This is a genomic window from Actinoplanes sp. NBC_00393, from assembly GCF_036053395.1.
Lineage (GTDB): Bacteria > Actinomycetota > Actinomycetes > Mycobacteriales > Micromonosporaceae > Actinoplanes.
The window spans coordinates 2,729,550-2,784,502 of sequence record NZ_CP107942.1 but is presented as its reverse complement, the minus strand read 5'-3'; the positions used below and the strand labels follow the sequence as shown (position 1 = coordinate 2,784,502).

Here is a 54,953-nt window from a genome sequence, read left to right as displayed (position 1 = left end):
CAGCCGGTTCTGCTCCCGGGCTGCCTTGACCATGCCGAGTGACAGCGGCGACGGCCGCTTGGAGTACTGCAGTGTCACGGTGGCCACGTCGCCCAGCGCCAGGTATTGCGCTGCCGCGACGGCCACATAATTGACGTAGCCGGTGCCGGTCGGTGACACCAGCATGAGCACCGAGCGGTCGAACGCGCCGGTGCGCTCCAGCTCGGCCAGGGCGAGGTCGACGCGTTGGCGGGCGGACTGGGCGCTGTCGAGCCCCACATAGACCTGCACCGGCTGCGCGCGCGCCGGCGTACCCATCACCGTTTCGATGGACAGGTCGGGCGTACCGGGCGGGGCGTCCGGAATGGGCGCGGGCCGCGCGTAGGCGAGCGCGTGCCGGCGGCCCTCGCGGCCCAGGCTGGCCCAGGGCACCAGGCTGCCCGGTCCGCCGCTGATGGTGGTGCCGACCCACCGGGTCTCCTCGTCGGCCGAGATCAGCGGTTGCTCGGCCGACGTGCCGGCCTCGATGCGCCGCATCGCCCGGTGCCACAGGCCTGAGCCGCCGGCCGCCAGGGCGACGAGCAGCGCTCCGTGGCCCACCAGGCGCCACGCCTCGACCGGGGCGGGCAGCGCTGCGGCCATCCGCCGACTGAACTGATCGGTCAGCAGGTGTTCGGCGTAGGCGGCTGCGCTCATGCCCGCGACGATGCCGCCGGCCACTGACAGGGACCGCAGGGCTGACGGTTCGTCGCCCTGCGCGGGGGCTCGTACCCGGCGGCGCTCCAGCAGGTATGCGACAGCGAGGCCGGCCGGCACCGCCACGGGCAGAGCAGCGATCCGCCCACCGGCGCCGATCCTGGCGTCCAGCCACCGGGTGCCGGCCTGGGCTCCGCTGAGCACGACGCCACCCAGCCCGGTCACGGCGGACCGCCATCCGATCTGCCGGAGCAGGCCCCGGGCCATCGACTCATCGGCACGCGCCGGAAGCGTATGCTGCAGCGCCAGACCAGCCGGGATCGCGACGACATCGGCCAGCAAGGTCGATGGCGCCGACCCGGCGGACAACCAGACGGCGGTCGCCCGCAACGCGTCCTGCGCGCTGACCGTCAGCAGGTAGTGCAGCCCGATCGACAGGCCGGTGACCAGTCCCTGGTCACCGGCGCTGCGCGACGACAGCGAGGGAGCGAACGTCTCCGGGGCGAGCGCCGACGCGACCAGCAGCCCGATGTTCGTGGCCGGGTCCGGCTCGTTCAGTCCCTGTCCTGACATCGGCTCCCCCGTTGCGGGTCAGGCGCCGGACTCGTCGGCCGCGTCAGCCGTGATGGCGATGGCGAGGCCGAGCGCCTCGGTGATGGCGCCCGCGGCCCGGAGCACGCGCGGCGCTCCGACGATCGGCGCGACGGCGACGAGGATGTCCTGGATGTCGTCGATCTTGACACCGGACTCCACCGCCGGCGCCACGTGCAGCAGGTAGGAGGCCGGCGGCGCGTCGACCGCGACGAGCGCAGCGATCCGGACCATGAGCAGTGCGGTGGGGTCGAGCTCGACCCGGGCCAGCGACGCCGCGTTGATATCGGTCAGGGCCTCGAGGACGGGTGCCTGTCCGGTTGCCATCGACGTTCTCCTTCCAGGGCGGACGGGAGTCGTCCGTTTCCGCAGCTACAGGTTCGCGCTACGGTGCGGGCTCTTCCTCATCCGACGTGGATGAAGCCGTCACCGCCGCCCGCCGGCGCCACGGCAGGATCCCTTCCAGTTCAACATCCAGAGAGAAACTCAGAAACGTACGCACGAGCACGATCAACCCGAGCGTGACGGCACTCTCCAGCGTGCGGTCGACGGTGATCGTCAGCACGATGTCCGCGATGATCAGGACTTCCAGGCCGAGCAGGATCGCCCGGCCGATGCCCTGCCGGGCCCGCTGATAGGCGACCCGGCCGCCGTCGCGGCGGACGTCGACCGCCGCCGACGCGAGGGCCAGCAGCGAACCGGCGACCAGGATCGCGACGCCGGCGATCTCGAAGCCGTTGACCACCGATTCCATCGCGTCGTGGAAACTCACCCCGGTCGCCTCGGGGCACCTGCGATCTGCACGACCTTGCTCCTTCGGACCCGGATACGCGGCAGTGGCGTCACCAGCATCGACTCGCCGAGATCACCGGGCGTCACCCCGGTCGAGTGATTCGCAGCGACGGACTCGGTTGGGGCAGCAGCCCGTGCCCATTCGCTCGCGGCTTCGCGGAGCGTGGTCCCGGACGGACTGGGGAGCCGGGCGAGAGTCAGCTCACCGCATACGTGCAAGGCCTGGCGACATCTTCCACCAGCCATGATCCGCCGGGCGCGACTAATTCATCCGTTCCGGACGAGGCGGTCACATCGGATCGGCCGACATCGTCAAGCTGGACGCCACCGCGCTGATCCGGGCCGCATCATCGGGGCCGGCATCCTGCCGTACCTGCTGTCCCGACGGCTGCCCGAACGACCTCAGACCCCCGCACTGACGCCGACGGTCCGCCAAGCCAGGAGGAGGCAGCATGTCGGTCCAGCTCGAATCCGATCCGGGGCAGGTGCGGGGCGTGGATTGGCACGCCATGACGGTCGACGAGGTGGCCGAGGCGCTCACCGCCGACACCGGCGACGGCCTGTCCGCCGCGGAGGTCACCGCCCGCCAGGACCGGTACGGGCCCAACGCGCTGCGCTCGGCCCCGCCGGCACCGTGGTGGAAGCTGTTGGTGAGCCAGTTCAGCGACGGGCTGATCCTCGTCCTGTTCGGCGCGGCGGTGCTGTCGCTGGCCATCGGGGAGATCGAGGAGGCGGTGTTCATCGCCGTCCTGCTGGTGTTCAACGGCGTCCTCGGCTTCGGGCAGGAACGGCAGGCGCAGAAGTCACTGGCGGCGATCCAGGCGCTCGTCGTGCCGCACGCGCGGGTGCGGCGCGACGGGACTGTGCAGCAGGTTCCGGCGGACGAGCTCGTACCCGGCGATCTGGTGCTGTTGGAGGCCGGTGACACGGTGCCGGCCGACGGCCGACTGGTCGCGGCGTTCCGGCTGGCGATGGCCGAGGCCGCGCTCACCGGCGAGGCGGTGCCGGTGGACAAGAACACCGGGGCGGTCGGGCGCGACACCGCACTGGCCGACCGCACCGACATGGCGTTCACCCACACCGCGGTCACCGCGGGCCGCGCAGAGGTGCTCATCACCGCGACCGGCATGGACACCGAGATCGGCAAGCTGGCCACCCTGATGTCCGAGGTGGAGTCCGAGCCGACCCCGCTGCAACGCCAGACCGCCCAGCTCGGGCACCGGCTGGCGATGATCGCCGGCGCCGCCGTGCTCGGCCTGCTGATCGTCGGCCTGGTCCAGGGTGAGGACTTTCAGGAACTGATCGTCGGCGCGATCGCGCTGGCCGTCGCGGCGATCCCGGAGGCGCTGCCGGCAACGGTCACGGTGACCCTCGCGGTGGGGATGAGCCGGCTCGCCAAGCGCCGCGCCGTGGTCAAACGCCTGCACGCCGTGGAGACGCTGGGCTCGACCTCGGTCATCTGCAGCGACAAGACCGGCACCCTGACGCTCAACCAGATGACCGCTCGCACGCTCGTGCGCGGCACCGAGGAACTCTCCGTCGAAGGCCAGGGCTATTCGCCGGACGGGCGGATCATCAGCTGCGACTTCGACGGGCAGCCACCCGAACTGCGCCAGCTCACCGCGGCGATGGCGCTCTGCAACGACGCGGTCATCCGCGACGGGGCCTGCATCGGCGATCCCACCGAGGGGGCGCTGGTGGTTCTGGCCGGCAAGGCGGGCATCGACGTCACCGGCGCCCGGCGGCGGTTCCCCCGGGTCGGTGAGGTGCCGTTCGACTCGGCCACCAAGTACATGGCCACGTTCCACGAGGACACGTCCGGGCAGCGTCCCGGTGAGGTGGTGATCTGCGTCAAGGGGGCGGTGGAGAGCGTCCTGGAACGCGTCGATCACATCGCCGATCGCAACGGCGAGCCGCTCGCTCTCGACGACGCCGGCCGTGTCGCGGTCCGGGCGGCCGCCGACCGCCTCGCCGGGCGCGGCCAGCGGGTCCTGGCGGCTGCCGGCCGCTGGGTGCCGCGCGACCGGCTCGACCTCGACGGCGATCTGGCGCAGGCCGCGACCGGCCTGACCTTCCTGGGGCTGGTCGGCATCGTCGATCCGCCGCGGAGTGAGGCGAAGGACGCGATCACCGCGGCCCACCGGTCCGGCATCGAGATCAAGATGATCACCGGGGATCATCCGGCCACCGCGCACGCCATCGCCGAGGCGCTGGGCATCACCGGTGACGTGGTCCGTGGCGCCGATCTGGAGGCCATGGACGACCGCGAACTGGCCGGCCGGGTGCGCGACATCGGCGTGTTCGCGCGGGTGGCGCCCGAACACAAACTGCGCATCGTACGGGCGTTGCAGTCCCACCACCTGGTGGTGTCGATGACCGGCGACGGCGTGAACGACGCGCCCGCGCTGGAGCAGGCCGACATCGGCGTGGCGATGGGGATCACCGGCACCGAGGTGACCAAAGAGGCCGCCGACATGATCCTGCTGGACGACAACTTCGCGACGATCGTGACCGCGGTCCGTGAGGGCCGGACGATCTACGAGAACATCGTCAAGTTCGTCCGGTTCCAGCTCTCGACCAACCTGAGCGCCATCATGACGGTGCTGGCCAGCGCGCTGCTGAGCACGACCGCGCCGTTCACGACGATCCAGATCCTCTGGGTCAACCTGATCTGCGACGGCCCGCCGGCGCTCGCCCTCGGCGTCGACAAACCCCGGCCCGGTTCGATGGACGAGCCGCCGCGCTCCAAGAAGGCACAGATCCTGCCCTGGTCCCGCCTGCGGGTGCTGCTCTGGCTCGCCGCGATCATGGGCGCCTGCACGCTCGGCGTGGTGGCCTGGGCCGGCCAGCTCTACGGCGCCGCCGTCGCCGCGACGATGGGCTGGACCACGTTCGTGCTCGCCCAGCTGTTCAACGTCTTCAACGCCCGCGCCGAACGGGCGTCGACCTTCACCTCCGGCTTCTTCTCCAACCGGTACGTGTGGATCTCCGTCGGCGCCGTCGCATTCGCCCAGCTCGCCATCGTCAAGGTCGACTGGCTGGGCGACTTCTTCGACGCCGCCCACCTGACCGGCGCCCAGTTCGCGATCTGCCTCGCCCTGGGTTCGCTCGTGCTGTGGCTCGAAGAGATCCGCAAGTGGGTTGTCCGCCGCCGGGCACGGTCCGTCCGGACCGCCGTCGTCTGACCGCCCTCGACATCGGCCGGGTCGGCACCCCGGGCCCACCATGATCGTTTATGATCACCGTCGATCTCCGGCGCAGCAGCGGCCGGCGCCCGAACCGGCGCGTAGGTTCAACGGCAGCGGCGAAGCGTTCGCCGTGGCGCCGGGCATGGCCGAGGCGGTGATCGATGGACGAGTCAGCCCGGCATGCTGCCGTTTCTCGGTTCGGGCTGGAGGCCGGCCGGCCGGTGGTGCCGCAGCCGCACCTTCGGCGTGCCCGGCTGCATGGCCTGCTCGAGGCCGGCGCGACCCACCCGGTGACCGTGCTGCGCGCCGGAGCAGGCTGGGGCAAGACGACGCTCGTCGCCGCCTGGGCGGCGGAGCAGCCGCGACCGGACCGGGTGGCCTGGCTGACCGTGCGGCGCCGGCACACCGGCGTCGCGGCGCTCTGCTCCGGAATCGCCGCGGCCATGGGTTTGTCCCCTGTCGATATGCCGGCCGGCGACGAGGCGGCTGTCAGAACCTTGCTGGACCGGCTGGCGTCCGTTTTTGATCGCCGGAACGCTTCGTCGGCACTGATACTCGACGACCTGCACCTGCTGACGGGAACCTCGACCGAACGCGCGCTGGCCACCCTGGTCGCCCATCTTCCGGCCGGGCTGCGCCTGGTGTTGCTCTGCCGCAACCAGCCGGCTCTGCCCGACGCCGGCCGTTTGATCACGATCGGCGTCGAGGAGCTCGCCCTGCACGCCGCCGAGGCCGCGGACCTGGTCGGTCTACTCGGCGGTGGCGATCCCAGCATCGGCGAAGGATGGCCGCTCGGAGTCCGGCTGGCCGCCGAGTCCGACGATCCCCGCGCCATCGACGACTACCTGTGGCGCGAGGTCGTCGACCCGCTGCCGGCGCCGATCCGGCGATTCCTGCTGCGCACCAGCGTCGTCGAACAGCTCACCCCGGCGCTTGCCGAAACCCTCACCGGCATCGGGGACAGCGAGCACACCCTCGGCGCGCTCGCCCGCGACACCGGCCTGGTCACCAGCGACGACGACGCCGATCGATACTTCCGCTACCACGGTCAGCTGCGGGCGATGCTGCGGCGGCGGCTGGAGAGCGAGGCGCCGGGACTGGTCGCCCGGCTGCATGTCACTGCGGCGCACTGGTACGCCGCCGAACGCTCCGTCCCCGAAGCCCTGCGGCATGCGGCGGACGCCGCCGACTGGGCCTATCTGGGCCGGCTGGTGGCCGAGCTCGCAGTGACCCGGATCGTCTCCGCCGAACGAAGGCTCGTGGTCGACGCGGTGCAGCGGGTCCCGCCGCAGTTCCTGCCCACCACACCGGAACTGGCCCTCTGCGCCGCCCTGCTGGCCTTCGTCGCCGGCGACTTCGCCGCGGTCCCGAGCTGGATCGGGCGGTCCCGGGCCATGCTCGCCGGTCGCGACACGGCCGACCGGCTGGCGGTCGATGCGGCCCTGGGCCTGCTCGAGATCGGCACGGTCCACCGGGTCCACGGTGACATGCCGAACCTCGTCGAGGCGGCCACCGAGGTACTCGGGCGGCTCAGCACCGCGGACACCGGCCGCCTTCCGCTGTTGCTGCAGCTGCGCGCTGTCGCCACGAACAACAAAGGGGTCGGCCTGCTCTGGAGCGGCCGGCTCGAGCAGGCCGAACGGCATCTCTGGTCGGCACTGCGCGCCGCCCGCACGACCGGTCTGGAGCTGATCGACCTCAATGCGTCAGGCCACCTCGCTCTGCTGGCGTACTTCCAGGGCGACCTCGGCCTCGCAGAGACGCACGCCGGCTCCGCGCAGCAGCTCGCCGAACAGCACGGACTGTCCGCCACCGCGCAGGCCATGGCAGGACAGCTGGCCCTGGCCCTGATCGAGGTGGAACGCGACCGGATCACCGAGGCCCGCGATCATTGGCGGCGCACCCTGCGTACCGAAGCCAATCCGCCCGAGGCCGCCCTGATCGTGATGTCCTCGGTGGTGCTGGTCCACCTGCTGCTGGCCACCGAGGACGTGGGATCCGCCCGGTTGTACCTGCGGCAGGCACGTCAGGAGGACGTCTACGCCCTGAACGCCCCGTTCCTGCAACGCTGGATCAACCTGGTGGAGAGTGGGCTCGACGTGGCGCACGGCCTCCCGGCGCAGGTGGTGGCCCGCTACCGGGACCGGACCGCCCTGATGATGGCCGAGCAGGCCGTGCTCGGCCAGGCGCTGATCGCGGCCGGTGACAGCTCCGGCGAACAGTTGCTGGCCGCGGCCGCGAACGGTCCGGACCGGATAGCGGCCGTGCAGGCGTGGATCTCCCTGGCCCTGCTCGCCGACGCCCAGGGCAAGACGTCGCGGGCCGCGGCTGCCGCGGCCCGGGCCGCCGCCCTGGCCGAGCCGGACGGCATCCGCCGCCCGTTGCGGCGGCTCCGCCTGGCCGGCATCGATCCGGCGTCCGGGCAGCGGCCGCCCGCCCCCGGCGCCGCACTCCCCGAACCGCTCAGCAGCCGGGAGACCGAGGTGCTGCAGTTCCTGCCGAGCGTGCTCACCGCCCAGGAGATCGCCGATCACCTGGGCGTCTCGGTGACCACCATCAAGGCGCACCTGCGCTCGATCTACCGCAAGCTCGGCGCGGCCCGGCGCCGTGAGGCGGTGGACATCGCCCACCGCCTCGGCCTCCTCTGACCGGGCAGGTCTAACGGCTCGGTGTCCAGTAGCCGGTCAGCTTCAGGGTCTGCTGAACCGCGGCGGTGGAGGCGAGCGCCAGGCGGTGCTGCTCCTCGCTGAGGCAGCCGGCCTCGCTGAGCAGGCGCAGCCACGACATCTCCAGCGCGACGGCCGCCGCGTTGAACCGCTCGGACGCCTGCTTCAGCGGCGTCTGATCGCTGATGCCCTGCTGAGCGGCCGTCAGCTCGGCGTCGGCCTGCTTCACCCGGTTGACGGTGGTGCTGGGCACCGACGGCGCGGCCGGGGCAGACGCTGCCGACGGGGCCGGCGCGGGCGGCAGCGAGGCTTCGGCGCGGGCGGCGGCCAGCTCCTTCTCAGCCGTCGCCAGGTCCTGCCGTGCGGTGGCCAGCTGCTCGGCCGCGGCGATGACCTCGGCGCGCGGTTCGCTCAGCTCAGCGCCGGCGTCCTTGACGTCGCCCACGGTCGGCGCGGTCTCGTTGAGCAGGTCGCCGTAGCGGTCGAGCGCCGTCACATAGCTCGTGCTGCTGCGGCAGAAGGCGTCGACCTGGCCGGCGAGGGCGGCCTGCGCCTCGGCGTACGCCTCCTGCTTCTCGGCAAGCTGCCTCTCGGTGCGCCGCACCTGGGCGTCGCCGCTGCAGCCGGTAACCGCCAGCGTCGCCGCGACCGCCAGGATCCGCAGTCCTTTCACCGGAGCTCCCCGGCCAGAGGGCCCGCAGGCTCGGAGGCGAACAGGGTCAGTCCGAGCCGTTGCGAAAGGAACCGCGCTGCCAACTGGCCCTTGACGCTGTTGCCGTAGCCGTCGAGCGGTGGGGCGAACGCGGCCAGACCACCCTTGCCGGGCGAGACGACGATGATGCCGCCGCCGATGCCGCTCTTGCCCGGCACACCGACGTCGTACAGCCAGTCCCCGGACGTCTCGTACAGACCGGAGGTGGCCATCACCGCGAGCGCGTAGTGACAGACCGAGCTGTCCACCACGCGTTCCCGGGTGCGCGGGTTCACGCCGCCGTTGGCGAGGGTGGCGCCCATTACCGCGAGGTCGGTGGCGGTGACCCGCACACAGCTCTGCCGGGTGTACAGGTCGACGGCTTCGACCGGATCGCTGTCGAGCAGCCGGTAGGCGTGCAGCAGGTCGGCGAGAGCCCGGTTGCGGTGGTTGGTCGCCGACGCGGAGGCATAGACCTCGTCGTCGAGCGTCAGCTCCCGGCCGGCGAACCGGGACAGTCCGTCGCGCAGGAAGGCCCATCGGGCCTCGGTGGTGGCGCCGGGCGCCAGGCTGGCGGTGGCGATCGCCCCAGGGTTGACCATCGGATTCGTACGGCCGTCCGGGCCCCGCTCGACCGCCGCGAGCGAGTTGAACGGCAGCCCGGTGGCGTTGACACCGAGCCGCCGGCGGATCGGCTCCGGCCCGGCGGTCTGGCAGATCAGGGCGAACACGAACGGCTTGGCCACACTCATGATCGTGAAGCCATGGTCGGCGTCCCCGACCGCGTACGAACCGCCGCGGGCGCCGGCCGCGCAGATGCCGAACAGGTCGGCCGGCACGCGGGCCAGCGCCGGATACACCTGGGAGCAGGCACCGGCGGTCACGGTCCGGTACCGCTCGTACGCCTGGTCGAGGGACAGCCGCACGTGTTCCGGGGAGGGCAGCTCGCCGGTCGAGACGTACGGGACGACGTCGTTCTCGAGAATCTCCATCGATCACCAACGTAAGTCGCCGACCGTCGATGCGGCTTCATCCGCGACGGGTGACGCCGGGTGCGCGGGACCCGCCCGACAATGGCCGGGTGGCGGAGACGGGCTGGCGTGAGCGCCGGATCAAGGTCCAGGGACGTCCGGTGTTCGTCCGCATCGGACCCGAGGTGCCCGGATCCGTCCCGCTGGTACACGTACACGGCTTCGCGGTGTCCGGAAGCTATCTGTTGCCGACCGCCCGGGCGCTGGCCGGGCGCGCGACGACGCTCGTACCCGATCTGCCCGGCTACGGGCGCAGCGCGGCCTGGGGCCATGCGCTCGGGATCCCCTCGCTGGCCTGGGCGCTGCTCGAGCTACTCGACGCGCTGGAGCTGGAGCGGGTGTACCTGGTCGGCAACTCGATGGGCGGGCCGGTGTCGCTCGAGGTGGCGCACAGCGCGCCCGAGCGGGTGGCCGGAATCGTGCTGGCCTCCCCCGCCGGCGGCATGCACAACCAGCCGCTGGGGCGGGCGCTGCTGCAGCTCGCCCGCGACGTGCGCCGCGAGAGCCCGCGGATGATCCCGGTCGTGCTGCCCGACTACCTGCACTTCGGCCCGGTGAACGGGCTGCACCTGTTCAGCGAGCTGGTGCGGTTCCCCTCCCTGGAACGTCTGCTGCGCACGCCGGTGCCCACCCTCGCCGTGCTCGGCAGCCGCGACCCGCTGATGCCGCCGATGACGCGGGTGCGCGAGCTCGGCCGGCTGGCGCCGCCACACCTGACGGTGGTGATGATCGACGGCGCGGCGCATGCGATGAACTACAGCCACCCGGGCGAGCTCGCGCACGTGATCGGCTGCTGGCTCGACGGCGACGACATCACCGACGATCCCGGGCAGCCCGGCATCGCGCGGGTCCTGCAGATCCGGCCCGGGAACGGGTGACCTCACAGCGGGCCCGCCGACGGGTGATCTCAGAGCAGGCCGTGCTCGCGGGCCCAGACGACGGTGTCGCTGCGCCGGGCCGCGCCGGATTTGCGGTAGATCGCTCGCTGATGAGCCCGGACGGTATTGATCGAGATGCCCAGCTCGGTGGCGATCTGCCCGGCGGTCAGGTTGGTGGGCAGCAGGCGCAACACCTCCGTCTCCCGTTCGCTCAGCCCTTCGGCGCTGCCGGCGCGGTGCGCCGCGCGGATCTCGTCGATGAACGCCGTGGTGGCGCCGGTATTGCTCAACTGCAGGCGGTGCAGCAGCTCCTCGAGCCGGCCACCGGCGTGGGTGTGGAACGGGCGCCGGATCCCCTCCCGTTCGGCCAGCACGACCGCGTCGCTCAGCAATGCGGCGGCCTGGCCGGCATGTCCCCGGCCGTCGGCGATCAGCGCGCTGATGATGCCGGCCTCGACCGCGGCCACGGTGTGCGCCGGCACGGCAGGGCGGGTCACGCTGAGCAGCTGCTCGGCAAGACGCGGATTGCGTACGCCCAGAGCTGCCCGGGCCCGGACGACCTGATGCCGCAGATCGTCGGTCTCCCCGCCGGGACGCTGCGCGATCTTCTCCGGGTGGCCCGCAGCCAGCTCAACCTCGTCATCGGCCAGCGACAACCACCGGTCCAGGCCCGGCACCCGCATCCGGGCGTTGCGGTCCTCGCGCGCCGAGTGCAGGTGGTGGCGGGCCGTCGCGAGGTCGCCGTGCGCCAGCGCGAGGCGGGCTCGCACGCCGTGCACCACGATCCGCTGGGCGGCTTCCGGGTCGCTGTCGTGCGCCCGCATCCCGGCCGTGGCGGCCTGCTCCGCCGCGACCAGGTCACGGCGTTCCAGATGGATCAGCGCCTGGGCCAGATGGGTGGCGACCGACTGGATGGTGTTGCGCCAGCCACCGCGTTCGATCAGGTCCCGGGCGCCGGCGGCGAGCCCGGCGGCTTCGTGGACCGACCCGCACATGACCTGCAGCAGGGCGAGGTGACCCACCGCGTTGATCTCGGCCAGGTCGAGACCGGCGGTCCGGGCGGCGCTCGCCGCGGCCCACAGGTCACGGGCCGCTGCCTCGGGCCGGCCCAGCCAGAGCTGCGCGAGGCCCCGGTTGTTCAAGGCGATGGCGCGGTGCTGGACGACCGCGGCGCCCTCGGCCCGGGCCTGCGCGGACAGCATCGCCAGCAGATCGGTGCTGCCGGCGTGGACGGCGGGCATGTCACCGACCACGCGGTCGGCCGCCAGCTGCAGGGTGAGCAGCATGATCTCGACCGGCCGGCGGGTGTGGTCGGGGCGGCGGCGCAGCATCCGGCGGGCGTGCTCGACGCGGGCCGGGATGGCGTCGTAGTCGCCGCTGTGGAACAGCAGCACCGCTGCGCAGACGACGAGCTCGGGTGAGGAGTTCAGCTTTTCCGCCGGCACCTGCTGCAGGACCCGCGCGAGCGAATGCCGGTGCGCGGAGAGGATGAGCGGGGCGGCCTCGCCAGTCACCAGCCGCCCGACGTACGCCCAGTCCTGGGCGGCGATCGCGTGGTTGAGCGCCTCCATGACCGAGTTGTTGCTGGCGTACCAGCGGGCCGCGCGCCGGTGCAGTTCGTACACCAGCGTGGGAGTCTCCCGCAGCAGGTTGTGCCCGAGCGCTTCGCGCAGCAGGTGGTGATAGCGGAACCAGAGCGGTTTCTCGCCGAGCCGGACCACGAAGTCGTTGGAGGACTCCAGCTGTTCCAGGGTGCGCTGCCCGTCGTGCTGGGCGGTGATCGCGTTGGCCAGATCCGCGCAGAGCCGCTCGCAGATGCTGGTCTGCAGCAGGAACCGCCGCTGGCGACGGGACCGCCCGGACAGCACCTCGCCGATCAGGTACTCGATGACGCCGCGGGTGTGGCCGGTGAATTCGGCGAGATCACCGGAGTCGCCCCGGCCGGCCAGATAACCGGCGCTGAGACTCAGCCCGGCCGCCCAGCCCTCGGTACGCTGCACCAGGACGGCCAGGTCCGGCGCGGTGGGGGTGTGCCCGTGCCCGCCGAGCAGGGTCGCCGCCTCGCCCTCGGTGAACGCCAGGTCCTTCGCCCGGATCTCGGTGACCTGCCCCGCGGCTCGCAGCCGGTGCAGCGGCAGGGCAGGCTCGGCACGGCTGATCAGCAGCAGGCGAAACCCGGCCAGCGGATGCCGCAGCAGGTCGTTCATCTCGCCGATCACCTGCTCGTCGGTGATCTCGTGGAAATCGTCGATGACCAGCACGGTCGGATGCGGCAGGCGGCCCAGGCCGTCGGCGAGCCTGCGAACCCGTTCGGCCTGGTCGGCCGGCACAGAACTGAGGTCGGCGAGCGGGTTGCCCTCCGGCACCGCGCCGGCGACCCGCAGCGCGGCGACCACGTACGCCCAGAACAGCTGCGGATCGTTGTCGTGCCGGTCCAGGCTCAGCCAGGCGACCGGGTGGTCGCGGCCCTGCGCCCAGGCGGAGACGAGCAGGGTCTTGCCCCAGCCGGCGCCGGCGCAGACCAGGATCACCGGCGAGCCCATGGCGGTGTCCAGCATCTCGCACAGCCGTGGCCGGTCGACCGGGGATCGCGTCAGCTGCGGCCGGGCGGTCTTGGCCTCGATCAGCGGCATCCTGGTGGCGGCCCTGTCACGCACCCCGGATCCTCGCCTCGCCAAAGGCATCGCTGCCACCTCGCCCGAAAAGGGTATCCCGGTCGCCATCTGACGCTGGGGGCCAGAAAAGCACGTTGTTGAGCAACGGTCAACGACTGTGATCAATCCGGCGTAGGGCGGCCACGAGGAGTCAGCCCGCACTCCGCTGCTGGCTGCGGCCGCGACTCCAGTTGCGCAAGCACGCGGTGGCGGGTTCCCGGCTCCACGCCCCGGTCGATCATGGATCTGCGGATGAGGTCCAGATCAGACCCGTGCGAGCGCAGGTGCTCGATCAGCGGCAGGTAGCGGTCGGGCCGGTCGCGGACGAGTTCGGAGACCAGTCGCAGCTCCAGCGCCACCGCCGCGACGGTGTGCCGGCCGACAGTGGTCGGGACGTAGAACTTCCAGGGGCCCGAGCCGATGCACTCGAAGGTGTCTGCGCCGGTCGGCACCTCGACGGTGCTGGCACCCACATCGACACCGTCCACCGCGAAATGCGTGAAGTACTGCCGGGCGTCCGGCAACCAGGCCGGCGGCTCCAGGCAGGGGAACCCGGCCAGGGCATCGGCGAAGCCGTCGACGTCCTGGCGCCGCGCGACCAGGACGTCGATGTCGCCGGCTGGAAGTGGGACGCCCTGCGCCAGGGCGGCGCCGGTCCCCACGAGCCGGTACCGAATCCCGGACGCCGCCGGATCCCAGCGGTCAAGGACCAGCGACAGGATCTCCTGCAGCTGCGTGCGGTCGCGCAGGCCGTTCGGTGACATGCGGCGATCGTGTCACCGGGGTACGACAGTTTCCGCCCAGCGGCTCGTCGCCCACCCACGAAGGTGGTCCTCCGGGCAGAGTTCGTATGGTGACGGCATGGATCATGTCGATGCCGGCGTGTTGTCCGTCGCCTATCGGCAGGACGGCCCGTTAGACGGCTGGCCGGTCGTCCTGTCGCACGGCTTCCCCTACGACATCCACGCCTACGATCAGGTCGTCCCCATCCTGACCGCACACGGCGCGACGGTGATCCGCCCGTACCTGCGCGGTTTCGGCCCCACCCGCTTCCGTTCCGCCGCCACCGTGCGCAGCGGCCAGCAGGCTGCCCTCGGTTCCGACCTGATCGCGTTGGCCGACGCGCTGCACCTCGACGGCCCGATCGTGGCCGGGTACGACTGGTGCGGCCTCGCCTCCTGTGTCGCGGCCGCGTTGTGGCCGCAGCGGATCACCGGTCTGGTGTCGCTGGCCGGCTACGACATCATCGACATCGAACGACAACGGCATGCGTTCGACCCGGCCGTCGAGCATGCCGTGTGGTACCAGCACCTGTTCCAGACCGACCGCGGCCGCGAGAGCCTGGCCGCTCACCGCCGCGACCTGTGCCGGATGCTGTGGCACCAATGGTCACCCGGATGGGCGTTCGACGAGGCCACGTTCGCCCGGACCGCGGTGTCCTTCGACAACCCCGACTTCGTCGACGTCGTCATCCACGCCTACCGTCACGCGCTCGGCCGGGCCGCGGGCGATCCGGCCTACGCCGGTCTCGAGGACCGCCTCGCCGGTCGCCCGAAGATCACCGTGCCCGCGGTGACGTTGGACGGCGCCGGCGACACCTTGAAGCCCGGCGGCACCGCCGACCATGCGCCGATGTTCGTCGCCGGTCACGAGCACCGTCTGGTGGGCGCCGGCCACAACCTCCCGCAGGAAGCCCCCGCGGCATTCGCCGACGCCGTGCTGACCGTACGGTCCTGGCAGCGTTAACGACGTCCCGACTTCCACACCGGCGGAGGCGCCGCGCCGGAGACGTGCCACCGCCTGCCCGTCCAGGCAGAACGTCATGCGGCGAGCCAGGCCGCCCACATCCATCGCGCGCCTCAGTTCGAGATGTGGCATCGCTACGGCCTCGGCGTTTCGCTCGCCCTGACGCTGAACTCGTTGCCGTCGGGATCTGCCAGCAGGACAGCACCGTTCTTGTCGATCTCCAGCCGGGTAGCGCCGAGAGAGACGAGCGCACTCTGCTCACCGTCGGCGGCCACGAGCAGATCGAAGCGCTGCCGGTTGGGCTCCGTCTTCGGTGCCGCGGGCGACCCCGACCATGCGATCTTGGTGCCTCCGCCCGGTGACTGGATCGCGGTCTCCGCACCGTGCTCCCACACCAGCGGCCAGCCCAGCACCTTGCTCCAGAACAGGCCGACCTCGCGGGTGCCGTCACAGGCCAGCTCACCCAGCGGGCCACACCCAGCGAGGTACGCGTTGCCGGGCTCGATCACGCAGAACTCGTATCCCGCGGGGTCGGCCAGCACGACGTGCTCCTCCTCAGGCAGTTGCCCGACGTCGAGGTGGCGGCCACCCGACTCGAGCGCCATCGCCACCGTGCGTCTCTGCTCGTCGAGATCGGCGCTGGTCAGATGCAGGTGCATGCGGTTCTTGCCGAGTCGGCCCGCACGGCCGGCGACGAAGCGAAGGCCCAGCTGCGTCCCCGTGCCCGGCAGCAGCACCCCGTCGGCGTCCTCGATGGCCTCCCGGCGCAACAGCGCGGCCCAGAACTGCGCCGCACGAACCGGGTCGGACGCCTCGAAGGTAACCGCGCGCAGTCGCATCCCCAGACCGTAGGCACCGCCGCGGCCAAGCGCACGCCAAAATCTTGTCGGACGGTCCTGGCACAATCCCCACCCATGCACGAGATCGTCACCGGGGCGCTGGTTCGCGAGGGCCGGGTCCTGCTCGTCCACCGAAGCCCGAACCGCCACGCCTACCCGGACGTGCGGGATCTGCCCGGCGGGCACATCGAGCCGGCCGAGACCGAGCCGGCCGCGCTCGCCAGGGAGCTGCACGAGGAACTGGGCGTACAGATCGCAACAGGCACGGCGATCCATCTGTGCCGGCTGGAGGCAGGCCAGGGCGAGGATTCCGTACGCATCAGCGCCTGGCTTGTCGGCGAATGGGAGGGGACACCGGCGAACGTCGCTCCCGACGAACATGACGACATCCGCTGGTTCCGGCCCGAGGAGCTGCCTCCACTCGCCCACGAACTCATGGGCCCGGCGCTGGTGAAAGCGATGCGGGGCGCCGGGTCTGAAGCACCTGCTCCCACCCCGAATTGAATTGCACCTGTCCAGGCGCGCTGGAACCATCGCGCGCATGACCCAGGACACGACATCGGCAGCGCAGAAGTGCATCTTCTGCGCCATCGCGGCGCGACAGGCCGAGGCCAGCGTGGTGTACGAGGACGAGACCGTGGTCGCCTTCATGGACCTGAACCCCGTCACGCCCGGCCATCTTCTCGTCGTGCCACGCAGGCACGCCGTGGGTCTCGAGGACCTCGACCGAGCCACGAGCGCTCACGTCTGGTCCGTCGGTCACGACATGGCACGCGCCCTACGCCGCTCAAGCATGGCGTGCGAGGGAATCAACGTCATGCTCTGCGACGGCGAGGTCGCCTTCCAGACGGTCTTCCACTTCCACCTGCACGTCGTCCCCCGCTATGCAGGGGACGGCTGGACCCTCAAGGCCGAGACGCAGGAACGTGAAAGGGCGCTGCTGGACAGCGACGCGCAAGCAATCAAAGACGCCATCGCCTCGACATCGCGCTGAGAGCTATCCCCGCAGCTGCCGGACCGAGATCGTCACGTCCTCGAGCTCGTCTGCCACCACCGTGCCGTAGTAGTAGTCGTCGTTCTTCTCCCACAGAAACCCGTCCGGGATGGTCGAGGACAGATCCGCGTTGTCGCCGCGCCACCAGGTCGCGCGTACCGTGTCCTGCTCGCGGGCTTTCAGTTCCAGCAGGCCGCCCTCGCGGTGCCGGGCCGTGGTGGTGAAGAAGACCCTCAAGACGATCTGCTCGTACGGGACACGCGCGATCCAGCGCCCCGACGGTTCCTGGCGTGCACCCGGATGGTCCGGGCGCACCTCCACAGCCGGACCGTCCGGATCCGCGGACGCGTACGCCTGCTTCAACAGCTCGCCGTCCACCAGCACGTAGCGGCCGGCCAGCACGCCGTCGCGGGCGAGCGCCCGCGACCGGGCGTCCAGGAAGGCGGGATCCCCGAGATCGGCTGCGTCGGCCATGCCGGCAGGCTAACGCCCCGATGCCAGGCCCGCGATCAGGCGGCAACAATCAATCTCCTCCACCACCGGATATCCGTTCTCACCCAGCCCGGTCAGCTTCACCGCCGTCGGCACCCCCTCGGCCACCCTCGGCCCGGCGGTGGCCGGCTCCTACGCCGACCCGAGTTGAAGCCGGCCGGCACATCAACATCAAGCAGGCTCTGGACCTTGCCGGGCGGACTGGCAATCATGTTCCGATGACGCCCGAACAGCACGCCGCCCGCGCGGAAGCACTGGCCGCAGACGCAGAACGCCAGTTCGAGGTGGTACAGCGAGGCATCGACAGCAATGACGTGAACCCGGCCGATGTGCGCCTGCTGTCCGCGATCGCCCAGCTCGGCCAACTCCACGCCAGCCTCGCGCTGCGACCGGCCCGCGGTTGGCCGTCCCCGGTGCCGGCGACCGACGTCGTCGACTACGGCGACGGTTTCCCGCAGTAGACGACGAGCGAGCGCCGCCCCTTCCGCGATGTCCCGGGTGGGCACGCCGCCCTAGCATCGAGGTAGGGACGGATCCTGGCGGCGTCGCTGAGCGTTCTCATCAGCGCCGCCGTAGGCCTGGTGACCAATGTGGTCACCTCGGACCGACATCCTGCGCCGCTGTCTGGAGGGCGTCGACCTCAACGACTGCTTCGCCCTGCTGGCCGAGCTTTTCGACGTGGTGCCGGCAACGGGGCGGGACGCGCTCGCCGAGGCCTGCCTCGACGCGCTCAGCTGTGCCGACCGCTGGTGGCCACGCTGGTCGGAGACCGCGCCGGCGGACTCCCCCACCTGAGGCTCGTGCCGATCATCGGTGGCGGCGACGGCCGCATGGTGTCGTCACTGCTGCTCAGGTAATGGAGCAGTGATCCCTGCCTGATGGGCGACCACCGCGGCCGCCGCCCGGTTGTCCACGCCCAGTCTGGCCAGGATGGAGCTCACATGTGCCTTGATCGTTCCTTCGACCACATGCAGGCGCCGGGCTATCTGCCCGTTGGACAGGCCGCTGCCGAGGAGGGCCAGCACCTCCCGTTCCCGGGGAGTGAGGGCGCCGACCCGGTCACGGGCGCTGGAGCGCCGCGTGACCGTGGTGTCCGCGCCCGTCGCGGCGAGGTGCGCCACGACGCGGGCCGCGACCTTCGGTGACAGGTAGGCGGCGCCGTCGGCAACCGCGCGTACCCCCATGATCAGTTCCTCGGGCTCGCCGGACTTGATCAGGAAGCCGGCAGCGCCGCCGCCGAGCGCCTGCAGGATGTAGTCGTCCTCCCCGAACGTCGTCAGAATGACCACACGGGTGGCCGGCACGGTCCGGCGGAGCTCCGCCATCGCTTCGATGCCGTTCATACCGGGCATCCGGATGTCCAGGACGGCCACTGCGGGCCGGTGCCGTCGCGCCAGCTCGACGGCGTGGTGTCCGTCGCAGGCCTCCCCGATGACTTCGATGTCCGAAGCGGTGGCGAGTACCGCGCGCAGCCCGACACGGATCATCGGCTCGTCGTCGGCGATCAGTACGCGGATCATCGGCGGCTCATGGGGTGACTGCGTCCCGGGACACCAGCACGTCGTCGCGGAAGCAGAGCCGGTATGCGTCTCCGGACCGGTCGTCGAAGCGGTCGGCCGTCATCGCGTAGTACTCGCACGTCAACCCGTCCTCGGTCGGCTCGGCGGTCACCGGTCGGTAGCGCGTCTGCCGGCGCGGCAGGAGACGCTCCACCTCGGAACGATCCTGCCCGATGCGCAGACGGGCGAAGTCACCCGGTTCCAGGACCGCCTGTGACGCGGACAGTGTCTCCCAGCCCGCCAGGGCCCCGCTCAGCAGCGCACCGGTGACCAGCGGCACCATGACCGCGATGACCAGGGACCGGCCGACACGCCGCCGGGCGCGGCGATGTTCCTGCGGCAGCGCCCGGTCGACCTCAGGGGTGACCGGCGGTGGCACGGGGGTGTGCGGGATCCGCGCGGTGACGGCGAAACCACCGTGGTGCGGGCCGTGCTCGAAGGTGCCGCCGACGAGCCGCACCCGTTCAGCGAGGCCGGTCAGACCATGCCCGCCGCCGCGGGGCCGTGACTGCGGGCCGTCTTGCGACTTCGGCGGGCCGTTCTCCACCATTATCGTCGTCTCGGTCGCCGCGTGCGTCACGGAAATGATCGCCGTCGCTCCGGGCGCGTGTTTGGCCACGTTGGTCAGCGCTTCCTGCGCGACCCGATGAACGGCCCGCTCGGCCATCGGCGGCAGATCGGCGGCCTCGCCATCGATGCGCAGCTCCACCCCCAGCCCCGATGCGGACGCCGCGGCCGTCAGCGCGGCGAGGCCGGGCCCGTGGGCGTCCATGGGGGCGCTGTCGGTCTGCTCGCGCAGGACGCCGATGACCTCGCCGAGGCGCTCCACCGCGGCCGCGGCCCGGGCCCTGAGGTCCGCGGCCGCCTTGCGATGATGCTCTTCCAGGTCCGGCGCGAGTTTCAGCGCGCCCGCGGACAGCGCGATCAAGGTGAGGTCGTGGCCGAGCAGGTCATGCATGTCCTGGGCGATCCGTGCCCGTTCGCGCAGCCGCGCTTGCTCGGCGACCAGTTGCTGTTCACGCTGCACCTGCTCGGCGCGTTCCCAGCCGGCCCGGACGAGTTCCTGATACTGGCGCCAGAACCGTCCCACGAACCATGGCGACATCGTGGCGGCGACGAACACGATCAGGAACCGGCTCGCCAGTGACAGCCAGCCGGGCACGACCGCGAACGCCACCACACCGGCCGAGAGCACCGCCACCAGCGCGAGCACCGCCGGACCCGTCCGCCCCGGGCGCCGACCGGCCAGGAATGCGGTGACCACGGTCGGCAGCAACCACCAGCCGCTCACCATGCTCAGACCAGCGAACACGACCGCAGCCGCCGTCAGAACACTCACGGAGCCAGGAACCCGTGCGGCCTTGATCGTTGCGCGCTTCACCGAGGCGACGGTACGGGCTGCGGCTGCCGCCCGACACTGCCGAAAGACAAATCAGCGTACGGCCGAAGCGCGCACCGGGATTTCGTGCGCAGATTTTGCTTGTCCCGCGCGTCGCGGTGCCGATGGTCGGGCCGTGACTGAACAGGCGGACCGCTTCGCGCTGACGATCGGCCCGGACGGACGTGTGCTGCTCGCCCTGTCGTTGCGGCGGCACCCCGGCGCGACTGCAGACGCTTACGCGCGGGCGCAACGCTATTGGGCGTGCGTTCCGGCCGGCGCGCAGCCGCGGTGGCTCGCGTTCGCCGGCGACCTGCAGCGGGCCGAGGAAGCCCGCGAGGCAGCGGATGCCCACGCTGCCGCTGCGGCCTACCTTTCGGGTGTGTCCTGTTCCGGATGCGGCGGCCGCCAGTGGCAGCCGGTGCACCGGGCGGCAGTGACCCGGTACGTGCTCACCGGCGCCACCGGTGCCTGCCTGCCGTGCCACACGCCGTCGAGCGGCACCTGGGCAGCCGCACCGCCGCCAGTCGCCGCAGTGCCCGCGCCGGTACCCGCTGATCCCCTGCCGGCGCGATTGGTCGAGGCGCGAACCCTGCCTGCGGTGACGGTGCGGATCGACGGTCCGGTGGCGGCCCTGCTGTGGAGCGCCACCGGAGGCGACGCGAAGATGATGTCGTCGCTGGTGACCGACGCGATCTCCCGCAACTTCGGCATCCGGCGTCCCGGCGACAGCCTCCCCTGACCGCCCCTCGGAAGGTCCGCCGGCCGGTCGGGGTCCATACCGTGAACCCACTATCGAGCGGGAGGACGCTCCCTCCCCGGAGGGAGCCGGACCGGCGCGCTCATTCCTACCGTGAGCAGCATGAACAGAATCGGCCGGCTTGCGGGGAAGGCCGCTGCCAAGCTGCAGCAGCAGAGACGGATCCACGTCGTCGCGGCGGTTTTGCTGATCGCATACACCGTGATCCACGTGGCATGGGCGATCGGCGGTGGACCGCGATTCCTGAACGGCCGGGAGTCCTACTTCCCCGGCGGATGGGTTCCGGTGGTCCTCGGTGTTCTGGCGGCCACCGGATGCCTGTGCGCCGCGGCTGCCGCCCGCCGCGAGGTGAGCGACACCGGCCGCTACGCACTCGCCGCCTTCAACGCCGTCGCGGGCACCGCCCTGTGTGTGTACTCGTTCCTGTTCCCGGTGATGCTGGTGTCGCTACTGTTCGAAGGCGTCCATTCCGGCACCATGACCAGCCTGCTGGCGACCGGCAGCGGCGCCGCCGGTGGCGTCCTGTGCCTGATCATCGCCGCGGACGAGCGCCGGCGGGCCGCGCATCCTTGCGAGTCCTGCGGCCGGGTCCACGGCAGATCACCGGAGAGCCGGGCGGAGCGGGCGCCCGGCTGGGCCTTCGCCGGCGCCTACCTCGCCGTGGCCGGGTTCGTCGCACGGATGAGCGTGTGGCTCAGCGACACGATCGCCGGGGGTTGGCCGTCCGCGGCGACCCGGGCGAGCGGCATCTCGTCGACCGCGATGCTCGTCTTCGTACTGTTGATGAGTTTGGCCGGCACCGTGCTGCCCCTGGCCCTGGCGCACCGTTGGGGCCGGATCTGGTCGGCCTGGTCGGGCCCGCTGCGCGGCCGGACGGTGCCGCGGTGGCTGGTGCTCGGCACCGGGCTGTTCGTCGGGGCGAGCCTGACCGCGTACTTCGGCATCGCCGGGATGACCGCCTGGATCCGCGGCGAGTTCGGCGGCCCGTTCCTGCCGCTGCTGGCGGAGATGGGCGGCTACACGCTGTGGGGTGCCGGGCTGCTGGTGGCCTCCGCGTCGTACTTCGCGTTGACCCGGCCCCCGTGCCCGCAGGTCGGTGACGTCCACCGTGGCCTGAGCGCCGTTAGCTTGAGGGGATGCGAGAAATAGTCAGCACAGCGGACGCGCCCAGCTCCCCGTTGTACAGCCAGGGGGTGAAGGCCGGCGGCCTGGTCCACGTCTCGGGCCAGCCCGGCATCGACGTGACCACCGGCGCCCTGGCCGGACCGACGATCCAGGACCAGACACGCCAGGCCCTCGCCAACTGCCGCGCCGTCCTGCGGGCCGCGGGCGCGACGTGGGAGGCCATCGTCGAGGTCGGCGTGCTCCTGGCCAGGCCGGAAGATTTCGCAGGAATGAACGAGGAGTACGCGACCTGGTTCCCCACCGAGCCGCCCACGCGCTACGTCGCCAAGCTCGGCGTCGAACTACCCGGCCTTCTCGTGTCCGTTCGCATGACCGCCTCCACCGCCTGAAAGAGGGGCAGGCGTTGTCGACAAACTGAAACGTGTTCTATTCTCGTGGCGTCGTGGAGGCTCGGCGGGAGGACGCGCGATGACGTCAGCAGTGTCGACCATCCGTGAGCTGGCACGGCGGTCGCAGGCAGCGGCCGGCGCGAAGGACCGTGAGGCCTGGCTCGGCCTCTTCACCGACGATGCGGTGGTGGAGGACCCGGTCGGCCCGTCCCCGCTCTGCCCGGACGGGCGCGGGCATCGGGGCGCCGCGGCCATCGCCCGGTTCTACGACACCGTGATCGGGTCGGTCGACCGGATGCGCTTCGAGATCGAGCGGTCCTACCTGTGCGGCGACGAGGTCGCCGACGTCGGCAGCATCCACATCGCCATGCCGGGAGGACGTTCCGTCCAGGTGTGTGGTGTCTTCACCTACCGCAGTGACGGCGCGGGAAGGATTGCGGCGCTTCGGGCGTACTGGGAGTTCGACAACCCGGGCGAAGGGCCGGGCCGCTGAAGCGGTCCGGCCCTTCGTGGTGGTGATCAACTGCAGGTGGCGCCGTTGAGTTTGAAGCCGGTCGGTGCGGCCGCATTGCCGGTGTGGTTGGCCTGGTAACCGATGGTTGCCGAGCCTCCCGGCGCGAGGCTGCCGTTGTAACTGGCGTTGGTAGCGGTCACCGTGCCGCTGGACGGCGAGTAGCTGGCGCTCCAACCAGAGACGATGCTCTGCCCGGCGGCCAGGGTGAACGCCAGGCTCCAGCCGTTGATCGCGGTGGTGCCGGTGTTGGTGATGGTGATGCTGTTGGTCAGCCCGGTGTTCCACGCGTTGACCGCGCTGCTGACCCGGCAGGCGCCGGTGCCGCCGGGGCTGGTCGACGGCGACACACTGGGCGAGGCGGACGGCGACTGGGACGGCGACGGCGACGGCGACGGCGAGGCGGACGGTGACGACGGCGGCGGGCTGGACGGCTGGCTGCCGCCGACGCCGCTCATGATGGCGTCGATGATGCCCTGCTGGGTGACCGTGGCGGAGCTGCGGTTGAACAGGCCGAAGCCGTGCTGCCCGTTCCAGCCGTTGTCCCAGTAGGCGGTGGCTCCACCGTACTTCTTGGCGGTGGCCACCAGGGTGCGCGCGTAGTCCACGCGGTACCGGTTGTTGGACGAGTCGTACGTCGTCTTGTCGATCGAGCCGTACTCACCGACGAAGAACGGGTAGCCGCGCGCGACGAAGGTGTCGCGCATCTTCTTCATCTGGCCGTCCATGAAGTCTTCCTGGCCCCAGACCGACTTCTTCGCCGGGTTGGTCGCGCCGGCGCCCCACTGCGTGATGTTGCCGTCCTCCTGACCGGCGAAGTCCCACGGGTCGTAGTAGTGCACCGAGATCATCAGTCGCTGCTCACCGGCGGGGATGGTCGACGACCGGTACTGGTCGGTCGGGATCACGAAGCCGCTGCCCACGGTGTGGTCGATGTTCGTGTTCCAGCCGGGCACCAGCAGCCATCGGGAGGCGTTGGTGCCGCCGGTGCGGCGCACGGTGTCCACGAAGATCTGGTTGTAGGCGTTGATGTTGGAGTAGCACGGCTGGGTCGGGTTGCCGTACTGACCGTCGAAGTTCTCGTTCATCGACTCGAAGATCAGGTGGTCGTTGTAGCTCTGGAACCGAGTGGCCACCTGCTGCCAGACCTTCTGGTACTTGTCGCGGATCGTGGTCTGGTCGGCCGCGTCGCAGATCAGCCAGGAGCCGGAGACGCTCTTGTAGCCGTCGCCGTGCATGTTGATCAGCACGTACAGGCCACGGCTGTGGGCGTAGTCGACGACCTCCTGGATCCGGTTCAGCCACGCCGCGTTGACGGTGTAGCTGGGGCCGGCTCCGATGTGTCCCAGGTAGGAGACCGGGATGCGGATCGTCTTGAAACCCGAGGCCCGTACCCGGTCGATGAAGGCCTGCGTCACCGTCGGGTTCCCCCAGGCCGTCTCACTGGGGATGCCGTTGATGTTGGCCTCGAGTGTGTTGCCCAGGTTCCAGCCGGCGCCCATGTCAGCTACCAGCTGAGGCCCGTTGAGCTGGGCGACGACATCGGCCGAGGCCGATCTCGTCACGCCGTACACGGTCCCAGCGAAGGTCAGGGTGGCGGCAAGTAATGCGAGCCCGACCTTCCGTACTCTCGTACCCATGTCTGTTCCCTCTCGGTCTCGAGCGCTGGAACCGGCCTAGCTCGGGCTCGCAGACCGCGTCGATCGAGCGTGGAGGGCGCCGGCTCCCGGTGCGGGGTCACCGTGGGAGCGCTCCCGGGATTGTAGACCATCTATTCGGTACGCGGACCGCGCGATCCTGTGATGGGATGCGCCGGTGTTGGAGATGCTGTGGGAGCCGCACGACCCTCGCCAGGCGCTCGACGAACGATTCGGCTTCAGCGATGAGAAGTCGGCCGGCCGCTGGGTTGCCGCGATGCTGGACGAGCACTGGGGTGTTCGCGTCGAGACCTGCGAGCGAATCGTGATGAGCGACGGCAACGCGCTGGCCTGGGTCGGCACGCCGTCCGGCCGGCTGATCGCGAAATGGTCGGTCGTGCCCGAGCGTTTCCCGCGTCTGGCGCAGACCGCGCGTCTCACCGGCTGGCTGCACGATCGGGGGCTGCCGGTGTCAGCGCCGGTTCCGGCACGGGGCGGCCGGCTTCAGGTCGAGGCCGGCCGTGTCTCGATGGGCCTGCAGCGCGAGATCATGGGCGAGCTTCTCAACACCGCAGACCTTGATCAGGTACGGGCGTCCGGAGCCCTCCTCGCCGAACTGCAGAGCGCCCTGGCCGCCTACCCGCACGCCGATCAGCTTCCCGCGCTCGCCGGCTCGTCCGAACCGTTGACCGCCCGGGTCACCGCTTGGCTCGGCTCCCGCGCCGGCCATCTGCCCGCGGCAGCCCGGGACACGCTGCGCGACCTGGTCGCCGGGGCGCCGCCCGACCGGCTCGCGCGTCAGCTCGTCCATTTCGACTTCCGCTCCGCCAACATCCTGGTCGCCGACGGCAAGGTCGCCGCCGTCCTCGACTTCGAGGAGACCCAGCATGATCACCCGCTGGTCGAGCTGGCCCGCGCGGCGATCCTGCTCGGCACCCGCTACCACAACTGGGGACCGGTGCCGGCCGACGTACGCGCCGAATTCGTCGCCGGTTATCAGTCCGTGCGCCCGCTGACCGAGGCCGAGGCACGCTGGCTGGACATCCTCCTGCTCTGGCAGGCCCTGGCGATGGTGCCACCCGGCGACGACCCGACCGGCTGGGGACCGTCGGCGTTGAGGCAGCTGACTCGCGCCCTCATCATTCAGGCTGATCTTCAACCCGTGCCTGGCGCTCGATCTCGAGTGGAGAGTCGATCCCGTCGGCGAGCCGGTGGCGCTCGGTGATGACCCGATCGAGTTGCCTGGCCAGCTGCTCGATGGCGGACGAGGCCAGGTACGTCTCGGCGCCGGCGTCGAGCATGCGGCGGATCGCCCCGAGATAGCTGATGCCGAGGGCGTCGTCCTCGAATTCGGCGGCAACGATGCGGGCCTCAGGAAACATCGAACGCAAGTGCCCGATCAGCTGCGGGCTGATCGGCGGCACCAGCAGCACGTCGGCCGTAGCCGGAGCAGAATGCATGTCGACGACGATGTAGCCGGCGCCGAGCTGCTCGGACAACGAGGCCCGCGCCGCATCGGGCAGCGCCATCGCCGTCGCAACAACGGTCACGTCGTCGTAGCCGGCCCGCGGCTCGGCGGTGTCTTCCCGCGGAGGACCGGGCGCGACGATCTCACCGTCGAGCGCACCACCCACGCCGGAAATCGTCGCAATCGGAAGGCCGTCCCGGGTGATGGGCAGCTGCTCACCGGGGCGCAGAGCGCCGATGAGGGCGGCGACGTCATCGGGGAGGCGTGATATGTCGATTCCGCCAGCATAGAAACGGGCCGCCAGCCGCCTCTGAGGCCGTGCTCTGTATCGCAAGAGTCCTCTTTGACGGCCGCGGCTACCATCGCCTCGAGTGCCTGGCCGGCCTCTCGAACTCCCGACGCGGTGACGGTGGGACATGACATGAGCGACGATTCATCGACCGGAAACAGGCCCTTTTCACCCTCGAAAGACGACTTCCGGGCCTCATAATCCTCGCCGCGCTCTTCTACATTTTCGCGTCCGGTGTCCTGGCGAACTCACTCAACGCCGATGTCATCCGAAATCGAAGGGATGACGACGATCGTGACGAGACATCAGTATTCGCGACCCAACGCCCATTCTTCAATGCGGGGATTGCATTCTTCCTGGCCGGCAATGTACTGCTCGGGGCGGCGGTGCTGCTTCTGTCGTACCAGTTCTCGTTGCGGGTAGGACTCGCCGCTTCCACCGTAGTGGCCGTCTGCATCGTCAACGTCGTGCTGTCGAATCTGGGGTTCCGGCGCCGATGGCTTCCCCTTCAAGCCGCAGCCCAGTTGGCCTATCGACTGCAAGGTGCCCGCTGGAAACGCTCGCGCTGAGTCGCTGTGCGGATGCGAGACGTCCGCAGGTCGTCTTTCCGCTGATCTTGAACGCGATCGTCTCCCCCATCCGAGGGAAATCCGGCGCCGACGGTTAGCCTCGGTCTTTCACTTGGCTCATCGTCCATAGCTGCTGATCGATTGATGTGACTTCGGATGCGGTTTGCCGGGTTGCTGGCATGCTGATGGCCCGGCGCAGGGCCGGGTTCCTCCGTGAAGCTGGTGGGACGTGGGTTGCTGGGTCAGCCTGCGGGTCGTGGGAGTGCCGCGAGGCGGCTGAAAGCGCTGGTCAGGGCCTCGGTCCAGGGCCAGTCGGCGGCGATGGCGAGGCGGGTCCGGCGGGCGGTGCGGGTGAGCCGGGCGGCGACGTGCAGCAGCCGGTAGCGCAGTCTCTTGGGCTCGGCGGTGGCGAGGTCGCCGTCGAGGAGCAGGGTTTGGGTCCAGGCGAGTAGGTCGATGCCGGTCAGGGCGAGTTGTAGCCAGGCCTGGTTGATCGCGAAGTGCCGGGACGGGAACCGGCCGAAGCCGGTGTCCTTGCCGGTGCGGATGCGGTCTTCGACGCGGGCGTGGGCCCGGTGCCGGGCCTCCAGGAACTGGATGCCGCCGTTGCCGGGTGGGGTGTCGGTGGCGACGACCTGATGCCGCCAGCCTTCGATGGTGTCGAACAGCGACAGCTGGGCGCCGGGGTGCGGGCGTTCGCGGCGGACCAGGAACCGGGTGCCCTGCGGCCAGCCGGTAGCGTCGAACAGGCCGGTGATCTCACAGACCTCGGCGTGTTCACGCAGGTCGCCGTCGGTGTCGATGGCGGGGATCCAGCCGGAGGCCGCGGTGATCGCTTGCCGGACGGGTTCGGTGATCGCGGTGCCGACGCTGAATCGGATGTCCAGGTGCTGCTCGCGCAGCGATCGGATGTGGGCGAGGAAGCCGTGGCTGGAGCCGGCCGAGTCGCTGCGCAGCAGGACCGGGGTGCCGTGCCGGTGGGCGTCGGGGATCTGGGTGAGTGCCTGGTCCAGGACGGTGATGTGGTCGGCGGTGGTGTTCGACCCGGCCCGGCCCTCGCGCAGGAGCCCGGACAGGGCTTCGCCGGTGTTGTCCAGGAAGCAGAACAACGGGTGATAGCCGAAGGTCTTCTTCCAGGTCCGGGTCGCTGCCTCCTTCTCCGAGTGGCAGATGACGATCGTCGCGTCGATGTCCAGGACCAGGCCCTGCATCTTGCGGCCGGCCACGGTGACCTGTGGCAGGTCGCCGCGGACCTCGGCGTGCTGAGCCCAGGCCACTTCCCGAGCCTGGGCTCGCGCGGCTCGCAGCTGGGCCAGCATCGCCTCGTCCACCTTCGACAGCAGCCGCCAGGCGGTCGGGTCGGAGGCGACCGGCCCGAACAGGCCGGCCTGGTCACGCAGGACGGCGAGATCGGCGATCGCTTCGCCGCCGTCGGCGAGCATCACCGCGAGATCGACCGCGATCCGGCCCGGGTCGTGCCCGCCACCGCGCTGCCGCAGACCCGTCAACCCAAGACTGAACGCGCTGGTCAACCCGGTCGCGTCGGCGAGATCGGCCAGCAGCCGGGCACCAGCGTGAGCGACCACGCCCCGCCCGCCACCAGTCACCGTGATCTTCGGACGTGTTGCGGTAGCCTTCACCCAGCAAGTGCCTTCCGTGACAGGAACATCGGACCCTCAGCAAGTCCTATTTTCCCTGATCAGAAGGCACTTCTTCTTTCTCCGCCCACTCCGTGGACAGCCCTTAACGAAGGGCCGAGGTTAGCCTCGGTGCGTACACCTGCGGCCATGAGCGGATGATGATGAAGCAACCCACCCTGTTCCTGACCGTGGGACTCCCCTGCACCGGCAAGACCACTGCCGCCCGGCGCATCGAGATCGAGCACGACGCGCTTCGTCTCACGAAGGACGAATGGGTGAAGGCTCTCTACGGGCACGAGAATCCGCCGACGGCGAGCGACGTGATCGAGGGACGGCTCATCCAGATCGGGCTGCGCGCCCTCGAGCTGGGCAACAACGTCGTCATCGACTACGGGCTCTGGAGCCGGGACGAGCGATCCGCTCTGCGCCAGGCGGCAGCGGACCGGGGCGCCGCGGTGGAACTGCGCTACTTCGAGCTGCACCCTGCCGAGCAGCGCAGACGACTCGACCAGCGCCAGGCTGCAGCGCCGCACACGACGTGGCCGATGTCCGACGAGGAACTCGCCGAGTGGGCCGCCACCATCGAGATCCCCACGCCGGGCGAGCTCGACGGCAGCGAGCCGATCGACGCCCCACCGCCGGGGTTCGTGACCTGGGACGCGTGGCGCGAACACCGCTGGCCGCCCTCGGTGTCCTGAGGCCCGCCCTTCGCAGCGCAGTGCCCGTCCACGAGCGAACATGCGCGGCCACCCGCGGCCCGGAGGCCGGCCCCCGAGTTCAGCGGATTCGGCCGCCTTCGGTCACCAGCCACTGACCGGTTTCCCAGTCTGATGGGCCGTCGACGCGGAAGCACAGGTCCAGGCGGATTTCGAGGTCAGGCCAGGGCGATTCGACGTAGACCGTACGGAAGATCTCCTCCAGGCCGGGAAGTGCGATGCCGACGGGCGCCGGGAACAGGTTCTCCAGCTCGGTTCGCGTGAATGTCGTCCATAAGGCGAACTGCCAGGTGGTGCACGGACACCAGGGGTCGTACACCAGCTCGAAGCGGGGTTCGCGGCCGACGACGAAGTCACGAATGTCGGTCGCCAGTTCCGCTTCGGTGGACGGGAGGAGGAAGGGCCACTGCTCGCCGGTGGGATAGCGGTACATCGTGGCGGCGGCGGCCAGGGTACGCACGAGGTCCGCCCAATCCGTGGTGGACAGCGAGCGGGCCGGCAGGTTGACACCGGTGTGGTCGACGCGCGTGACGGACCCGGCGATACGCCGTGTCAGGTCGGCCAGCTTCATTCGGTCGCGGTGTGGTGCCGGGCCGCCGCCGCCCGGGAGCCGGATGTCGCCGCAGGCGTCGAAGACGATCTCTGGCGTGGGCACGTCGGCCAGTTGGAAGGTGGTCGCCGGGCGGGCGGCAAGCGGCGCCGGTGGAGTCAAAGTCAGGCTGTCCGGAGAGCCGTTCGAGGCGTAGGTGACGTCGGCGAGGAGTTCCTTGAGGTCGCCGAGGAATTGCTTGGACGACGGTGAGTCAGGTATTCGGAAAACTATTTCCGCCAGTCGGTCCATGTCTGCGAAGGTAACAAATTCGGACCTTGTAGACGCGCTCACATCGGCCCGGGGTCCGCGGGCTGCGCGCGGATGCGGTCATCAAGGTGGGGCGGTGCGGGCACCTCGTACGCTGGCCGTGAGGCCTGCTTGACTCTCGCGGCGCCAACGATGAGCGTCGCGGGAGTGGTGGCGGATGGTCGCGGCCGAGGCGAACGGCCAGCCCGCCGCGATGGCCTGGTTGCGCGGTGCGCCGTTCGGCATGGCGGTGCTGACGGTCGCCGAAGAGGGCGATCCGGAGCTGGCGGAGGGAGTCGATGGCCGAGGACGCAGAGGGGCCGGTGGTCCGGCGGGGGCGTCGTGAGGAAGATCTGGACGTCGCCCAGCCGGCGCATCGGGTGGCGTTCGCCGGGCGCCTGCGCGAGCTGCGGCGGGAGTGCGGCGAGCCGCCGTACCGTGCGCTGAGCCGGCATGCGCACTGCAGCGCGGCCTCGCTGTCCGCGGCGGCCGGCGGCCGGCGCTTCCCGACCTGGGAGACCACCCGGGGGTACGTCACCGGCTGCCTGCGCCACGCCGGCCGAGAGGCCGAGGCCGGCCGGGTGCTGCCCCGGTGGCGCCGCCTGTGGGAGGACGCCGACCTGCAGGAAGAGGTCCTGCGGACCGGTCCCGCGCCGGTCCCGCCCGCAGTTCAGGCTACCGAACCGCGGCGCCGGCGGACCGTGGTGCGGGCGGCGGCCGCGCTGGTCTCGGTGCTGACCCTGCTGGCCACTCTGGTCGCGGCCGACGCGTCGCCGCGTACGCCCGAGCCGATGGCCGGCCTCTACAACATCCTCGTGGTGCCGTTCGACTCGTTGCCCGCCTTGCAGCGCACGGTCACCCGGGAGCTCACCGACTGGGCGGACGCGGACAGCGCGATCGAGACGCGGGTCCCGGACGACGACGAGCACTACGAGTCCTCGCTGAGCCGGCTGGCCGCGGCGCACGGTGCGGACATCGTGCTCACCGGACGGTTGCGCACCGGCGGTGACCAGTGGACGGTGGTGATCGAGTTTCTGCTCACCGACCGGGTCTTCGGCGAGACACCCGAGTTCGTCGGCCGCCACGAGATCAGCATCACCGAGCCGGCCGACGTGATCCGCGGCAATCTCGAACTGAATCAGCAACTGGCGGACGACACGGTCCGCTACGTCAAGGGTGTGGTCTCCTTCGTCCGCGGGTTGGGCCGCTACGCCTTGGACGACTACCCGGGGGCGGAGCGCGAGTTCCGGGTGGCCGACCAAGCGTTGACCGGGACCGGCGCCTCCCGGGCCGAGGTGGTGCTGTTGATGCTCGGCAATGCCATCGGGCGGGAGAACCGGTTCGCCGAGGCCGCTGCGGTCTTCCGGCAGGCCCTGGCGCAGCGACCGGACTATGCGCGCGCCTCGATCGGCCTGGCCGAGGCGCTGCGGGCAGCCGGGTGCGAGCGGGGCGGTGCCGGCGGCGCGCCGCTGCGGGAAGCGATCGGCCACTACCGGTCGGCGCTGTCCAGCCCGGACGGCACCCTGCTGGAGATGAAGGCCCGGCTCGGCCTGGGCCTCGCCCACCAGTGCCGCAGTGTCGTCCAGGCCGCCGGGCAGTGGGCCGAGGCGGATGCCGAGTTCGCCGCCGTCCTGCGGTTGCACGCGGGCGGAGGGCTGACCGCCGGGGCCGGCCGGCAGTCGTTGCGGCTGGCTGCCGAGGCGCGGGCCGGTCAGGCGCTGACCGCCTATCTGACGGAGGGTGGGCCGTCGGCGATGGCAACAGCGGCGCAGGGGTACGAGGAGGCGATCGGAATGCTCGACCGGATCGGCATGACGCGGCCCACCATCCGTGAGCGCAAGCTTGTCTTTCTCCGCAATCTGCGCGACGTGTACGACGCGATGAACGCGCCGGCCGAAGCGCGCGCGGTCGACGAGCAGATCCGCGCCGCCGGGGGCAAACGATGATGTTCTCCCGCCTGCGCGGGCGTGTCATTCTGCCGGCCGCCATTGTGCTCGCCGCTTCCGGTCTCGTGGTCAACCTGGCAAGCGGTTCCGGCGAGCCGCAACCGGATCCGCCGGCCATGGACACCGACGTGGAATCGACGCGGGCTCCGTACCCGGAATCGCCATCCGCCGCGGCGGCCGCTTCCGCGAAGCCGGCGGCGCCGTTCCCGTCCCCCTTTCTGGCCTCGTCCTCGCCCGCGTTCCTGCCCTCGTCCGCGCCTGCGCCCGCCGAAAGGGCCAAGACAACGGCCAAACCAGGTGAGGTACGCCCGAAGCCGCTCGATCCCCATCCTTCGCTCGACGATCTGCTGCGGCAGGGTGGACCCGTCCCGGAGGGGGTCGCCGACCAGATAGCCACCTTCCATGGGGCACAACCCGGGGAATGTCCCATCCCGCCGGTCCCCACCGTCGCGCCGCCCACCACCGAGCCGGCCGTCGCGCCGACACTGTTCACCCCGAAAACGTCGTTCGTCCCGGGCAATTTGATTGTTTGCCTGCGGGGATTCAGCGACTCCGACCCGATAACCCTGGTCGTCACCGGCCCGGACGGGGCCGCCACCACGTTCCGGCTGCTCACCAGCCCGGACCTCAGGTTCGGCGACTCCTTCTTCCTGGGCCTGGGACGCCCGGTCGGCGAATACCGGATCCGGGCGGATCAGGGCCAGATCAGCGTCACCGGCCGGTTCACGGCCGTGCGGCCCCCGGTCCCTGTCGGTTGGGTCAAGCCTGGACTTGTTCCGCCGGGTTCCCGATTCGACTTCGAGTTCGCCGGTTTCCCACCGAACCGGCCGGCCGTGCTCCATCTTTACTCCCGGACCAGGGGCTTCAAGATCCGATACCGGGCGGCATGGCGGCTGCCGGCCGACTCGTCCGGCGAGATCCGCGTCAGCCTGCCGACCAACGCCACGACCGAACTCGGCACCTACTACCTGCACCACCCACCCGCCGGGCCCGACCCGATCAGGCCCCTGGTGCAGTTCACCGTCCAGAGCTGACATTTGTCCACGAAGACGCTTTGAACAAATCGCTGACCTGCGTGAACAAGGCGCTTTGTACACAGCCGCCGAGCGATGGTTCCGCTCGCCGGGACGCCGCGCGACGCTCTTCCCCAGACAGCCGGACCACTGGAACGGCGCTTCTCTGGGGGGAAATCCATGATCTATCGAACATCGGCACGCTGGGGTGCCGGGCTGGTAGCCGCCGCGCTGGCCGTTGTCGGCCTCGCCGCGCCGGGGCACGCCGGGGGCCGCTCGTCGACGCAATCGGGGGTGTCCGGCGCCACCTTGGTGGTCCGGGCGGTCGACGCGGTCACCGGCGCACCGGTGAACGGCTTCTGCGCGACGATGACGGCGATCGCCGGCCACGCCTGCAGCGACGGGTCGGAGGTGACCCTGACCGATCTGGCCGTCGAGCCGGCGTCGGTCATGGTCGCCACTGGTTCGACCAACAACTATCTGTCGCCCGAGGCGATGCCGGTGACGCTGGTCGAAGGGGAGACCACGACGGTGACCGTCCCGCTCACGCTGGGTGGCCGGATCAGCGGGACCGTCGTCGACCGGATCGCCGGACAACCCGTCGTGGACGCTTGCGTCGCGTTGGCGGTTCCCGGCCAGGGCGTTTTCCCGGAGGGCTGCGACCCAACCGACGAGCAGGGGCGGTTCACCACCTACCCGCAGCCGGTCGGCACGTACCAGATGTTCGTCTTCACCCCCGAGGGGTACGGCTACCAGTGGGCCGGTCCTCGCGGCGGCACCGGCGACCAGCGTGCGGCGGCCCGGATCCGGGTTCGGGCGGACCGGGTGACCGAGGCTCCTACCGTGCGGCTGGACCGGTCCGGCACGATCAGCGGCGTGGTCCGCGACCCGGCCGGCGCGCCGGCGCCCGGGGTGAGCGTCGGGATCAGCGCGTGGGGCCTCGGCACCGGCCCGAGCAGTGACGTGGTGACGACCGACGAGCAGGGCGGGTACGTGCTCGACCGGCTCGGGCCGTACTCGTGGCCACTGAATTTCACGCCCAACAACGAGCTGCCCCGCCTGTGGTCGGGCGGCGTGGGCAACCGGTTCCGGGCCGAGACGATCAGAGTACGGGCGGGCGAAACCACCACGTACGACCAGAGGCTGGTGCGCGGCGCCGGGCTGCGTGGGGCGGTGACCGTGCGCGGCGGCACGGCGGACGACAGTTGGACACTCATCGCGGTGAATGCCGTGACCGGCGACGACATGGGCAAAGCGGACTCGGTCGACGACGACGACCGGGCGTACGAGATGCCGCTCGTCGGCGACCAGCAGGTCAAGTTCATATGGTTCACGGGTAGCCGTTCCGGCTGGTGGGACAACGCTACCGACATCACCACGGCGGACCGGGTGCGGGTGCCGAGGTCGAGGTTCGGAACGCAGGACCTGACGATCGGGTGAGCGGTGATCGGCGGGCGGGCGGCGGAACTCTGCGCCGCCCGCCCGCGGCCGGGCTCAGCACCACGCGGTGTCGGCCCAGTTCGTCACCCCCGACGACCTGTCCTTGCAACCGGTCAGCGGCGACTGCAACGGAGAGTACGCCGAGACCGACGAATACCCGCTGGTCAGGAAGTGCCCCTTGGTGCCGGTGTATTGGCAGCCCTCGTTCTGACTGCACAGGCCCTCGCCCCACACGTAACCTCGCGGGTACCAGAACGTCCGGGTCGAGTTGGCGGCGACGGTCATCGAATGGGTGCCCATGTAGGCGGTCCGCGTGGCGTTCCCCCGGATCTGGTCCCACCAGGCCCAGCGCTCCCAGTAGACCTGCACCGTGCGGCTGGTGTTGCCGTAGTTCTGGATCACCAGGCCGGTCCGGGTTCCGCCGGCCGCCGCGCTGCTCCACGAGCAGGCCCAGCCCTTGAGGGAGTACGAGGTCAGGTAGACGGACGGGCCACAGTCACCCGTCGAGTCGAACGGGCCGAACCCGGCACTCTGGTCGGCCATGGCAGGGTTGGCGCCGGGCGCGATCAGGATGCCGGCGATCAGGGCCGTCACGCCGAGGCGGCGCAGCGTACGTGTGAGCATCGCGCTCTCCCATCGATGAGGATTGACGGCTTCACCGTGGCGGCCCGGCCCGTCCCGGACAACAGCCATCTGTCGGCCGACCGGCGCTTTCTGTCCCCTCAGACACTTCACCGGCGATGGCCGGTGGCGAAGGCGCTACGCTCCGCGTGAAGATGGTCTTGGGCGCAGGCGCACGATGATCAGTCCGGGGGGGGTGGGCATGCCGATCGAGAGTGACCATCGCGGGTCGGACTCGCCCTATGTGGCTCGGGTCTGGCGTGGCCGCACCTCCGGGGTGGATCAGATGACGTCGGTCGCCACGTCGACCTGGGAGCTGGTCTTCTGGGAGCAGCAAGGCGTCATGCACGCCGCTGTGCACGGACCGGAGACGACGGCGTCGAGCGCTGCGACGGTGGGTGACTCGGAGTCGTTCGGGATCACGTTCGCGCACGGCGCCTCGATGCCGCATCTTCCGGTCGGCGAGCTCGTCGACGGCGGCCGGGGCAGTCCGCACGTGACCGAGCGGACGTTTCTGCTGCGCGGCGAGCAGTGGCAGATCCCCGACTTCGACGACGCGGAGCTGCTCGTGGAGAAGCTCGTGCGCGCCGGCGTACTGGTCCGGGACCCGCTCGTGGACGAGGTGGTGTGGGGCGGCGCCGCACGGGTCGGGTCGCGGACGGTGCAACGCCGCGTGGTCGCGGCCACCGGACTCACCCAGGGCGCGATCCGTCAGATCGAACGGGCGCGGGAGGCTGCGGTGCTGCTCGGGGCGGGCATCCCCGCCCTGGAGGTCGTGCACCGGCTCGGCTACTACGACCAGCCGCACCTGGCCCGCTCCCTGCAACGGTTCATCGGCCGGACCGCCACGCAACTGCGGGAGCCGGATCCCACCGCCGATCCCCTGTCGCTTCTGTACAAGTCCGAGGGTCCGGCCGGCTCATAGCGTCGTGTGCAAGCGGTGACCGTCACCGCGTACACGATGAAAGGCCACTGCGATGTCAGAAGGCACCGTCACCTCTGCCGACGGCACGACGATCGCCTACACGGCGTGGGGCGCCGGCGACCCGATCGTCATCATCGACGGCGCGACCGCCTATCGCGCCACGAACCCGTTGAACCAGGAGACGGCGGGCCTGCTCGCCGACGAGTTCCTGGTCATCAACTACGACCGGCGCGGTCGCGGCGAGAGCGGCGACACCCTGCCCTACGCCGGCGAGCGCGAGTTCGAGGACCTCCAGGCGATCATCGAGCAGGCCGGCCAGGGGCGCCCGGCGACCGTGTTCGGCTGGTCCTCCGGCGGCAATCTCGCGCTCAACGCCGCCGAGCACGGCGTGCCGATCGCGCGTCTCGCGCTGTTCGAGCCGAACGCGGCCGTCGACGACGCCCGCCCGCCGCTGCCCGGCGACTACGTGGCGCGCCTCGACGCGGCCATCGCCGACGGCCGGCCGGGCGATGCGGTCGCCGTGTTCCTGACCGCCGCGGCCATGGTGCCCGAGGGGGCGGTCGCCGGGATGCGCGAGCAGGACTTCTGGGCCGGGCTCGAGGCGGTCGCCCCGACGATCGCCTACGACGGCCGGCAGGTCGGCGACACCCTCTCCGGCAAGCCGCTGCGCCCCGAGCTGTGGCAGAACATCGGCATCCCGGTCCTGGTGATGCACGGGATCGGCACCTGGCCGGCCCTGGCCGCAGGCTCCCGCGCCATCGCCGCGCACCTGCCCACCTCCACACTCACTCCGGTACCCGGTGAAGACCACTCGACCACCCCCGACGTGCTGGCCGCCGCGCTGCGCGCCTTCATCAAGGAGAACTGACGTGGGGAAGATCGTGCTCACCGAGTTCATCTCCATCGACGGCGTCGTGGAAGCACCCGGCGGGGAGGACTTCAAGTACCCGAACTGGACCTTCGAGTTCGACCGCGGACCCGACGGTGAGCGATACAAGGAGACCGAATCGCTCCGGGCCGCGGCGCTTCTGCTGGGACGCAAGACCTACGAGGGCTTCGCCGAAGCCTGGCCCCAGTACGAGGGCGAGCTTGCCGACAAATACAACACCATGCCCAAGTACGTCGTCTCCCGCACTCTCACCGACCCGAAGTGGGCGGCCACGACCGTGCTGAGCGGCGATCTGGCTCAGGACGTGACCCGGCTCAAGCAGGAGGTCGACGGGGAGATCTCGGTGGCCGGAAGCATCCAGCTCGCCCAGAGCCTGCTCGCCCTCGACCTCGTCGATGAGATCCACCTGATGGCCTCACCGCTGGTCCTCGGCCACGGCCGCCGGCTCTGGGCACAGACGCCGGACAAGACCGCGTGGACGCTCAGCGAAGCAACGGTGTACGGCGACAGCACCCTGCTCACCATCTACCGACGCCGCATCATGCCGACCTGAGGCATCGTGCGCGTCATGATCCCCCTGGAGAGGGAGGCGGTTGGCCCGCCGGAGGGAAGGCGGCCGGCGGTGGCTCGGGCAACGTGGTGCTCATCCGAGGGAAGGAACGACGTTGAACGCCACCGATGCGCGACCGGCCCGCTGGGCGGTTGCGGCCGCCTACGCCGTACCCCTGTGTGTTCTTCCGTCAGCTCTCTGGCGGCTGACCATCGACGTGTCCGGGCTCGACTGGTACATGATCTTCTTGTCCGTGCTGTCCATGGCGCTCGCCCTGCTCACGCTGGGGCTCGTGCAGCCCTGGGGCCGGCGGCTGCCCGGGTGGCTGGGCGGGCGGCCCGTTCCGGCGCGGGCGGCGGCACGGCTGGCGATCACCGGCGGCGTGCTGCTGGTCGTGACCTGCGGGTACTTCTTCCTCAACCAGGCGTTCGACCTGGTCAACCAGGGTTGGAGCCCGAGTGGGATGCAGGACCCGGTCGTGCGCCCACGACCGGGTTGGGACATCATGCGGTTCTATGTCCCGCTGGTCCTGTGGGGGCCGCTGCTGATCGCCGTGGCGCTCGACTACCGCCGGCGCCTCCGCACGGTCGGCAACTGATCGCCGGGCGATCAGGGCCGGCCGGCGCCGGCCGCGGCGACTGCTTCCTCGCGGGTGCCGCCGAAGTGCAACGGGACGAACTGGCCGCTCTCGTCCCGGCCGCATCGGACCAGTACGCCCGCGACCAGCCCGTTGCGCGGTGGATCCCAGGTCACCAGCGGCGAGAACCTGGCGTCCGCGCCGGAAGCCGCCGCCTTGTCAGCGATCTTCTCGGCCGCGACGACTTCGGGCGAGGGCTGGTCCGACATCCAGCCGAAGACCCGGCCCACCCGCACGTCGCTGCCGTCCTGGGTGGCGCACCACAGCGGGTACGCCTGCGCGATGACCGTCACCCTGCCATTCTGGGCAGATCGGAAGGGCGGCCGGCCGCGTTCAACCAGATCCGTTCGCGTTGGCTCAACGCCAACGGCGCGGGCACCGGTCGGAGCGGCGCAGCCGGCCGAGGATGTCTTCCATCGCGTACACGCCCAGCATTCCGGCGAGGCCAGCGACAAGGGGCGTGGCGAGATCCGAGAGCAACGTCTGCATGCCGGTCCAGTCGGCCAGGTCGGGTGCAGCGGGCGGTGCCGGACGGGTGCCGTCGAGGTGACGTTGCCGCCGTAAATGTGTGGCGCGGGCTGACGCGTGTACGGATACTCCCCCGATGACCGAATTCGAGTCCCCTCAGCTCCTTCGGCCTCGTGCGTTGAAGCCGGGAGATCTTGTCGTGATCGCGTCGCTGTCCGGGCCGCTGCCCGCGGATTACGAGCGCAACGTCGAGCAGACGGTGGTCGTGCTGGAGCGGATGGGGTTTCGCGTGCGCCGGTCGCCGCTGCTGGAGGGTGGGCGGCAACGGTGGTGGAGCGCGGCTGCGCCGGCGGAGATCGCTGCGGAGCTCAACGGTCTTCTCCGGGATCCTGAGGTACGCGCGATCGTCGCGAGTGACGGTGGTCAGACGGCGTTCGGCTACCTCGACCTGATCGACTTCGAGGCGGTCAGGGCTGATCCGAAGCCGATCCTCGGCTACAGCGACATCTCCCTGGTGCATCTGGCGTTGTATGCGCGTACCGGTCTGGTGGGGTTTCATGCCGACATGGCCGTGCCCGGCTTCGGTGGCCACTGGCAGGATGCGCCGGCGGCGCGCCGAGCGGAGCTCGAGACGCTCTACTCACGGTTGCTCACCGAAACCGAGGCGATCGGTGCGTTGCCCGCGAGTTCGCCGTGGGAGTGCTGGCGTGCCGGGCGTGCCGAGGGCCGGCTGATCGGTGGGGTGGTCAATCGCATCGCGCTGGTGCAGGCGACGCGGTTCGCGGTGCCGCTCGACTGGTTCGACGGCGCCGTGCTGTTCTGGGAGGAGATCGGCGGCCACACCTCGCACGTGTGGAGCTATCTGCAGGTGATGCGGCACAGCGGCATCCTCGATCGGATCGCCGGCATGGTGGTGGGCGTTCCGCGCGACATCGCCGGCCTCGAGGCGTCCCCGACGCTGTCCGAGATCGTCCTGGATGTGCTCGGCGAGCGCGACATCCCGGTGCTGGGCAACGTCGATTTCGGGCATGCCGGGCCGAATCTGCCGATGCCGGTCGGCATCCGGGTCGGCCTCGATGCGGAGCAGCGGACGTTGTCGCTGCTCGAACCGGCAGTGCGGGCGACAGCATCAATCAACTGAACGCGCGGTGGATACGTTCTACCGGTGCAGATACGCGAAGCTGACGCCCAAGACCTGCCTTTCCTCGAGCTCATCCTGCTGGAGGCCTACAACTGGTCGGAGGAACGCTTCACGCTCGACTGGATCCGCAGCGACGAGAGGGCGCGCCGGTACCTCGAGGGTTTCCCGGCCGACGGCGACCTCGGCCTGGTCGCGCTGATCGACAGCGCCCCCGTCGCCGCGGTGTGGGGCCGGGCCCTGCCCGCTGAGCGGGCCGGCTACGGGTTCGTGGCGCCGGACATTCCCGAACTGACGCTCGGCGTCCTCCCCGCAGCGCGCGGCCGCGGTGTGGGATCGCGCCTGCTGGCTGCCGTGATCGACCTGGCTGAGCAACGCCGACTTCCCGGCCTGAGCCTGAGCGTCGAGGACGGCAACGCCGCGCGCCGCCTGTATGAAAACGCCGGCTTCGAGGTGGTCGGGCGCAGCGGCGGGTCCGACACCATGCTGCTGCAGACAGATGCGGGCGTACGCCCGTAGCGCCGTCAGTTCGACGTCGCGGCGGGGAGCCCGGCGGTTTCGCCACCGACTGGGCCGGCTCATCGGCGGTGCACGCCGAGCCGAACCCCGCCTACCAGGCGATCCGCGACGCCATGGCCGCCCGGGCCGGCAGCGCCCAGTACGGTGACCCGGCCGCCGCCGGGCCGGCGCTGCGGCAGATCGCCGATGCGGACAACCCGCCGCTGCGCGTGCTGTTCGGCAGCCAGCCCCGTCGGCATCGTCAAGCACCTCTACGCCCAGCGTCTGCAGACCTGGGCCGGCTGGGAGCACGTCTCCCACGCCGCACCGGGCTGAGTCCTCACAGCGGACGAACGCCCCAGCCGGACTCACGGGCCGCCCGGGCCGCCGACCAGATCAGCTCGAACTCGTCAGCGGTGATCTCCTCGACGGCGAACTCCGGGGGAAAGTCGAGGGGTGCCTCCGGGCTCACTCCGTAGAAGCCCATGTAGTCGCGGACGGCCTCGAATCCGCCGGTGTCCCGAGCGTGCAGAGTCTCGGACAGCGACGCCGCTGCCATGAACACGTCGTCTTGTTCACGCTGCTCGACGTGGCGCAGGGACCACTGCGCCGCGTCGAGCTCGTCGTAGCACCAGAGGTCTTCCTCTGCCATGTACCAGCGGATATAGGTGACCACCGGGGCAATATACGGGCGCGATGCGGCGCGAGCCGCCCCCGGGCGCGCGTCTGCCGATCGAGACCGATCCGAAACAACCGAAGCGCCTCGGGGCCGCCGAGGATTGAGCCGGGCTCGCCCGGCGCCAGATCCAGATGCCGCGTCCTGGCGGGGTTATTCCGTTGATCTTCGAACGAGGGCCAGCCGACCATGGAGGTCATGCAGCCGGTCTATGTCGCCCTCGGTGATTCCATGTCCATCGACGCGTACGCCGGCGGGGCCGGGCGGGGAGCTGCCAGTCTGCTGCACCGCAACCGGGACGGCGACTTCCCCGACTGGGCGGGGCGGGACCTGCAGGGACTCGGCTACGCCGTGCAGAACCTGACCCGCGACGGTGCGACCACGGTCGGGGTGCTGCAGAGCCAGCTGTCGCAGATTCGGGCTCGTCCGAATCTGATCACGCTCAGCATGGGTGGCAACGACCTCATGGGTGCCTACGGTGACACCGCGGCGGCTCGCGGCGTGGTCACGCAGGTGGCCGAGCGCGCCGAGCGCATCCTGGACACGCTGCGCGTCATGGCCGGGTCGGAGGCGGCGATCGTGGTGACCACCGTGTACGACCCGAGCGACGGCACGGGCGTGCTGCCGGGCGGAGGGTTGCCGGCCTGGCCGGACGGCTCAGGCCTGCTCGCCGAACTCAACACCGTCCTGACGGCGGCCGCCGGCCGGCATGGCGCCCTGGTCGCCGACGTGCACGCCCACTTCCAGGGACACGGCGCCGCGGCCGGCGACCCGGCTCAACCGGACCCGCGGCCGGTGAACCGGCAGCTGTGGTACTGCGGTGTCATCGAGCCGAACGCCTGGGGAGCTCACGAGATCCGGACCGTCTGGTGGCGGACCTTGCGCGAGGCGACGGCAGGGCAGACGCAGGCCGGGTAGGAGCGGCTTCCCGGGTTAGGCTCGGCGCGGGTTCCTGACCTCGGGGAGTTTGTCGATGCGTGCCTGGCTCAGCTCGCCGTCTGTGCGCGGGCGGGTGCTGATCGCCGCCGTGCTGGCCGGGTGTTTCCTCTGGTCGATGGTCATCGTCGGGCTGTCCTTCGCGATGGCCGAGCGCGGCAGCGGGCAGTGGTGGGTCATCCCGCTGTTCGGCGCGTTCGTGCTGGCCATAGCGGTGCTGGCCGTGCGCTGGCTGCCGGCTCCCGCCGCCGGGAACGACCCGGCGGGGGCGGAACACGGTCCGGCACCAGGGCGGCGCACGCTCGCCGAGCCGCTGAGTTCGCGGGAGCTGGAGGTGCTGCAGCAGCTGGCGGCCGGCCGCACGAACGCGGAGATCGCCAAGGTGCTGTTCATCGCGCCCGGCACGGTGAAGGCGCACCTCAACCACATCTTCCGCAAGCTCGACGCGGCGAGCCGGCTGCAGGCCGTCGCGCACGGCCGCGAGGCCGGGCTGCTCGAGTAAACCCGGTTTACCCCGCCGGTAGGCCGTTCGGCAGATGCCCGGCCCGGCGGTTGTTCCTAGTGTCCGAGGGCATGAAGCAACGTCTTCCGTTCGTCCTCCTCGCGGTGTTCACGGTCGTGGTGCAAGGTTTGTCATTGATGGAGTTCGTCCCGTGGCCGGTCGCCCTGCTGATCGGCGCCGGGTGGGCAGCGGTCATCGGGGTGGTCGCACGCGGGATCAGCCGCCGACCTGTGTTGAGCGCGTGGGTGGAAGACGGCCTGGTCGCGCTGGGCTGCGTCACCATGGCGCTGTTCGCGTTCGGCGGGGCCGTCGGGCTGCTGATGCTGGGCACCGCGCTGGACAGCTCCTCGGTCACCGGGGAGACGATGGTGACGATGTTCCTGCCGAGCATCCCCATCGCGATCGCGGCGAACGTCCCCACCGAACTCGTGATCATCCCCGTTCTGCTGGTGCTCGGATGGCGGCCCGGCACCCGTCGGCTGCTGTTCGTCGCCGCGGCCGCGCTCTACTTCGTACACCGCATCTGGACCTATCTGGTCTTCGCCCCGGACCGGTTGGACTTCGCGGCGGCGGAGCAGTCGACCGCGGTGTTGAGCCTGGCCGAGAAGAATCAGTTCGCCGCGGCGCTGCACGTCGACGACCCTCGCTGGATCATGAACCTGCTGATCTTCGCGGTGCTTCTGGGCTCGGCCTTCTTCTCTCGAGTGCGGGAGGTTGTCCATCTCACGTCGTCCGATCGCCCACCGGCCATTTTTGCCCGCATTCAGGGCAAGCGAGAGCGGTCTGCGGCCTTTAAGCTGCACCGGTTCATTGATTGATCACGGGAGCAGTGGATGTTTCTACGCACGTGGACCGGAGCGGCCCTGGCCGTCACCGCTGGGCTGGCGTCCGTGGCGCTCAGTTCGCCGGCGCTCGCCGAGGAGGCCCAGCCCGACCTCAAGACGGCCATCGCGTTCAGCCAGGAGACCGGCAAGGTCGGCGACACGGTGACCGTGACGGTCACCGTCTCCAACAACGGCACCGGTACGGCCGAGGACGTCTCGGTGGTGCGCGAGTGGGACGACGCCCTGGCCTGGACGACGCCCGCGCTCGCCGGCGGCGCCAAGTTCGACCTCGCGGCCGGTGAGTCGAAGGTGCTGACCCGCACCGGCACCATCCCGGAGGCGGCGCTCGCCGACGGGTACGTCCAGGTGCTGTACTACTTCGCCGCGGCCAACAAAGACAAGAACATCAACGACAACATCGCCCACCGCAGCATCCGGGTACCGGGCCAGGTCGGTGACTACACCGTCCGCGTCGTCGACGCGCAGGGCAGCGGCGGCGTCGCCGGTGTCGTCGTCCAGTTCACCGAGCTCACCGACAGCCCGGGCAACGTCACGGCGCAGGTCACCACCGACGCGTCCGGAAACGCCGAGCTCAAGGACACTCAGGTCGGCCGCTACCAGCTGAGGATCACGCCGCCGGCGGGCTGGAAGAAGACCGACGTCGCCCAGGCCGAGGTCAGCATCAAGGCGAAGGCGGGCAGCTTCACGTTCAAGGTGGAGCGCAACGGCGAGCCGACGGCCGCGCCGAGCCAGCCGGCGCCTTCCGCGTCGACGTCGGCCGGCGCCACGGTGAGCCCCACCGCTTCCGCCTCCGGGGAGGCGCCCGGTGCCGGTGGCGGCGAGGGCGACCCTGGTCTGCCGATCACCGGCGCCAACACCACGGTCGTCGTCGTGGCGGGCGTGGGCCTGCTGGTCGCCGGAGCGGCGGCGTTCCTGCTCTCCCGCCAGCGGCGCACCCGCTTCACCAGCTCCAACTGACAGCACTGTCCGGCCCGCGCTGTCCTTCGACGGCGCGGGCCGATAGTACGGCGCGGGCCGATAATGCGGTGAGGCCGGCCGCGGTGGTCCACTAGGGTCGGGGGCATGACGCCAGCCCTTGCCAGCAGTGCCTTCGACTCGCTGCGCCTCGACGCCGTGCCCGATCACGAGACGCTGCGCCGGACCTACGAGCTGCCCAGCGAAGCGGCCGTGCGCAAGCAGATGACCGAGCTCACCGAGCAGACCCGGCGATTGATCGACTGCGCCTCGCTGGTCTTCGTCGCCAGCGTGGACCCTGAGGGCAACTGCGACGTCTCCCCGCGCGGCGGCCCCGCCGGGTTCGTCACCGTCCTGGACTCACGGACCGTGGCGATCCCGGACGCGACCGGCAACAAGCGCCTGGACACCCTGGAGAACGTCATCACCACCGGACGGGCCGGGCTGCTGTTCGTCATCCCCGGGCGCACCACGACGCTGCGGGTGAACGGCCGGGCCTGCGTCTCCACCCGCCCGGAGCTGCTGTCACAGCTGACCGCCGTGGGCAAGCCGCCGGCCAGCGCGCTGGTGGTGGGGATCGAGGACGTCTACCCGCACTGCCCCAAGGCGCTGCTGCGCGGCGCGGCCTGGAAGCCGGAGCAGTGGCTGCCGGCGGACGCCCAGCCGACTTCGGCCGAAGTGACCCTGGCCCAGCTGCGGATGCCGGAGCTCACGATCGCCGACATCGAGCAGCGGGAGGCGGATGCGCTGAAGTACCGCTACGAGTAAGGGCCTAGGTTGTCAGTCATGGCTGACGTACGGCTGGAACCGATGACCCAGGACCAGTACAAGCCGTGGCGGGCCGACGCCGAGGCGCACTACACGCGCAGCCTCACCACCTCCGGCCAGTCGGCGCCGGAGGCGGCCCGGGAGGCCGCCGACACCTACGCGCGGCTGCTTCCCCAGGAGTTCGCCACCCCGGACAACCATTTCTGGTACGCCTACGACGGCGACCGCCGGGCCGGTTTCCTCTGGATCAAGGTCACCGGCGTCACCGCGTTCGTCTACAACGTCGCCGTCGAGCCCGACCTGCGCCGCCAGGGCTACGGCCGCGCGATCATGCTGGCCGCCGAGCGCTGGTGCCGGGTCCACGGGCTGACCAGGATCGGCCTGCACGTCTTCGCCCACAACACCGGCGCCCGGGCCCTCTACGAGCAGTTGGGCTTCACCGAGATCGGCCGCAACATGGGCAAGGACCTGTGACCGAGGACGAGTTGAGCGCTGTTCGGCGGCGTCTGCCCCGGGGAACGCGGGTCCGGGGGACGGTGACCGGGTTTCCCGCGGGGGTCGGGCGAGCCGGCATGGCGGTGGACGTCGGCGACCCGGTTCCCGGCTGGGTGGACGTGCTGCAGTTGCCGGAGGAGCCCGCGCAGTGGCCGCCCGCCGGGCGTACCGGATTGTTCGAGGTGGTGCAGCACCGCGGCTTCGAGGTCCGGCTGTTCCCGCTGGACGCCGGGATGCGCAGCCGGCGTTTCCGGCGGCGGTGGACCGGCCCGCAGTGGGCCGCGATCACGCAGCGGTGGCCGGTGGATTCCGTGTTCGAGGCGACCGTCGAGAACGTCTTCCCTGCCAGCCGGGAGTTCACCGTGCGGTTCGGCGACTGCGGTGAGGCAGTGGAGTACGACGGCGCGCCTCCGCTGCCGGGAACCCCGGTGCGGCTCGTCGTCGAACAGCAATCGGAATGGACGCGCACGCTGATCCTCAGGCCTGCTCCTCGCTGAACTCGGTCACCGACAACGGCGGCACCCGCGCACGGCCACCTCCGCCTTGACGCATTCCGTTATCGGAATATGATGGCTGCCATGGCACGAGCAGCGACGACGTCGGACGCGTTCAACGCGATCGCCGAGCCGCAACGCCGGGACATCCTGGCGCTGCTGCGCACGGGTGAGCGACCGGTGACCGAGCTGGCCCAGGAGCTGGGGATGAGCCAGCCGGGGGCGTCCAAGCACCTGCGGGTGCTGCGGGAAGTCGGGCTGGTGCGGGTTCGCGAGGCGGGCAAGCAGCGCCTCTACGGCCTGGACGCCCGGGGGCTGCGGCCGATCCACGAGTGGGTCGGCGGATTCGAGCAGTTCTGGAACGAGAGCTTCGACCGGCTGGACGCCTACGTGCAGGGCCTCATGCAGACATCCCAGGAGGAGTGAGCAATGGCAGGGACAGGGCAGCAGACGGAGGCCGAGTCGTCGGCGGCCGACCGGGAGATCGTGGTCTCCCGGGTCATCGACGCCCCACGGGAGCTGGTCTTCGAAGCGTTCACGCAGGTCCGGCATCTGTCGCAGTGGTGGGGGCCGGACGGGTTCACCACCACCACGCGAGACTTCGAGTTCCGCGAGGGCGGCGTGTGGGACTTCGTGATGCACGGGCCCGACGGCACCGACTACCCCGAGTGGATCACGTGGACCGAGATCGTCGCGCCGGAGCGGATCGCGCTGCTGCACGGTGAGTCCCGCGACGACCCGAACGCCTTCGAGTCGGTCCTGACCTTCGCGGCGGACCGTGCGGCGACCCGGCTCGTGATGCGCACGGTGTTCCCGACCAGGCAACTGCGCGACGACGCGGTGGAGAAGTACCACGCGGTCGAGGGCGGCCGGCAGACTTTGAGCAACCTGGCGGCCTACGTCTCCGGGATGGCGCGCTGATGGCCGGGAAAGTGTTCTTCAGCGTGTCCATGTCGCTGGACGGTTTCATCGCGCCCGAGTCGGTCGACGAATTGATGGGGCGGCAGTGGATGGAGCTGCAGCGGTGGGTGTTCCCGCTGCGGTTCTTCCGGGAGAACCTGAAGCTGGGTCGCGGCGGCGAGGAGGGGCGCGACAACGACATCGCCCGGGAGACGTACGAGCGCACCGGCGCGAGCGTGATGGGCAGGCGCATGTTCGACGCCGGCGAGCACGCGTGGCCCGAGGAGGCACCGTTCCACACGCCGGTGTTCGTCGTGACGCACACCAACCGTGACCCGTGGGAACGGCCGGGCGGCACCACCTTCCACTTCGTCGACGACGGCATCGAGGCCGCACTCGACCAGGCCCGCGCGGCCGCCGGCGAGCGTGATGTCCGCATCGCCGGCGGCGGCGCCACCATCCTGCAGTACGTGAACGCCGGCCTGGTCGACGAGTTCACGATTGCGCTGTCGCCGGTGCTCTTCGGCGCCGGGATCCGCCTGTTCGACGGCGTGGACGCGTCCCGGATCGCCCTGGAACAGGTCCGTTCCGAGTCCTCGCCGCGGGTGACGCACCTGACTTACACCGTGCGCCGGCGATAGCCGGCGTCAGGCGCTGACGTCGACCAGAACTTTGCCGACGGCGCCGTTCTCCACCGCCTGATGGGCGTCGGCGGTGCGTTCGAGCGGGAAGCGGACCAGGGGCAGGCCGTGGTCCTCGCCGACCGGCAGCGCGCCCGCCGCGACTGCGTCGGACACGTCCTCGGCCGCCGCGGCAAGCGCCTGCTCGCCCACCGTGTAGAGCACCAGGAACTGGAACCGGGTGTTCAGCATCATGTTCTGCCGGACGTCCAGCTCGACCGGCTTGCCACCGTCGTTGGCGTACGTCGAGATGGTGCCGCGGGTGCGGAGCACGGCCAGATCGAGGGCGAGGTTCGCACCGAGCGCGACCTCCGCGATGAGGTCGACGCCGTCCGGCGCGTGGGCGCGGATCTGCGCGGCCGGATCGCCCTCGCGATAGTTGACGGTGTGGTGGGCGCCCGCGGCCGTGGCCAGGCGGGCCTTCTCCGGGCCGCTGATGGTGCTGAGCACCGTGGCGCCGGCCCACCGGGCGAGCTGGATCGCCGCGTGCCCGACAGCTCCGGCGCCACCGGCGACCAGCACGACCTTGCCGTCCAGCGCGCCGGGCCGCAGCCGCCGGGGCCCGTCCTCGGCGACGGTCAGCGCCCGGTGCGCGGTGAGCGCGGGCACCCCGAGCGAGGCGCCTAGGTCGAAACTCGCCTCGCCGGGCAGCGGCACGGCCCGGTCGGCCGGCACGACGGTGAACTCGGCGGCCGTCCCGGTCGGGCGGCCGGCCGCTGCCATGAACACCCAGACGCGCTGGCCGACCCGGCCGGCATCGACGCCGTCGCCGACCGCCTCGATCGTGCCCGCACCGTCGAGATGCGGGGTGACCTCGGCGAACTGCTTCGGATTCGTCGCACCGGACCGGGTCTTCCAGTCGGTCGGGTTGACGCCGGACACGGCGACCCGGACGCGTACCTCACCCGGGCCGGGCGCCGGCGCCTCACGGTCGACGAGTTCCAGGACGTCGGTGCCGCCGTTGTCGCGGTAGATGATGGCCTTCATCACCGCACGTTAACCCGTCACGGCGGCCTCGCGTCGCGGGGTTCGCCGGGCGTGCCGGGCGACGAGGCCGCCGCGTCCCGATTCGAACGTGACGGTCAGCGGGGCGGCCAGGAACACCGACGAGTACGTGCCGACGATGATGCCGATGAGCAGGGCCACGGCGAAGTCCACGAGGGAGTCACCGCCGAGCACCGCCAGCGCGGTCAGGATGAAGATCGCACCCAGACCGGTGTTGATCGTGCGCGGCACGGTCTGCAGGCAGCCGGTGTTGGCGAGCTGGGCGAAGGGGACGCGGCGGTTGTCTCCGGCCCGGACCAGCTCCCGGATCCGGTCGAAGGTGACGACCGAGTCGTTGACGGAGTATCCGATCACAGTGAGCAGGGCCGCCAGGAAGACGCCGTCGATCGGCCGGCCCAGCCAGGCGAACACGCCGACCAGAATCAGTACGTCGTGGAACATCGCCAGCACCGCGGCGGCGCCCCACTGCCAGCGGAACCGCACCGCCAGGTACGCCAGCTGGGCGGCCAGGGCCACGGCGAGGGCGATGAGCGCGTTACGGCGTAGCTCGGCGCCGAGCGTCGGGCCGATCTTCTCGTCCCGCAGCCGCTGAATCTCACCGCCGCCGGCTTCGGTCAGCGCCGACCGTACGTCTGCTTCGGTTGCTTCATCGAAACCGGCGGCACGGACGCTGAGATTGCCGTCGCCGGACGCGGTGACCACCGCCCGGTCGAGCCCGGCGGAGGTCACCGCGGCGCGGGCGTCGTCGGCCGGCAAGGGGTTGGCCACCGCGTACTCGATCAGCCGGCCCCCGGTGAACTCCACTCCCAGGTCCAGTCCGCGCACGCCGATGCCGGCGAGGGCCAGCACGGTGGCGGCTGCTGAGACGGCCACCCACAGACGCCGGCGTCCCATGATGTCCGGGTTGCGGGCTTCCAGCTTCCGCCGCACCCAGCCGACCCCGGCCAGGCCGCTCCAACTCGGGCGGCGTGCCAGCCAGCGGGCGCCGACCAGCGGTGTCGCCAGCACCCGGGTCAGGACCAGCGCGGTGAACATCGACGCCAGGACGCCGATGGACAGCGTGACGCCGAATCCGCGTACCGGTCCGGAGGCCAGGAAGAACAACAGGCCGGCCGCGAGCAGCGTGGTGATGTTGGAGTCGGCGATCGCCGACCAGGCGTGGGTGAAGCCGGACCGCAGGGCGGTGCGCAGGCTGCGGCGTGGGCCGCCGGCCGCGTACTCCTCCCGCGCCCGTTCGAAGATCAGCACGTTGGCGTCGAGCGCCATACCGATCGCCAGCACGAACCCGGCCAGTCCGGGCAGGGTCAGGGTGGCGCCGATGGCGAGCAGTGCGGCGTACGAGATCAGGCCGTAACAGACCAGCGCGATGGCGGCGACCCCGCCGACCAGCCGGTACACGCCGACGATGAACAGGATCGTGGCGATCATCCCGAGGACGGCGGCCAGCGCCGACGCGTCGATGGCGGCCTGGCCCAGGCTCGGGCCGACCGTACGCTGCTCGACGATCTCGACCGGCACCGGCAGACCGCCGGCGCGCACGAGCAGGGCCAGGTCCTTGGCCTCGTCCGCGTTGAACGAGCCGGTGATCTGGGTGCGGCCGCCGCTCATCCCGGCGTCGCAGGCGACACCCTCGTCGACCTGCGGTGAGGAGATCACCTCCTGGTCCAGCACGATCGCCACCCGCCGGGCCGGGTCGCCGGGCGGTGCGCAGGCGGCGGTGCCGGTCAGTTTCCGCCAGGCCTCGCCGCCGCTGCCGCGGAAGTCGAGGTTGACCTGCCATCCGCCGAACTCGCCGATGGTCGCGGTGGCGCCGCTGACCTGCTGCCCGGACAGCGCGGCCGGGCCGAGGCGCAGTGGTTGCCCGTCCTCCGAGTTGAGCACGAGTTCATTCGGGGCCGCTTTCGTTGTGGCCGCCGGCTCCGGTGCGACCCCGAGGACGGGACGGAACGTGAGTTGGGCGGTGCGGCCGATGACGCCTACGGCCTCGGCGGGTTCGGTGACGCCGGGCAGTTCGACGATGATGCGCCGCTCGCCGGAGCGGGCCAGGGTCGGCTCGGCGACGCCGAGTTCGTCGACCCGGCGGCGCAGCACCTCGAGCGCCTCGTCGGTGGTGGCCTGATTCGCTTCGGCGAACTCGCCGTCGCGGGTTTCGAGAACGATCTGGGTTCCGCCGCGCAGGTCCAGCCCGAGCCGGGGCGGGCGGGTGGCCAGAAGCCAACCCGACACCGCCAACACGACCAGGGCGAGAACCGCGCGCACGGCAATGGCGCGCGACATCTGAAATTGCTCCTCAACGCAGGAAGGCCCCGCGCGGCTGCCGTCGGGCGCCACCGCGGGTGAAAGGAAAGGGACACTGCTACGCCGTCTGGCGTGGCGGTGCCCGGCCTCTCATCGCGTGCAGGAGCGTCGAAGGGGTCGCGGCCGAAGTCGCCCATGCGGCAGCCGGCCAGACGGGACGGCGGCGGATGCCGAACAGGAAGGCGACGATCGCGGCGGCGAACAGGAACAGCGGGCCCGGCGAGAGCTTGCCGTTCAGCCGGGCTTCCGGCACCACGGGTATCGCGGCTTGCGGCAGCGCGGCCGCCACCGCGAGGCGGGGCAACTCGGCCGCTGTGGGAGCTTCCCCACGGGCGCCCGTTCCGAGGGCCGAGATCCAGGCGGTGCAGAGCACGAGCACCAGCACGGCGGCATGCCATGCCTGCCGTACCCGCCGCTCAAACGCCACGCCCCGGTCCTCCTCCGATCGGCCGAGCCTACCGTGCGAAGGCATCTCGGGCGGGGTCCCCACTCCGGGGGACGGGGCTCGCCACTCCGGGGGATCTGTCAGGGGGTCGGCGGGCCGAGGCTGGAGCAGACCGAGTGCCGAGCATCCGGAGGAAAGCCGATGAGAAGATCTGCTGTGATCGCGGTGGCGGTCATGACCGCCATGCTGGGGGCTTCTGCGGTGAGCGCCAGCGAGAGCACGGTGACTGCCAGCGTGCAGGGCTCGGGGCGTCTGCGTTATCTGGATCCGACGCACGACGTGCGGTTCTCCGTGGATGCCGCGGTCACGTTGCCGGCGGGGTCCACCGACCCGATGGCCGGTGACGCGCGGGGCACGGCTCGGATCTCGCACCACGTTCCGAACACGCCGGACGGGCCGATGACGATCTGGGCGCGGATCAGAGTCGACTGCGTCGTGACGGGTGGCCGGGTCGCCACCATCACCGGCGAGGTCGGCGACGCGGACCCGGTCAGCCGCAGGAACGGGTGGATGAAGCAGCGGTTCGGGTTCAGCGTCGCCGACAACGGCCGCGGCGCCTTCGACCGGGTCGGCTGGTCGGGTCCGCAGCGGCGGGACGTGCCGGGGCAGCCGGACGATCCGGAGCTTCGGCGGTGCATGGCCCCGGCGCCGTTCCTCGCCGTCCAGACGGGTGGGTACACGGTGACGGCAGTCGGCTGAGCGCGATCATTCGGCCAGCGCCTGCGTCAACTGGTCCAGGCCCAGCGAGCCGGCCTCCAGCGCCCGGCGGTGGAAGGCCCGCCGGTCGCCGCGGAAGGAAGCACGGGCCGCCAGCCACACCCGCTCCCCCACCTTGTACGTCAGCGCCTGGCCCGGCCGGCCCAGATAGCGGGCGAGTTCCACGGACGCGTACGGGCCCTGGTGGCACCGGTCCTGCAGCAGCTGCAGCGCGGCCGCCGGGGTCCACACCTCGCCGCCGCCGGACGGCACCGGCAACCGCAGGTGCAGGCCGATGTCGAGGACGACCCGCGCCGCGCGCAGCAGCTGCGCGAACAGGTAGCCCAGGCGGGCGCCCGGCTGCTGGTAGAGGCCGAGTTCGTCCATGAACCGTTCGGCGTACAGGGCCCAGCCCTCCTGGCAGCCGGACAGGCCGCCGAGCAGGTTCAGCCGTTGCCCGAGGCCGCCCCGGCAGGCCTCGGCGCCGATCTGCAGGTGATGGCCGGGGACTCCCTCGTGGTAGGCGGTGCTGTAGGCGTACCAGGTGGGGAAGCTGTTCTGTCCCTCGGGCAGGAACCACCAGACGCGGCCGGGGCGCGTCAGGTCCTGCGACGGCCCGGTGTACGCGGTGCCGGACGACACGGTTACCCGGGACTCGATGCGCCGCAGCGGCGCGGGGATGTCGAAGTGCACGCCGTCGAGCTGCTCGGTGGTGGCGTGCAGCAGCTCCTGCAGCCACCCGGCGAACGCGGCGCGGCTGTGCAGGGTGCCGGGCGCGTCGGGGCGGTCGAGCTGTTCGATCACCTCGGGCACGCTTGCGCCCAGGGCCTTCGCCTCGGCGACCAGCTCCGCCTCGATCGCGGTGAACTCGTCCCAGCCCCAGTCGTAGAGTTCGCGCAGGTCGGGCTCGCCGGCGAGGAAGGTTCGCACCCAGTGGGCGTACCGATCTGGTCCGAAAGGCTCCTCGCTGCGCGCCAGCGGCGCCAGCTCCGCAATCAACATCGCGGCGAATTTCTGGTACGCCTCCCCCGCGCCGCGCGCAGCAGCCTGCAACGCTGCCCGTTGCGGGCCGTCGCCGTAGCGCTGAACCAGGGCCATGTCGTCGTCGATCCAATTGCGGCAGCGCTGGGTCACGAGCTCCACCTGGCGGCGCGTCGGCAGGTGATCTCGCTCGGCGGCGAGTAGCAGGCTCCGCGCGTACCCCTCCAGGGCTGCAGGGATGGCGGCCTGGCGCGCGCCGGCCCGGGCCCAGCCGTCCTCGTGCGCCGCGCCCTCGGCGTCGCGGCCGGGCACCGCGGCCTCCACCGACTGGCGGATCAGCTGCAGCGGGCCGGTGGCCGCCGCATGAAGTTCGCGCAGATCCTCCCCGGCGTCGTGGAAGGCGATGCGGGTGCGCAGCCGTTCGGCGAGGTGGGCGTGCAGCGGGCTGGTCGCCGGCAGGGTCCCGAGTTCGCGCAGCGCGCGGGCGGCGAGATCGGCGCGGGCCTGATGGCCGTCCGGACTGTAGTCGGTCAGGCCGTCGACGTCCTGTTCGCCGGCCTCCACCACCGCCAGACAGGGGTCGAGTTCGGCCATGGCGTGCAGGAGCCGGCTCGCGAAGTCCTCGATCACGAACGCGATGCTAACGGCCGCCCGAGGAGATCACCGCCGTGCTCGGCGCGGACCTGCCCGCGGCCGTGCTCGCGTGGTTCTCGTGGTGCGACGGCGTCGCGGACGCGCCCGGCCAGACCATGAACGAGAGCGGCCTGCTCGACCTGGTCGACGCGGCCGGCTACGACACGGATCTACGAGCGGGTCACCGGCTGAGTGGTTTGCGGTAGCGGCGGTACTCCCGGAACACCTGGAAGCCGAGCCGTTCGTACAGCGACCGGGCGCCCACGGGATCCAGGCCCTCGGTGTGCAGGCGGATCGGCACGGTCCCACGCTGCTCGCTCAGGGTGCTCAGCATCCGGGTCAGCATCGCGGCCGCGAGGCCCCGGCGCTGCAGGTCCGGGTCGACCTGGACGCTCTCGATCTCGATGCGGGCGGGTGTGCGGCTCGCCGCGACCAGCCCCACCAGGCGTTCGCCGATGGTCGCCACGTGGAACAGGGCCAGCTGCGATCGGCTGAGCCAGTCGCGGAGCTCATCCACGTCCGGCATCGCGAAGTACGGCCGCCCGGCCCACGCGCGCGCGGTGAGGGCGGCCAACGCTGGGACGTCGGCGATCGTGGCGGCTCGGACCGTGACACCGTCCGGCAGCTGCCGTGGTCGCACCGGGGAGCCGTCGTGCTCCATCTCGACCATGGTGAACACCTGCCGATATCCGCTGCGTTCCAGCAGCGCCATCCGGTCCGGCTGGACGGTTGAGGCGTTGCCGCCGAGCACGACGGGGCCGTTGCCGGTGTGGCCGGCGCAGAGTCGGGCGGCGACCGCCTCGGATTCGCGCAGCAGCCGCCGGCCGAGGCCGCGCCGCCGTGCCGGGGGCGCTACATAGCCGTCGGTGAGATAGACACGGGTTCCGTCGTCCTCCGTCCAGGACCGCAGCGAACCCCAACCGGCCACGGAATCGGACGGGTCGACCGCGACGACCGCCCAGTCCGCTCGCTCCATGGCACGTCGCAGCCTCTCCGGGTCCGGAGGCGGTTCCATGGTGGAGTGCGGATCGGCACCGTCAGCCTTGGCATGCCGGGCCTGCAGCTCATGAATCACCGGCGCGTCGCCGGGACGGAACGGGCGCAGCAGGTGCTCGGTCACGCCCCGAGTACATCACCCCCGTCAATCGAGTAAGTCCGATTCGATGTGCTCGCCAGCCGGCGTCCCAGGGACGCTCTAGCTCGGCTCGCGACCGAGCCAGGTGGCGACGCATGCCTCGTTTCCCTCCGGGTCGGCGAGGACCCACCATTTCGGCGCGTGGGTGTCGGAGACGAGGCGGCCGCCCGCAGCCAAAGCCGCGGCGATCCGGGTCTCGGCCTGATCGTGCGGCACGGCGACGTCGAGGTGCATCCGGTTCCGCTGAGGACGCGGTTCGTCCATGAGCT

The 54,953-nt window shown here is 70.9% G+C and carries 60 protein-coding genes (2 of these 60 cut by a window edge); 35 read left to right on the top strand and 25 right to left on the bottom strand.

Features of this window, described 5'->3' with window-relative positions; all coding sequences use genetic code 11:
• The 3 genes in view from OHA21_RS12880 to OHA21_RS12870 are tightly spaced (at most 58 nt apart) and all read right to left on the bottom strand, a layout consistent with a single transcriptional unit that may run on beyond the window.
• Positions 1–1,248, bottom strand: partial view of an alpha/beta-hydrolase family protein gene (locus OHA21_RS12880; protein ID WP_328473582.1) — the 5' portion only. Its footprint begins 675 nt before the window's first position; the window shows 1,248 of its 1,923 coding nt (coding positions 1–1,248); it begins with the start codon at positions 1,246–1,248; its stop codon lies off the left edge, out of view.
• A gap of 18 nt (positions 1,249–1,266) precedes the next feature.
• Complete coding sequence (locus OHA21_RS12875; RefSeq protein WP_328473580.1) at positions 1,267–1,593, bottom strand: carboxymuconolactone decarboxylase family protein; 327 nt, start codon at positions 1,591–1,593, stop codon at positions 1,267–1,269.
• Positions 1,594–1,651: 58 nt separating this feature from the next.
• Positions 1,652–2,038, bottom strand: a complete 387-nt coding sequence (locus OHA21_RS12870; protein WP_328473578.1) for a DUF1622 domain-containing protein — start codon at positions 2,036–2,038, stop codon at positions 1,652–1,654.
• Positions 2,039–2,510: 472 nt separating this feature from the next.
• Here OHA21_RS12870 and OHA21_RS12865 point away from each other — a divergent pair, with 472 nt between their 5' ends.
• Both OHA21_RS12865 and OHA21_RS12860 read left to right on the top strand, forming a co-directional pair.
• Complete coding sequence (locus tag OHA21_RS12865; protein WP_328473576.1) at positions 2,511–5,243, top strand: cation-translocating P-type ATPase; 2,733 nt, start codon at positions 2,511–2,513, stop codon at positions 5,241–5,243.
• Between the two features lie 164 nt (positions 5,244–5,407).
• Positions 5,408–7,894 carry a LuxR C-terminal-related transcriptional regulator gene (locus OHA21_RS12860; protein ID WP_328473574.1) on the top strand — a complete coding sequence of 829 codons (2,487 nt, stop codon included), beginning with the start codon at positions 5,408–5,410 and terminating at the stop codon, positions 7,892–7,894.
• Positions 7,895–7,904: 10 nt separating this feature from the next.
• Here the strand turns inward: OHA21_RS12860 and OHA21_RS12855 are convergent, their stop codons facing one another.
• Entirely contained in the window at positions 7,905–8,585 is a 681-nt protein-coding gene (locus OHA21_RS12855) for a hypothetical protein (protein ID WP_328473572.1), read from the bottom strand.
• Entirely contained in the window at positions 8,582–9,595 is a 1,014-nt protein-coding gene (gene glsA, locus OHA21_RS12850) for a glutaminase A (RefSeq protein ID WP_328473570.1), read from the bottom strand. The genes OHA21_RS12855 and glsA overlap by 4 nt, the downstream gene beginning before the upstream one ends.
• A gap of 89 nt (positions 9,596–9,684) precedes the next feature.
• Here glsA and OHA21_RS12845 point away from each other — a divergent pair, with 89 nt between their 5' ends.
• Positions 9,685–10,512, top strand: a complete 828-nt coding sequence (locus OHA21_RS12845; RefSeq protein WP_328473568.1) for an alpha/beta fold hydrolase — start codon at positions 9,685–9,687, stop codon at positions 10,510–10,512.
• Between the two features lie 29 nt (positions 10,513–10,541).
• On the opposite strand, the gene OHA21_RS12840 is transcribed toward OHA21_RS12845, so the two are convergent.
• Both OHA21_RS12840 and OHA21_RS12835 read right to left on the bottom strand, forming a co-directional pair.
• Positions 10,542–13,169 carry a LuxR C-terminal-related transcriptional regulator gene (locus OHA21_RS12840; RefSeq protein ID WP_328473566.1) on the bottom strand — a complete coding sequence of 876 codons (2,628 nt, stop codon included), beginning with the start codon at positions 13,167–13,169 and terminating at the stop codon, positions 10,542–10,544.
• A 119-nt stretch (positions 13,170–13,288) separates the two neighbouring features.
• Positions 13,289–13,930 (bottom strand): hypothetical protein, encoded by a 642-nt coding sequence (locus OHA21_RS12835; protein ID WP_328473564.1) that lies wholly within the window; start codon positions 13,928–13,930, stop codon positions 13,289–13,291.
• 97 nt (positions 13,931–14,027) lie between these two features.
• Here OHA21_RS12835 and OHA21_RS12830 point away from each other — a divergent pair, with 97 nt between their 5' ends.
• Positions 14,028–14,912, top strand: coding sequence for an alpha/beta fold hydrolase (locus OHA21_RS12830; RefSeq protein ID WP_328473562.1), 885 nt, complete (start codon positions 14,028–14,030; stop codon positions 14,910–14,912).
• A gap of 134 nt (positions 14,913–15,046) precedes the next feature.
• On the opposite strand, the gene OHA21_RS12825 is transcribed toward OHA21_RS12830, so the two are convergent.
• Positions 15,047–15,751, bottom strand: coding sequence for a VOC family protein (locus OHA21_RS12825; RefSeq protein ID WP_328473560.1), 705 nt, complete (start codon positions 15,749–15,751; stop codon positions 15,047–15,049).
• A gap of 75 nt (positions 15,752–15,826) precedes the next feature.
• Here OHA21_RS12825 and OHA21_RS12820 point away from each other — a divergent pair, with 75 nt between their 5' ends.
• On the top strand, positions 15,827–16,255 hold the full coding sequence (locus OHA21_RS12820) for an NUDIX domain-containing protein (protein ID WP_328473558.1): 429 nt from the start codon (positions 15,827–15,829) through the stop codon (positions 16,253–16,255).
• 37 nt (positions 16,256–16,292) lie between these two features.
• Positions 16,293–16,745, top strand: coding sequence for an HIT family protein (locus tag OHA21_RS12815; RefSeq protein ID WP_328473556.1), 453 nt, complete (start codon positions 16,293–16,295; stop codon positions 16,743–16,745).
• 3 nt (positions 16,746–16,748) lie between these two features.
• On the opposite strand, the gene OHA21_RS12810 is transcribed toward OHA21_RS12815, so the two are convergent.
• Positions 16,749–17,219 carry a hypothetical protein gene (locus OHA21_RS12810; protein WP_328473554.1) on the bottom strand — a complete coding sequence of 157 codons (471 nt, stop codon included), beginning with the start codon at positions 17,217–17,219 and terminating at the stop codon, positions 16,749–16,751.
• Between the two features lie 236 nt (positions 17,220–17,455).
• Here OHA21_RS12810 and OHA21_RS12805 point away from each other — a divergent pair, with 236 nt between their 5' ends.
• Entirely contained in the window at positions 17,456–17,698 is a 243-nt protein-coding gene (locus OHA21_RS12805) for a hypothetical protein (protein ID WP_328473552.1), read from the top strand.
• Between the two features lie 127 nt (positions 17,699–17,825).
• Positions 17,826–18,032, top strand: coding sequence for a hypothetical protein (locus OHA21_RS12800; RefSeq protein ID WP_328473550.1), 207 nt, complete (start codon positions 17,826–17,828; stop codon positions 18,030–18,032).
• Positions 18,033–18,076: 44 nt separating this feature from the next.
• Here OHA21_RS12800 and OHA21_RS12795 read toward each other — a convergent pair whose 3' ends face one another.
• Both OHA21_RS12795 and OHA21_RS12790 read right to left on the bottom strand, forming a co-directional pair.
• Entirely contained in the window at positions 18,077–18,757 is a 681-nt protein-coding gene (locus tag OHA21_RS12795) for a response regulator transcription factor (RefSeq protein ID WP_328473548.1), read from the bottom strand.
• A 7-nt stretch (positions 18,758–18,764) separates the two neighbouring features.
• Positions 18,765–20,135 (bottom strand): sensor histidine kinase, encoded by a 1,371-nt coding sequence (locus tag OHA21_RS12790; protein ID WP_328473546.1) that lies wholly within the window; start codon positions 20,133–20,135, stop codon positions 18,765–18,767.
• 175 nt (positions 20,136–20,310) lie between these two features.
• Here OHA21_RS12790 and OHA21_RS12785 point away from each other — a divergent pair, with 175 nt between their 5' ends.
• From OHA21_RS12785 to OHA21_RS12770, 4 genes are all read left to right on the top strand, one after another.
• Positions 20,311–20,916, top strand: coding sequence for a hypothetical protein (locus OHA21_RS12785; RefSeq protein WP_328473544.1), 606 nt, complete (start codon positions 20,311–20,313; stop codon positions 20,914–20,916).
• Between the two features lie 120 nt (positions 20,917–21,036).
• Positions 21,037–22,083: a hypothetical protein gene (locus OHA21_RS12780; protein WP_328473542.1), complete on the top strand. Its 1,047-nt coding sequence runs from the start codon at positions 21,037–21,039 to the stop codon at positions 22,081–22,083.
• Entirely contained in the window at positions 22,071–22,448 is a 378-nt protein-coding gene (locus OHA21_RS12775) for a RidA family protein (protein ID WP_328473540.1), read from the top strand. The genes OHA21_RS12780 and OHA21_RS12775 overlap by 13 nt, the downstream gene beginning before the upstream one ends.
• A gap of 79 nt (positions 22,449–22,527) precedes the next feature.
• On the top strand, positions 22,528–22,941 hold the full coding sequence (locus OHA21_RS12770) for a nuclear transport factor 2 family protein (protein ID WP_328473538.1): 414 nt from the start codon (positions 22,528–22,530) through the stop codon (positions 22,939–22,941).
• 26 nt (positions 22,942–22,967) lie between these two features.
• Here the strand turns inward: OHA21_RS12770 and OHA21_RS12765 are convergent, their stop codons facing one another.
• A complete protein-coding gene (locus tag OHA21_RS12765) occupies positions 22,968–24,599 on the bottom strand; it encodes a cellulase family glycosylhydrolase (RefSeq protein ID WP_328473536.1) in 1,632 nt (543 codons plus the stop codon).
• Positions 24,600–24,783: 184 nt separating this feature from the next.
• On the opposite strand from OHA21_RS12765, the gene OHA21_RS12760 reads away from it, so the two are divergent.
• Positions 24,784–25,821: a phosphotransferase gene (locus OHA21_RS12760; RefSeq protein ID WP_328478396.1), complete on the top strand. Its 1,038-nt coding sequence runs from the start codon at positions 24,784–24,786 to the stop codon at positions 25,819–25,821.
• Here the strand turns inward: OHA21_RS12760 and OHA21_RS12755 are convergent.
• Together OHA21_RS12755 and OHA21_RS12750 are read right to left on the bottom strand one after the other, a co-directional pair.
• Complete coding sequence (locus OHA21_RS12755; protein ID WP_328473534.1) at positions 25,736–26,398, bottom strand: hypothetical protein; 663 nt, start codon at positions 26,396–26,398, stop codon at positions 25,736–25,738. The two genes, OHA21_RS12760 and OHA21_RS12755, sit on opposite strands and share 86 nt — an antisense overlap.
• A 766-nt stretch (positions 26,399–27,164) precedes the next feature.
• Positions 27,165–28,562, bottom strand: a complete 1,398-nt coding sequence (locus tag OHA21_RS12750) for an IS1380 family transposase (RefSeq protein ID WP_328468718.1) — start codon at positions 28,560–28,562, stop codon at positions 27,165–27,167.
• Positions 28,563–28,717: 155 nt separating this feature from the next.
• Here OHA21_RS12750 and OHA21_RS12745 point away from each other — a divergent pair, with 155 nt between their 5' ends.
• A complete protein-coding gene (locus OHA21_RS12745; protein WP_328473532.1) occupies positions 28,718–29,260 on the top strand; it encodes an ATP-binding protein in 543 nt (180 codons plus the stop codon).
• A 79-nt stretch (positions 29,261–29,339) separates the two neighbouring features.
• On the opposite strand, the gene OHA21_RS12740 is transcribed toward OHA21_RS12745, so the two are convergent.
• Positions 29,340–30,119: a hypothetical protein gene (locus OHA21_RS12740; protein WP_328473530.1), complete on the bottom strand. Its 780-nt coding sequence runs from the start codon at positions 30,117–30,119 to the stop codon at positions 29,340–29,342.
• A gap of 296 nt (positions 30,120–30,415) precedes the next feature.
• Here OHA21_RS12740 and OHA21_RS12735 point away from each other — a divergent pair, with 296 nt between their 5' ends.
• The 3 genes from OHA21_RS12735 (at position 30,416) to OHA21_RS12725 (ending at position 34,515) form a co-directional block, all read left to right on the top strand.
• Entirely contained in the window at positions 30,416–32,062 is a 1,647-nt protein-coding gene (locus OHA21_RS12735; protein WP_328473528.1) for a tetratricopeptide repeat protein, read from the top strand.
• The gene (locus tag OHA21_RS12730) at positions 32,059–33,096 is read left to right on the top strand and encodes a hypothetical protein (RefSeq protein ID WP_328473526.1); all 1,038 of its coding nucleotides are present in this window, start codon (positions 32,059–32,061) and stop codon (positions 33,094–33,096) included. The genes OHA21_RS12735 and OHA21_RS12730 overlap by 4 nt, the downstream gene beginning before the upstream one ends.
• A gap of 159 nt (positions 33,097–33,255) precedes the next feature.
• A complete protein-coding gene (locus OHA21_RS12725) occupies positions 33,256–34,515 on the top strand; it encodes a carboxypeptidase-like regulatory domain-containing protein (protein ID WP_328473524.1) in 1,260 nt (419 codons plus the stop codon).
• A gap of 54 nt (positions 34,516–34,569) precedes the next feature.
• Here the strand turns inward: OHA21_RS12725 and OHA21_RS12720 are convergent, their stop codons facing one another.
• Positions 34,570–35,139, bottom strand: coding sequence for a hypothetical protein (locus OHA21_RS12720; protein ID WP_328473522.1), 570 nt, complete (start codon positions 35,137–35,139; stop codon positions 34,570–34,572).
• Between the two features lie 199 nt (positions 35,140–35,338).
• Between OHA21_RS12720 and OHA21_RS12715 the strand changes: the two genes are divergently transcribed.
• The 4 genes from OHA21_RS12715 (at position 35,339) to OHA21_RS12700 (ending at position 38,098) form a co-directional block, all read left to right on the top strand.
• A complete protein-coding gene (locus OHA21_RS12715) occupies positions 35,339–36,061 on the top strand; it encodes an AraC family transcriptional regulator (RefSeq protein ID WP_328473520.1) in 723 nt (240 codons plus the stop codon).
• 52 nt (positions 36,062–36,113) lie between these two features.
• Complete coding sequence (locus OHA21_RS12710; RefSeq protein WP_328473517.1) at positions 36,114–36,929, top strand: alpha/beta fold hydrolase; 816 nt, start codon at positions 36,114–36,116, stop codon at positions 36,927–36,929.
• A 1-nt stretch (position 36,930) separates the two neighbouring features.
• Complete coding sequence (locus OHA21_RS12705; RefSeq protein WP_328473515.1) at positions 36,931–37,503, top strand: dihydrofolate reductase family protein; 573 nt, start codon at positions 36,931–36,933, stop codon at positions 37,501–37,503.
• Between the two features lie 112 nt (positions 37,504–37,615).
• A complete protein-coding gene (locus OHA21_RS12700) occupies positions 37,616–38,098 on the top strand; it encodes a hypothetical protein (RefSeq protein ID WP_328473513.1) in 483 nt (160 codons plus the stop codon).
• An 11-nt stretch (positions 38,099–38,109) separates the two neighbouring features.
• On the opposite strand, the gene OHA21_RS12695 is transcribed toward OHA21_RS12700, so the two are convergent.
• Complete coding sequence (locus tag OHA21_RS12695; protein ID WP_328473511.1) at positions 38,110–38,430, bottom strand: hypothetical protein; 321 nt, start codon at positions 38,428–38,430, stop codon at positions 38,110–38,112.
• A 374-nt stretch (positions 38,431–38,804) separates the two neighbouring features.
• Between OHA21_RS12695 and OHA21_RS12690 the strand changes: the two genes are divergently transcribed.
• A complete protein-coding gene (locus OHA21_RS12690; RefSeq protein ID WP_328473509.1) occupies positions 38,805–39,746 on the top strand; it encodes a S66 peptidase family protein in 942 nt (313 codons plus the stop codon).
• Between the two features lie 24 nt (positions 39,747–39,770).
• Positions 39,771–40,262 (top strand): GNAT family N-acetyltransferase, encoded by a 492-nt coding sequence (locus OHA21_RS12685; RefSeq protein ID WP_328473507.1) that lies wholly within the window; start codon positions 39,771–39,773, stop codon positions 40,260–40,262.
• A 59-nt stretch (positions 40,263–40,321) separates the two neighbouring features.
• Here the strand turns inward: OHA21_RS12685 and OHA21_RS12680 are convergent, their stop codons facing one another.
• Positions 40,322–40,501: a hypothetical protein gene (locus tag OHA21_RS12680; RefSeq protein WP_328473505.1), complete on the bottom strand. Its 180-nt coding sequence runs from the start codon at positions 40,499–40,501 to the stop codon at positions 40,322–40,324.
• An 80-nt stretch (positions 40,502–40,581) separates the two neighbouring features.
• Positions 40,582–40,893: a hypothetical protein gene (locus OHA21_RS12675; protein ID WP_328473503.1), complete on the bottom strand. Its 312-nt coding sequence runs from the start codon at positions 40,891–40,893 to the stop codon at positions 40,582–40,584.
• A 222-nt stretch (positions 40,894–41,115) separates the two neighbouring features.
• On the opposite strand from OHA21_RS12675, the gene OHA21_RS12670 reads away from it, so the two are divergent.
• From OHA21_RS12670 to OHA21_RS12625, 10 genes are all read left to right on the top strand, one after another.
• Entirely contained in the window at positions 41,116–41,835 is a 720-nt protein-coding gene (locus tag OHA21_RS12670; protein WP_328473502.1) for an SGNH/GDSL hydrolase family protein, read from the top strand.
• Between the two features lie 55 nt (positions 41,836–41,890).
• Positions 41,891–42,355 (top strand): helix-turn-helix transcriptional regulator, encoded by a 465-nt coding sequence (locus tag OHA21_RS12665; protein WP_328473500.1) that lies wholly within the window; start codon positions 41,891–41,893, stop codon positions 42,353–42,355.
• 59 nt (positions 42,356–42,414) lie between these two features.
• Positions 42,415–43,173 carry a hypothetical protein gene (locus OHA21_RS12660; RefSeq protein WP_328473498.1) on the top strand — a complete coding sequence of 253 codons (759 nt, stop codon included), beginning with the start codon at positions 42,415–42,417 and terminating at the stop codon, positions 43,171–43,173.
• Positions 43,174–43,188: 15 nt separating this feature from the next.
• Complete coding sequence (locus tag OHA21_RS12655; RefSeq protein WP_328473496.1) at positions 43,189–44,157, top strand: CARDB domain-containing protein; 969 nt, start codon at positions 43,189–43,191, stop codon at positions 44,155–44,157.
• A 105-nt stretch (positions 44,158–44,262) separates the two neighbouring features.
• Entirely contained in the window at positions 44,263–44,922 is a 660-nt protein-coding gene (locus OHA21_RS12650) for an MSMEG_1061 family FMN-dependent PPOX-type flavoprotein (protein ID WP_328473494.1), read from the top strand.
• 18 nt (positions 44,923–44,940) lie between these two features.
• Positions 44,941–45,396, top strand: coding sequence for a GNAT family N-acetyltransferase (locus OHA21_RS12645; protein WP_328473492.1), 456 nt, complete (start codon positions 44,941–44,943; stop codon positions 45,394–45,396).
• Between the two features lie 98 nt (positions 45,397–45,494).
• Positions 45,495–45,914: a hypothetical protein gene (locus tag OHA21_RS12640; protein WP_328473490.1), complete on the top strand. Its 420-nt coding sequence runs from the start codon at positions 45,495–45,497 to the stop codon at positions 45,912–45,914.
• Positions 45,915–45,995: 81 nt separating this feature from the next.
• The gene (locus OHA21_RS12635; RefSeq protein ID WP_328473488.1) at positions 45,996–46,337 is read left to right on the top strand and encodes an ArsR/SmtB family transcription factor; all 342 of its coding nucleotides are present in this window, start codon (positions 45,996–45,998) and stop codon (positions 46,335–46,337) included.
• Positions 46,338–46,340: 3 nt separating this feature from the next.
• The gene (locus tag OHA21_RS12630; RefSeq protein ID WP_328473486.1) at positions 46,341–46,832 is read left to right on the top strand and encodes an SRPBCC family protein; all 492 of its coding nucleotides are present in this window, start codon (positions 46,341–46,343) and stop codon (positions 46,830–46,832) included.
• Positions 46,832–47,452 carry a dihydrofolate reductase family protein gene (locus OHA21_RS12625; protein ID WP_328473484.1) on the top strand — a complete coding sequence of 207 codons (621 nt, stop codon included), beginning with the start codon at positions 46,832–46,834 and terminating at the stop codon, positions 47,450–47,452. The genes OHA21_RS12630 and OHA21_RS12625 overlap by 1 nt, the downstream gene beginning before the upstream one ends.
• 6 nt (positions 47,453–47,458) lie before the next feature.
• On the opposite strand, the gene OHA21_RS12620 is transcribed toward OHA21_RS12625, so the two are convergent.
• The 3 genes from OHA21_RS12620 to OHA21_RS12610 all read right to left on the bottom strand — a co-directional run bounded on the left by OHA21_RS12620 (position 47,459) and on the right by OHA21_RS12610 (position 51,221).
• Positions 47,459–48,478, bottom strand: coding sequence for an NADPH:quinone reductase (locus OHA21_RS12620; RefSeq protein ID WP_328473482.1), 1,020 nt, complete (start codon positions 48,476–48,478; stop codon positions 47,459–47,461).
• 9 nt (positions 48,479–48,487) lie between these two features.
• The gene (gene secD / locus OHA21_RS12615; protein WP_328473480.1) at positions 48,488–50,773 is read right to left on the bottom strand and encodes a protein translocase subunit SecD; all 2,286 of its coding nucleotides are present in this window, start codon (positions 50,771–50,773) and stop codon (positions 48,488–48,490) included.
• 79 nt (positions 50,774–50,852) lie between these two features.
• A complete protein-coding gene (locus OHA21_RS12610) occupies positions 50,853–51,221 on the bottom strand; it encodes a hypothetical protein (protein ID WP_328473478.1) in 369 nt (122 codons plus the stop codon).
• 159 nt (positions 51,222–51,380) lie between these two features.
• Here OHA21_RS12610 and OHA21_RS12605 point away from each other — a divergent pair, with 159 nt between their 5' ends.
• A complete protein-coding gene (locus OHA21_RS12605; protein WP_328473476.1) occupies positions 51,381–51,938 on the top strand; it encodes a hypothetical protein in 558 nt (185 codons plus the stop codon).
• Positions 51,939–51,944: 6 nt separating this feature from the next.
• Here the strand turns inward: OHA21_RS12605 and OHA21_RS12600 are convergent, their stop codons facing one another.
• Positions 51,945–53,546 carry a DUF885 domain-containing protein gene (locus OHA21_RS12600; protein WP_328473474.1) on the bottom strand — a complete coding sequence of 534 codons (1,602 nt, stop codon included), beginning with the start codon at positions 53,544–53,546 and terminating at the stop codon, positions 51,945–51,947.
• A 38-nt stretch (positions 53,547–53,584) separates the two neighbouring features.
• Here OHA21_RS12600 and OHA21_RS12595 point away from each other — a divergent pair, with 38 nt between their 5' ends.
• Positions 53,585–53,755 (top strand): hypothetical protein, encoded by a 171-nt coding sequence (locus OHA21_RS12595; RefSeq protein WP_328473472.1) that lies wholly within the window; start codon positions 53,585–53,587, stop codon positions 53,753–53,755.
• Here OHA21_RS12595 and OHA21_RS12590 read toward each other — a convergent pair.
• A complete protein-coding gene (locus OHA21_RS12590; protein ID WP_328473471.1) occupies positions 53,731–54,669 on the bottom strand; it encodes a GNAT family N-acetyltransferase in 939 nt (312 codons plus the stop codon). The genes OHA21_RS12595 and OHA21_RS12590 overlap by 25 nt on opposite strands.
• A 75-nt stretch (positions 54,670–54,744) precedes the next feature.
• On the bottom strand, positions 54,745–54,953 hold the 3' end of the coding sequence (locus OHA21_RS12585; RefSeq protein ID WP_328478394.1) for a VOC family protein. 424 nt of this gene lie beyond the right edge of the window; only the last 209 of its 633 coding nucleotides appear in the window; its start codon lies beyond the right edge, outside the window — the gene reads right to left on this strand; it ends in the stop codon at positions 54,745–54,747.

Bases quoted from the DNA above. Each gene is read 5' to 3' on its own strand.
- OHA21_RS12875 (WP_328473580.1), bottom strand. From the start codon at position 1,593: ATGGCAACCGGACAGGCACCCGTCCTCGAGGCCCTGACCGATATCAAC.
- OHA21_RS12865 (WP_328473576.1), top strand. From the start codon at position 2,511: ATGTCGGTCCAGCTCGAATCCGATCCGGGGCAGGTGCGGGGCGTGGAT.
- OHA21_RS12860 (WP_328473574.1), top strand. From the start codon at position 5,408: ATGGACGAGTCAGCCCGGCATGCTGCCGTTTCTCGGTTCGGGCTGGAG.
- glsA (WP_328473570.1), bottom strand. From the start codon at position 9,595: ATGGAGATTCTCGAGAACGACGTCGTCCCGTACGTCTCGACCGGCGAG.
- OHA21_RS12835 (WP_328473564.1), bottom strand. From the start codon at position 13,930: ATGTCACCGAACGGCCTGCGCGACCGCACGCAGCTGCAGGAGATCCTG.
- OHA21_RS12830 (WP_328473562.1), top strand. From the start codon at position 14,028: ATGGATCATGTCGATGCCGGCGTGTTGTCCGTCGCCTATCGGCAGGAC.
- OHA21_RS12825 (WP_328473560.1), bottom strand. From the start codon at position 15,751: ATGCGACTGCGCGCGGTTACCTTCGAGGCGTCCGACCCGGTTCGTGCG.
- OHA21_RS12820 (WP_328473558.1), top strand. From the start codon at position 15,827: ATGCACGAGATCGTCACCGGGGCGCTGGTTCGCGAGGGCCGGGTCCTG.
- OHA21_RS12815 (WP_328473556.1), top strand. From the start codon at position 16,293: ATGACCCAGGACACGACATCGGCAGCGCAGAAGTGCATCTTCTGCGCC.
- OHA21_RS12810 (WP_328473554.1), bottom strand. From the start codon at position 17,219: ATGGCCGACGCAGCCGATCTCGGGGATCCCGCCTTCCTGGACGCCCGG.
- OHA21_RS12805 (WP_328473552.1), top strand. From the start codon at position 17,456: ATGACGCCCGAACAGCACGCCGCCCGCGCGGAAGCACTGGCCGCAGAC.
- OHA21_RS12800 (WP_328473550.1), top strand. From the start codon at position 17,826: ATGTGGTCACCTCGGACCGACATCCTGCGCCGCTGTCTGGAGGGCGTC.
- OHA21_RS12795 (WP_328473548.1), bottom strand. From the start codon at position 18,757: ATGATCCGCGTACTGATCGCCGACGACGAGCCGATGATCCGTGTCGGG.
- OHA21_RS12780 (WP_328473542.1), top strand. From the start codon at position 21,037: ATGAACAGAATCGGCCGGCTTGCGGGGAAGGCCGCTGCCAAGCTGCAG.
- OHA21_RS12775 (WP_328473540.1), top strand. From the start codon at position 22,071: ATGCGAGAAATAGTCAGCACAGCGGACGCGCCCAGCTCCCCGTTGTAC.
- OHA21_RS12770 (WP_328473538.1), top strand. From the start codon at position 22,528: ATGACGTCAGCAGTGTCGACCATCCGTGAGCTGGCACGGCGGTCGCAG.
- OHA21_RS12765 (WP_328473536.1), bottom strand. From the start codon at position 24,599: ATGGGTACGAGAGTACGGAAGGTCGGGCTCGCATTACTTGCCGCCACC.
- OHA21_RS12760 (WP_328478396.1), top strand. From the start codon at position 24,784: ATGCTGTGGGAGCCGCACGACCCTCGCCAGGCGCTCGACGAACGATTC.
- OHA21_RS12745 (WP_328473532.1), top strand. From the start codon at position 28,718: ATGATGATGAAGCAACCCACCCTGTTCCTGACCGTGGGACTCCCCTGC.
- OHA21_RS12740 (WP_328473530.1), bottom strand. From the start codon at position 30,119: ATGGACCGACTGGCGGAAATAGTTTTCCGAATACCTGACTCACCGTCG.
- OHA21_RS12735 (WP_328473528.1), top strand. From the start codon at position 30,416: ATGGCCGAGGACGCAGAGGGGCCGGTGGTCCGGCGGGGGCGTCGTGAG.
- OHA21_RS12730 (WP_328473526.1), top strand. From the start codon at position 32,059: ATGATGTTCTCCCGCCTGCGCGGGCGTGTCATTCTGCCGGCCGCCATT.
- OHA21_RS12725 (WP_328473524.1), top strand. From the start codon at position 33,256: ATGATCTATCGAACATCGGCACGCTGGGGTGCCGGGCTGGTAGCCGCC.
- OHA21_RS12720 (WP_328473522.1), bottom strand. From the start codon at position 35,139: ATGCTCACACGTACGCTGCGCCGCCTCGGCGTGACGGCCCTGATCGCC.
- OHA21_RS12715 (WP_328473520.1), top strand. From the start codon at position 35,339: ATGCCGATCGAGAGTGACCATCGCGGGTCGGACTCGCCCTATGTGGCT.
- OHA21_RS12710 (WP_328473517.1), top strand. From the start codon at position 36,114: ATGTCAGAAGGCACCGTCACCTCTGCCGACGGCACGACGATCGCCTAC.
- OHA21_RS12680 (WP_328473505.1), bottom strand. From the start codon at position 40,501: ATGCCGACGGGGCTGGCTGCCGAACAGCACGCGCAGCGGCGGGTTGTC.
- OHA21_RS12675 (WP_328473503.1), bottom strand. From the start codon at position 40,893: ATGGCAGAGGAAGACCTCTGGTGCTACGACGAGCTCGACGCGGCGCAG.
- OHA21_RS12670 (WP_328473502.1), top strand. From the start codon at position 41,116: ATGCAGCCGGTCTATGTCGCCCTCGGTGATTCCATGTCCATCGACGCG.
- OHA21_RS12665 (WP_328473500.1), top strand. From the start codon at position 41,891: ATGCGTGCCTGGCTCAGCTCGCCGTCTGTGCGCGGGCGGGTGCTGATC.
- OHA21_RS12655 (WP_328473496.1), top strand. From the start codon at position 43,189: ATGTTTCTACGCACGTGGACCGGAGCGGCCCTGGCCGTCACCGCTGGG.
- OHA21_RS12650 (WP_328473494.1), top strand. From the start codon at position 44,263: ATGACGCCAGCCCTTGCCAGCAGTGCCTTCGACTCGCTGCGCCTCGAC.
- OHA21_RS12645 (WP_328473492.1), top strand. From the start codon at position 44,941: ATGGCTGACGTACGGCTGGAACCGATGACCCAGGACCAGTACAAGCCG.
- OHA21_RS12640 (WP_328473490.1), top strand. From the start codon at position 45,495: ATGGCGGTGGACGTCGGCGACCCGGTTCCCGGCTGGGTGGACGTGCTG.
- OHA21_RS12635 (WP_328473488.1), top strand. From the start codon at position 45,996: ATGGCACGAGCAGCGACGACGTCGGACGCGTTCAACGCGATCGCCGAG.
- OHA21_RS12630 (WP_328473486.1), top strand. From the start codon at position 46,341: ATGGCAGGGACAGGGCAGCAGACGGAGGCCGAGTCGTCGGCGGCCGAC.
- OHA21_RS12625 (WP_328473484.1), top strand. From the start codon at position 46,832: ATGGCCGGGAAAGTGTTCTTCAGCGTGTCCATGTCGCTGGACGGTTTC.
- OHA21_RS12620 (WP_328473482.1), bottom strand. From the start codon at position 48,478: ATGAAGGCCATCATCTACCGCGACAACGGCGGCACCGACGTCCTGGAA.
- secD (WP_328473480.1), bottom strand. From the start codon at position 50,773: ATGTCGCGCGCCATTGCCGTGCGCGCGGTTCTCGCCCTGGTCGTGTTG.
- OHA21_RS12605 (WP_328473476.1), top strand. From the start codon at position 51,381: ATGAGAAGATCTGCTGTGATCGCGGTGGCGGTCATGACCGCCATGCTG.